52 protein-coding genes, 2 tRNA genes, 1 pseudogene and 1 riboswitch are annotated in these 53,947 nt (G+C 64.3%); of the genes and pseudogenes, 15 read left to right on the top strand and 40 right to left on the bottom strand.

Annotation, left to right across the window (positions count from 1 at the left end; all coding sequences use genetic code 11):
* From AB4068_RS14290 to fabF, 6 genes are all read left to right on the top strand, one after another.
* The coding region (locus AB4068_RS14290) for a hypothetical protein (RefSeq protein WP_441433712.1) at window positions 1–270 on the top strand (270 nt) is incomplete at its 5' end.
* A gap of 204 nt (window positions 271–474) precedes the next feature.
* Window positions 475–1,719, top strand: a complete 1,245-nt coding sequence (locus tag AB4068_RS14295) for a PucR family transcriptional regulator (RefSeq protein ID WP_059387754.1) — start codon at window positions 475–477, stop codon at window positions 1,717–1,719.
* An 88-nt stretch (window positions 1,720–1,807) separates the two neighbouring features.
* Window positions 1,808–2,737: an ACP S-malonyltransferase gene (locus tag AB4068_RS14300; protein WP_441433713.1), complete on the top strand. Its 930-nt coding sequence runs from the start codon at window positions 1,808–1,810 to the stop codon at window positions 2,735–2,737.
* Window positions 2,734–3,795, top strand: a complete 1,062-nt coding sequence (locus AB4068_RS14305; RefSeq protein WP_284988322.1) for a beta-ketoacyl-ACP synthase III — start codon at window positions 2,734–2,736, stop codon at window positions 3,793–3,795. Before AB4068_RS14300 ends, AB4068_RS14305 begins: the two co-directional genes overlap by 4 nt.
* Before the next feature lie 109 nt (window positions 3,796–3,904).
* On the top strand, window positions 3,905–4,150 hold the full coding sequence (locus tag AB4068_RS14310; protein ID WP_028267518.1) for an acyl carrier protein: 246 nt from the start codon (window positions 3,905–3,907) through the stop codon (window positions 4,148–4,150).
* Between the two features lie 140 nt (window positions 4,151–4,290).
* Window positions 4,291–5,526, top strand: coding sequence for a beta-ketoacyl-ACP synthase II (fabF, locus tag AB4068_RS14315; protein ID WP_241710849.1), 1,236 nt, complete (start codon window positions 4,291–4,293; stop codon window positions 5,524–5,526).
* A gap of 144 nt (window positions 5,527–5,670) precedes the next feature.
* Here the strand turns inward: fabF and AB4068_RS14320 are convergent, their stop codons facing one another.
* The 17 genes from AB4068_RS14320 to AB4068_RS14400 form a co-directional block, all read right to left on the bottom strand.
* Window positions 5,671–6,174 carry a DUF3145 domain-containing protein gene (locus tag AB4068_RS14320; RefSeq protein ID WP_284988323.1) on the bottom strand — a complete coding sequence of 168 codons (504 nt, stop codon included), beginning with the start codon at window positions 6,172–6,174 and terminating at the stop codon, window positions 5,671–5,673.
* Window positions 6,175–6,434: 260 nt separating this feature from the next.
* Window positions 6,435–7,400, bottom strand: a complete 966-nt coding sequence (locus tag AB4068_RS14325; RefSeq protein WP_370872218.1) for a tyrosine recombinase XerC — start codon at window positions 7,398–7,400, stop codon at window positions 6,435–6,437.
* A gap of 73 nt (window positions 7,401–7,473) precedes the next feature.
* Window positions 7,474–8,700: a DNA-processing protein DprA gene (gene dprA / locus AB4068_RS14330; RefSeq protein WP_441433714.1), complete on the bottom strand. Its 1,227-nt coding sequence runs from the start codon at window positions 8,698–8,700 to the stop codon at window positions 7,474–7,476.
* An 11-nt stretch (window positions 8,701–8,711) separates the two neighbouring features.
* Window positions 8,712–10,253 carry a YifB family Mg chelatase-like AAA ATPase gene (locus tag AB4068_RS14335; RefSeq protein WP_306960801.1) on the bottom strand — a complete coding sequence of 514 codons (1,542 nt, stop codon included), beginning with the start codon at window positions 10,251–10,253 and terminating at the stop codon, window positions 8,712–8,714.
* On the bottom strand, window positions 10,254–10,610 hold the full coding sequence (locus AB4068_RS14340) for a YraN family protein (RefSeq protein ID WP_059387679.1): 357 nt from the start codon (window positions 10,608–10,610) through the stop codon (window positions 10,254–10,256).
* A 114-nt stretch (window positions 10,611–10,724) separates the two neighbouring features.
* Window positions 10,725–11,069 carry a DUF2469 domain-containing protein gene (locus AB4068_RS14345; RefSeq protein ID WP_059387678.1) on the bottom strand — a complete coding sequence of 115 codons (345 nt, stop codon included), beginning with the start codon at window positions 11,067–11,069 and terminating at the stop codon, window positions 10,725–10,727.
* Between the two features lie 78 nt (window positions 11,070–11,147).
* Complete coding sequence (locus AB4068_RS14350) at window positions 11,148–11,885, bottom strand: ribonuclease HII (RefSeq protein ID WP_284988328.1); 738 nt, start codon at window positions 11,883–11,885, stop codon at window positions 11,148–11,150.
* A complete protein-coding gene (gene lepB / locus AB4068_RS14355) occupies window positions 11,885–12,832 on the bottom strand; it encodes a signal peptidase I (protein WP_284988329.1) in 948 nt (315 codons plus the stop codon). The genes AB4068_RS14350 and lepB (AB4068_RS14355) overlap by 1 nt, the downstream gene beginning before the upstream one ends.
* Window positions 12,833–13,510, bottom strand: coding sequence for a signal peptidase I (gene lepB / locus AB4068_RS14360; protein ID WP_307055691.1), 678 nt, complete (start codon window positions 13,508–13,510; stop codon window positions 12,833–12,835).
* A gap of 78 nt (window positions 13,511–13,588) precedes the next feature.
* A complete protein-coding gene (gene rplS / locus AB4068_RS14365; protein WP_059387674.1) occupies window positions 13,589–13,948 on the bottom strand; it encodes a 50S ribosomal protein L19 in 360 nt (119 codons plus the stop codon).
* Between the two features lie 288 nt (window positions 13,949–14,236).
* Window positions 14,237–15,082: a tRNA (guanosine(37)-N1)-methyltransferase TrmD gene (gene trmD / locus AB4068_RS14370; RefSeq protein WP_284988331.1), complete on the bottom strand. Its 846-nt coding sequence runs from the start codon at window positions 15,080–15,082 to the stop codon at window positions 14,237–14,239.
* Window positions 15,083–15,646: a ribosome maturation factor RimM gene (rimM, locus tag AB4068_RS14375; protein WP_441433715.1), complete on the bottom strand. Its 564-nt coding sequence runs from the start codon at window positions 15,644–15,646 to the stop codon at window positions 15,083–15,085. It lies immediately after the preceding gene.
* A gap of 129 nt (window positions 15,647–15,775) precedes the next feature.
* A complete protein-coding gene (locus tag AB4068_RS14380; protein ID WP_028267532.1) occupies window positions 15,776–16,018 on the bottom strand; it encodes an RNA-binding protein in 243 nt (80 codons plus the stop codon).
* A gap of 1 nt (window position 16,019) precedes the next feature.
* Window positions 16,020–16,442 carry a 30S ribosomal protein S16 gene (gene rpsP, locus AB4068_RS14385; RefSeq protein ID WP_059387673.1) on the bottom strand — a complete coding sequence of 141 codons (423 nt, stop codon included), beginning with the start codon at window positions 16,440–16,442 and terminating at the stop codon, window positions 16,020–16,022.
* Between the two features lie 195 nt (window positions 16,443–16,637).
* Window positions 16,638–17,081 (bottom strand): hypothetical protein, encoded by a 444-nt coding sequence (locus AB4068_RS14390; protein WP_284988333.1) that lies wholly within the window; start codon window positions 17,079–17,081, stop codon window positions 16,638–16,640.
* 70 nt (window positions 17,082–17,151) lie between these two features.
* Window positions 17,152–18,030 (bottom strand): VOC family protein, encoded by an 879-nt coding sequence (locus AB4068_RS14395; RefSeq protein ID WP_441433716.1) that lies wholly within the window; start codon window positions 18,028–18,030, stop codon window positions 17,152–17,154.
* Between the two features lie 78 nt (window positions 18,031–18,108).
* Window positions 18,109–19,203, bottom strand: coding sequence for an amidohydrolase family protein (locus AB4068_RS14400; RefSeq protein WP_441433717.1), 1,095 nt, complete (start codon window positions 19,201–19,203; stop codon window positions 18,109–18,111).
* Window positions 19,204–19,280: 77 nt separating this feature from the next.
* A riboswitch (TPP riboswitch) is annotated at window positions 19,281–19,388 on the top strand.
* Between AB4068_RS14400 and thiC the strand changes: the two genes are divergently transcribed.
* Entirely contained in the window at window positions 19,384–21,213 is a 1,830-nt protein-coding gene (gene thiC / locus AB4068_RS14405) for a phosphomethylpyrimidine synthase ThiC (RefSeq protein ID WP_284988336.1), read from the top strand. (Overlaps the previous riboswitch by 5 nt.)
* Here thiC and AB4068_RS14410 read toward each other — a convergent pair whose 3' ends face one another.
* Entirely contained in the window at window positions 21,214–21,963 is a 750-nt protein-coding gene (locus tag AB4068_RS14410; protein ID WP_306960812.1) for an alpha/beta hydrolase, read from the bottom strand. It abuts the gene before it with no gap.
* A 103-nt stretch (window positions 21,964–22,066) separates the two neighbouring features.
* On the bottom strand, window positions 22,067–23,632 hold the full coding sequence (ffh, locus tag AB4068_RS14415) for a signal recognition particle protein (RefSeq protein WP_284988338.1): 1,566 nt from the start codon (window positions 23,630–23,632) through the stop codon (window positions 22,067–22,069).
* 151 nt (window positions 23,633–23,783) lie between these two features.
* Here ffh and AB4068_RS14420 point away from each other — a divergent pair, with 151 nt between their 5' ends.
* Window positions 23,784–25,184: a glucose-6-phosphate dehydrogenase gene (locus AB4068_RS14420; protein ID WP_441433718.1), complete on the top strand. Its 1,401-nt coding sequence runs from the start codon at window positions 23,784–23,786 to the stop codon at window positions 25,182–25,184.
* Window positions 25,185–25,278: 94 nt separating this feature from the next.
* On the opposite strand, the gene AB4068_RS14425 is transcribed toward AB4068_RS14420, so the two are convergent.
* Together AB4068_RS14425 and AB4068_RS14430 are read right to left on the bottom strand one after the other, a co-directional pair.
* Complete coding sequence (locus tag AB4068_RS14425) at window positions 25,279–25,617, bottom strand: P-II family nitrogen regulator (RefSeq protein WP_028264639.1); 339 nt, start codon at window positions 25,615–25,617, stop codon at window positions 25,279–25,281.
* Window positions 25,614–26,948: an ammonium transporter gene (locus AB4068_RS14430; protein WP_441433719.1), complete on the bottom strand. Its 1,335-nt coding sequence runs from the start codon at window positions 26,946–26,948 to the stop codon at window positions 25,614–25,616. Before AB4068_RS14430 ends, AB4068_RS14425 begins: the two co-directional genes overlap by 4 nt.
* Window positions 26,949–27,173: 225 nt before the next feature.
* On the opposite strand from AB4068_RS14430, the gene AB4068_RS14435 reads away from it, so the two are divergent.
* The gene (locus AB4068_RS14435; protein ID WP_441433720.1) at window positions 27,174–28,418 is read left to right on the top strand and encodes an MFS transporter; all 1,245 of its coding nucleotides are present in this window, start codon (window positions 27,174–27,176) and stop codon (window positions 28,416–28,418) included.
* Window positions 28,419–28,485: 67 nt separating this feature from the next.
* On the opposite strand, the gene ftsY is transcribed toward AB4068_RS14435, so the two are convergent.
* From ftsY to coaD, 7 genes are all read right to left on the bottom strand, one after another.
* On the bottom strand, window positions 28,486–29,709 hold the full coding sequence (gene ftsY, locus AB4068_RS14440; protein ID WP_441433721.1) for a signal recognition particle-docking protein FtsY: 1,224 nt from the start codon (window positions 29,707–29,709) through the stop codon (window positions 28,486–28,488).
* 20 nt (window positions 29,710–29,729) lie between these two features.
* The gene (gene smc / locus AB4068_RS14445) at window positions 29,730–33,323 is read right to left on the bottom strand and encodes a chromosome segregation protein SMC (protein ID WP_441433722.1); all 3,594 of its coding nucleotides are present in this window, start codon (window positions 33,321–33,323) and stop codon (window positions 29,730–29,732) included.
* A 105-nt stretch (window positions 33,324–33,428) separates the two neighbouring features.
* Window positions 33,429–34,415 carry a bifunctional DNA-formamidopyrimidine glycosylase/DNA-(apurinic or apyrimidinic site) lyase gene (gene mutM, locus AB4068_RS14450; RefSeq protein ID WP_284988343.1) on the bottom strand — a complete coding sequence of 329 codons (987 nt, stop codon included), beginning with the start codon at window positions 34,413–34,415 and terminating at the stop codon, window positions 33,429–33,431.
* 8 nt (window positions 34,416–34,423) lie between these two features.
* Window positions 34,424–35,155, bottom strand: coding sequence for a ribonuclease III (gene rnc, locus AB4068_RS14455; RefSeq protein ID WP_284988344.1), 732 nt, complete (start codon window positions 35,153–35,155; stop codon window positions 34,424–34,426).
* 22 nt (window positions 35,156–35,177) lie between these two features.
* Window positions 35,178–35,381 carry a 50S ribosomal protein L32 gene (rpmF, locus tag AB4068_RS14460; protein ID WP_028264646.1) on the bottom strand — a complete coding sequence of 68 codons (204 nt, stop codon included), beginning with the start codon at window positions 35,379–35,381 and terminating at the stop codon, window positions 35,178–35,180.
* Window positions 35,382–35,413: 32 nt separating this feature from the next.
* Window positions 35,414–35,941, bottom strand: a complete 528-nt coding sequence (locus tag AB4068_RS14465; protein WP_059387665.1) for a YceD family protein — start codon at window positions 35,939–35,941, stop codon at window positions 35,414–35,416.
* Window positions 35,942–36,087: 146 nt separating this feature from the next.
* On the bottom strand, window positions 36,088–36,573 hold the full coding sequence (gene coaD, locus AB4068_RS14470) for a pantetheine-phosphate adenylyltransferase (protein ID WP_059387664.1): 486 nt from the start codon (window positions 36,571–36,573) through the stop codon (window positions 36,088–36,090).
* Between the two features lie 105 nt (window positions 36,574–36,678).
* Here coaD and AB4068_RS14475 point away from each other — a divergent pair, with 105 nt between their 5' ends.
* Together AB4068_RS14475 and AB4068_RS14480 are read left to right on the top strand one after the other, a co-directional pair.
* Window positions 36,679–37,908, top strand: coding sequence for an aminotransferase class I/II-fold pyridoxal phosphate-dependent enzyme (locus AB4068_RS14475; protein ID WP_441433723.1), 1,230 nt, complete (start codon window positions 36,679–36,681; stop codon window positions 37,906–37,908).
* Between the two features lie 2 nt (window positions 37,909–37,910).
* Window positions 37,911–38,699, top strand: a complete 789-nt coding sequence (locus AB4068_RS14480) for a spermidine synthase (RefSeq protein ID WP_441433724.1) — start codon at window positions 37,911–37,913, stop codon at window positions 38,697–38,699.
* Between the two features lie 2 nt (window positions 38,700–38,701).
* Here AB4068_RS14480 and rsmD read toward each other — a convergent pair whose 3' ends face one another.
* The 4 genes from rsmD to thiL are packed head-to-tail and all read right to left on the bottom strand — an operon-like array spanning window position 38,702 to window position 43,662.
* Window positions 38,702–39,268, bottom strand: coding sequence for a 16S rRNA (guanine(966)-N(2))-methyltransferase RsmD (gene rsmD, locus AB4068_RS14485; protein WP_284988346.1), 567 nt, complete (start codon window positions 39,266–39,268; stop codon window positions 38,702–38,704).
* Window positions 39,269–39,319: 51 nt separating this feature from the next.
* On the bottom strand, window positions 39,320–41,599 hold the full coding sequence (locus AB4068_RS14490; protein ID WP_441433725.1) for an ATP-dependent DNA helicase RecG: 2,280 nt from the start codon (window positions 41,597–41,599) through the stop codon (window positions 39,320–39,322).
* Window positions 41,589–42,626 carry a DAK2 domain-containing protein gene (locus AB4068_RS14495; RefSeq protein ID WP_284988481.1) on the bottom strand — a complete coding sequence of 346 codons (1,038 nt, stop codon included), beginning with the start codon at window positions 42,624–42,626 and terminating at the stop codon, window positions 41,589–41,591. Before AB4068_RS14495 ends, AB4068_RS14490 begins: the two co-directional genes overlap by 11 nt.
* 22 nt (window positions 42,627–42,648) lie before the next feature.
* A complete protein-coding gene (gene thiL / locus AB4068_RS14500) occupies window positions 42,649–43,662 on the bottom strand; it encodes a thiamine-phosphate kinase (RefSeq protein ID WP_441433726.1) in 1,014 nt (337 codons plus the stop codon).
* Window positions 43,663–43,758: 96 nt separating this feature from the next.
* Between thiL and AB4068_RS14505 the strand changes: the two genes are divergently transcribed.
* Window positions 43,759–44,274 carry a DUF3515 family protein gene (locus tag AB4068_RS14505; protein WP_441433727.1) on the top strand — a complete coding sequence of 172 codons (516 nt, stop codon included), beginning with the start codon at window positions 43,759–43,761 and terminating at the stop codon, window positions 44,272–44,274.
* Between the two features lie 39 nt (window positions 44,275–44,313).
* Here AB4068_RS14505 and AB4068_RS14510 read toward each other — a convergent pair whose 3' ends face one another.
* The 6 genes from AB4068_RS14510 to leuC form a co-directional block, all read right to left on the bottom strand.
* Window positions 44,314–45,513 carry a D-alanine--D-alanine ligase family protein gene (locus AB4068_RS14510; RefSeq protein ID WP_306960832.1) on the bottom strand — a complete coding sequence of 400 codons (1,200 nt, stop codon included), beginning with the start codon at window positions 45,511–45,513 and terminating at the stop codon, window positions 44,314–44,316.
* Window positions 45,514–45,515: 2 nt separating this feature from the next.
* A complete protein-coding gene (locus AB4068_RS14515) occupies window positions 45,516–46,568 on the bottom strand; it encodes an NAD(P)H-dependent glycerol-3-phosphate dehydrogenase (protein ID WP_441433728.1) in 1,053 nt (350 codons plus the stop codon).
* Window positions 46,565–47,341, bottom strand: coding sequence for a lysophospholipid acyltransferase family protein (locus tag AB4068_RS14520; protein ID WP_284988352.1), 777 nt, complete (start codon window positions 47,339–47,341; stop codon window positions 46,565–46,567). The genes AB4068_RS14515 and AB4068_RS14520 overlap by 4 nt, the downstream gene beginning before the upstream one ends.
* An 11-nt stretch (window positions 47,342–47,352) precedes the next feature.
* Window positions 47,353–48,678 carry a UDP-N-acetylglucosamine 1-carboxyvinyltransferase gene (gene murA / locus AB4068_RS14525; RefSeq protein WP_059387657.1) on the bottom strand — a complete coding sequence of 442 codons (1,326 nt, stop codon included), beginning with the start codon at window positions 48,676–48,678 and terminating at the stop codon, window positions 47,353–47,355.
* A gap of 356 nt (window positions 48,679–49,034) precedes the next feature.
* Window positions 49,035–49,637, bottom strand: coding sequence for a 3-isopropylmalate dehydratase small subunit (leuD, locus tag AB4068_RS14530; protein ID WP_059387656.1), 603 nt, complete (start codon window positions 49,635–49,637; stop codon window positions 49,035–49,037).
* A gap of 9 nt (window positions 49,638–49,646) precedes the next feature.
* Window positions 49,647–51,101, bottom strand: coding sequence for a 3-isopropylmalate dehydratase large subunit (gene leuC, locus AB4068_RS14535; RefSeq protein WP_284988353.1), 1,455 nt, complete (start codon window positions 51,099–51,101; stop codon window positions 49,647–49,649).
* 112 nt (window positions 51,102–51,213) lie between these two features.
* On the opposite strand from leuC, the gene AB4068_RS14540 reads away from it, so the two are divergent.
* Together AB4068_RS14540 and AB4068_RS14545 are read left to right on the top strand one after the other, a co-directional pair.
* Complete coding sequence (locus AB4068_RS14540; RefSeq protein ID WP_441428111.1) at window positions 51,214–51,933, top strand: IclR family transcriptional regulator; 720 nt, start codon at window positions 51,214–51,216, stop codon at window positions 51,931–51,933.
* Window positions 51,934–52,003: 70 nt separating this feature from the next.
* The gene (locus AB4068_RS14545) at window positions 52,004–52,567 is read left to right on the top strand and encodes a DUF1697 domain-containing protein (RefSeq protein ID WP_332601864.1); all 564 of its coding nucleotides are present in this window, start codon (window positions 52,004–52,006) and stop codon (window positions 52,565–52,567) included.
* Between the two features lie 104 nt (window positions 52,568–52,671).
* On the opposite strand, the gene AB4068_RS14550 is transcribed toward AB4068_RS14545, so the two are convergent.
* Window positions 52,672–52,744 (bottom strand) — tRNA-Glu (locus tag AB4068_RS14550).
* Between the two features lie 141 nt (window positions 52,745–52,885).
* Window positions 52,886–52,957 (bottom strand) — tRNA-Gln (locus AB4068_RS14555).
* A 343-nt stretch (window positions 52,958–53,300) separates the two neighbouring features.
* Here AB4068_RS14555 and AB4068_RS14560 point away from each other — a divergent pair.
* Window positions 53,301–53,947 (top strand): annotated as a pseudogene (locus AB4068_RS14560) (hypothetical protein); the annotation flags it as partial.

Here is a 53,947-nt window from a genome sequence, read left to right on the forward strand (position 1 = left end):
ATGAAAATGAAAGCCGTCCCGGACCAGATCCGCCAATTCATCCCCAACGAATTCGCCTCCCTCGGCGCCGACGGATTCGGATTCTCCGACACCCGCCAAGCCGCACGCCGCTTCTTCAAAAACGACACCCACTCCATCGTCGTGAAGACCCTGCAACTGCTCGCCCGCCGAGGCGAAGTTGACGCACAGGCGGCGGCCCAGGCAATCGAGAAGTACAGTCTCCTCGATGTCAACGCCGGCACCACCGGCGGGGCAGGCGGCGAAAGCTAAGCCTCCAGCGAAGCACAACGAACCCAAGCAACATCTCGACGGCGGTCCACACCGAAAGGTGCGGGCCGCCGTCGGGCTTTAACACCCGGCTTCAACAATCGCCACAAAGCAGCAAACGGCGCTGCCATCGCGTGACGCGCGCCAATCTCAGTTGTAGCCTTCGCACAAATGGAGCTTGTGGATGATGCGCCGTATGCTCAAGGAATGGCAGAGCCGATTCAAACCCCCGCGAAACGCAAAGCGGCCGCGCGCACGGTAACACCGGAAAAGGCGGAGACACTCAAGCGGCTCCGCGCCAATGTGGGGCAGCTGTCCACCACCACCATGCGCAAGCTTGAGAAATCGCTGCCCTGGTACAGCCGGCTGAGCTCCGACGAACGTTCAGCCTTGGGCCTGGTAGCCCAAAACGGAATCGCGGCCTTCGTGACGTGGTACGAGCGGCCGAGCTCGCCGTCGTGGATCCTGACGGACGTCTTCGGGAATGCTCCCACCGAGCTGACCCGCTCCATCAGCCTGCAAAAGGCCCTCCAGTTGATCCGGATCGTCGTCGAGGTGGTGGAGGACCAGGTCCCGGTGATCGCGCCGGAAGCCGACCAACCGTCTTTGCGCGAAGCAGTCCTGCGCTATTCGCGGGAAGTGGCATTCGCCGCCGCGGATGTCTATGCGCGCGCCGCCGAGTCCCGCGGTTCCTGGGACACCAGGCTCGAAGCCCTGATTGTGGACGCCATCCTCCGGGGCGAGAATACCGATGCCCTTCGTTCCCGTATCGCCGCCCTCGGCTGGAAGGCCCAGGAGCGATTCACGGTGATGGTGGGAAACTCGCCGTCGGAACCAAGCGCAAGCTATGTGAGCGAGTTGCGCCGGACCGCCGGACGCTACGCTGAGGACGCACTGGTAGGCATCCAAGGCGACCGCCTCATCCTGATTCTGGGTGGCGTGCAAGACCGCGACACCGCGTATCTGAAACTCAGCGAACTTTTCGCCCCGGGCGCGGTGGTCTACGGACCCGAGGCCGGCTCCCTGTTGGAGGCAAGCAGCTCCGCCCAGGCGGCCTTTGCAGGGCTCACCGCTGCCAAGGCTTGGCCTTCGGCTCCGCGACCTGTAGCGGCGGACGATCTCCTCCCGGAACGGGTCGTCTCAGGCGACGACGCCGCCCGCCGTTCCCTCATCAAGAACATTTACCGGCCGCTGCTGGCCGCTTCAAACGGCCTTGTAGAGACCCTCGGCACCTATCTGGAACTCGGCCATTCCCTCGAAGCGACTGCCCGCGAGCTGTTCGTCCACGCGAACACCGTGCGGTATCGTCTCAAGCGCGTCTGCGACGTCACAGGGTGGGACCCGCTCCTCCCGCGGGAGGCTTTCGTACTCCAAACCGCACTGGTTGTGGGCAGGCTTTCGGCCCAGCCAAAGGCGACGTCGGAGCGTCACGGTACCCGATCCGCGGGTTGAACCGTTGTAGACTTCCTACAAACTGACCCAGTGAGCTTGGTGTACGCAAACACCAGTAGTTCACGCGGCAATTTGGAAAGCTGGTTACGTGCTTGCAATCGTCTGCCCTGGACAGGGCTCCCAGACCCCTGGATTTTTGGCCCCTTGGCTGGAGCTCCCTTCCGTAGAAGGCCATTTGGCCTCCCTGAGCGAAATCGCAGGCATCGACCTCAAGGCCCACGGCACCACCTCCGATGAAGAAACCATCAAGGACACCGCCGTCGCGCAGCCCTTGATCGTCGCCGCAGGGCTCGTGGCAGCGAAATCGCTGTTCGACGTCGAACTCAGTACCCTTCCGATCGTCCTTGCCGGCCACTCGGTCGGAGAGATCACGGCCTCGGCGCTTGCGGGTGTCCTGAGCGAGGAAGAAGCCATGACGTTCGTCCGCGAGCGTGCCAACAACATGGCCGCTGCCGCCGCCGTCACCCCCACCGGGATGAGTGCCGTCGTCGGCGGCGATCCGGCCGAAGTGCTTTCCGCTATTGAGGCCGCCGGCGCAACGCCGGCAAATGTCAACGGCGCAGGCCAGACCGTTGCGGCAGGCACGTTCGAACAGCTCCAGGCACTGGCTGACAACCCGCCGGCCAAAGCCAGGGTCATCCCGCTGAAGGTCGCCGGAGCATTCCATACTTCCCACATGGCTCCGGCCGTGAGCGCACTTGAAGCACTGCGGCCGTCCCTTAAGCCGCAGGCTCCCACGGTTCCGCTGCTCTCGAACTTCGACGGCCAGGAAGTCACCGACGGCGGCGCCGCCGTCGAAAGCCTGATCGCCCAGGTCTCGCGCCCGGTGCGTTGGGACCTGTGCATGGAGAACCTGGTCCAGCGCGGAGTCACTGGACTCATCGAACTGGCACCGGCCGGCACGCTTGCAGGCCTCGCCAAGCGCGGCATGCCGGGCGTGAAAACCGTTGCCGTCAAGACGCYGGATGATCTGTCCGCCGCACTTGCACTCTTCGCGGAATTGGAGGGAGACGCATGAGCGCCCCCGTACTCAAGCAGGCACCAAGGAACGAATACTCACGCGTTGTCGGCATCGGGGCATACCGCCCGGACATCATCGTCACGAACGACGACGTCTGCCAGTGGATCGATTCCTCGGACGAATGGATCCGCCAGCGCACGGGCATCGTGACCCGCCACCGCGCCGCGGCCGATGTCAGCGTCATCGACATGGCCGAGGGAGCTGCCCGCGAGGCGCTCAAGCAGGCCGGCATTGAGGCTTCCCAGCTCGGTGCCGTCATCGTCTCCACGGTCACGCACCCGTATGCCACGCCTTCCGCGGCTGCCGCCCTCACCGACCGTTTGGGCGCCACCCCGGCACCGGCTTTCGACATCTCCGCGGCATGCGCAGGCTACTGCTACGGAATTGCCCAGGGCGATGCCTTGGTCCGATCCGGCGCGGCTGAATACGTCCTGGTGGTCGGCGCCGAGAAGCTCTCCGACGTCATCGACAACCATGAGCGAACCATCTCTTTCCTTCTGGGCGATGGCGCCGGTGCGGTTGTCATCGGCCCGTCCGATACGCCCGGTATTGCCCCGTCTGTCTGGGGATCCGATGGCAGTAAGTGGAACGCGATCGGCATGACGCATTCCCTCGACGAAGTGCGCCACCTTGGCGAGACAGCCCGCCATTCGGACGAATCCGACGATCAGGCCATTATTTCCGCAGCGCAGGATGTCTGGCCGACGCTCCGCCAGGACGGCCAGACGGTCTTCCGTTGGGCAGTCTGGGAAATGGCGAAAGTTGCCCAGCAAGCCCTCGATGCCGCAGGGATCGAAGCCTCGGACCTGGCGGCGTTTGTCCCCCACCAAGCCAACATGCGGATCATCGACGAGATGGTCAAGAAGCTCAAACTTCCCGAAACCGTGGTGGTCGCCCGGGACATCGCTGAGGCGGGAAACACTTCTGCCGCCTCCATTCCGCTGGCCACGCACCGACTCCTCAAGGAGAACCCGGAACTCAGCGGTGGCCTTGCCTTGCAGATCGGCTTCGGTGCCGGTCTTGTGTTTGGCGCCCAGGTAATCGTTCTTCCGTAATTTCGGACCGCGCCTACCTTCAATTGAATAGTGCTTTGAAACCCAAGCCGTAACCGCGGTTTGCCCCCATTTCCGGCAATAGCCGGCACAACAAGAAAAGGAGCCAACAATGGCTAGCAACGAAGAAATCCTGGCCGGCCTGGCTGAAATCGTGAACGAAGAGACCGGCCTCGCCACCGAAGCCGTGGAGCTGGACAAGTCCTTCACCGAGGACCTGGACATCGACTCCATCTCCATGATGACCATCGTCGTCAACGCTGAAGAGAAGTTCGGCGTGCGCATCCCGGACGAAGAGGTCAAGAACCTCAAGACCGTCGGCGACGCCGTCAACTTCATCTCGAACGCACAGGCCTAGCCTGGCCTCAACTGTGCCGGACTTCGGGTGCGCCCTGTTGCATCCGAAGCCCGGCACAGCTGCTATATCTCCCAGAGTTTTTTCCTGCCTCCCCAGTGAGAACAGCACGTGGGTTGGCTGATCCGACAGAGAGTGATCTCATGGCACGCAAAGTAGTCATAACCGGTCTGGGCGCCACAACGCCCATCGGCGGCGACGTCCCCACGATGTGGAAGAACGCGCTCAAAGGGGTCTCCGGTGCCCACACACTCGAGGACGAGTGGGTTGCCAAGTATGACCTTCCGGTCCACTTTGCCGCCCGGTGCTCGACGCCGGCCCTCGAAGTTCTGAGCCGCGTTGAAGCCAAGCGCATGGACCCGTCCACGCAGTTCGGTGTCATCGCCGCCCGCGAGGCCTGGGCAGATTCCGGTATCACCGAAATCGACCACGACCGCCTTGCAGTGGCTTTCGCCACGGGCATCGGCGGTGTCTGGACGCTCCTGGACGCTTGGGACACGCTGAGGGAAAAGGGCCCCCGCCGGGTCCTTCCCATGACGGTCCCGATGCTCATGCCGAACGGCGTCGCCGCCGCTGTCAGCCTTGACCTTGGTGCCCGCGCCGGTGCGCACACCCCCGTTTCTGCTTGCGCTTCCGGCACCGAGGCGATGCACCTCGGCCTGGACCTCATCCGCTCGGGCAAGGCCGACGTCGTCGTGTGCGGTGGCGCCGAAGCTGCCATCCACCCGATGCCGCTCGCCGCGTTTTCCTCGATGCAGGCCCTTTCCCGCCGCAATGACGATCCGGAGCACGCATCGCGGCCATATGACCGCGACCGCGACGGCTTCGTCATGGGTGAAGGCGCCGGCGCCCTGGTCCTCGAGGCCGAAGAGCACGCGATCGCCCGCGGAGCGCGCATCTACGCCGAGCTCGCCGGTACATCGGTCACAGCCGACGCCTACCACATCACGGCACCGGACCCGGAAGGCCTGGGCGCAACCCGGGCTTTGAAGGCCGCCATGTTCGATGGCCGCATCCAGGCCGAGGACGTGGTGCACGTCAATGCCCACGCCACCTCGACGCCTGTCGGTGACAAGCCCGAGTACACGGCCCTCCGTGCCGCGCTGGGCGCTCACGTCGACAATGTGGCAGTCTCTGCCACCAAGTCGCAGATGGGCCACTTGTTGGGCGCTTCAGGGGCCGTGGAAGCAGTGCTGACGGTCCTCGCCGTCTACGAACGCCAGGCTCCGTTGACCATCAACCTTGAGAACCAGGATCCGGAGATCCCGCTCGACGTCGTCACTTCGGCACGCACTCTGCCCGCCGGTGACATCGTCGCCTTGAGCAACTCCTTCGGTTTCGGCGGCCACAACGCCGTCATCGCCATCCGCAACGTCTGACAGTCGCTGCCGGTTCGAGGCACAAGCTACGCACAAGAGGAGGGCCCCACCACGGTGGGGCCCTCCTCTTGTGCTATGGAAAAACTGTCTTCGGGAACTTTGTTCCCTGGCCCGGCTAGTGTTCCCCGACCGGCACGGTGTTCCCTAACCGACCTGGTGGAGCCAACGCACGGGAGCGCCTTCGGCGGCATGCCGGAACGGCTCGAGCTCTTCGTCCCAGGCCTCACCGAGCGCCAAGGAAAGCTCGTGGTAGACGGCGGCGGGATCTCCAGCCGCCGACTCGTAGGCGTAGCGGATGCGGTCCTCTGTCACCATGATGTTGCCGTGGACATCGGTGACGGCATGGAAGATACCCAGCTCCGGTGTGTGCGACCAGCGCGCGCCGTCCACGCCTTGACTGGGCTCCTCGGTCACTTCGTAACGAAGGTGCGCCCACCCTCGCAGTGCCGAAGCCAGTTGGGCGCCCGTTCCGGGGACTCCTACCCAAGAGAGCTCGGCGCGGAACATTCCGGGCGCGGCAGGTTGAGGGGTCCACTCGAGATCGGTCCGCTTGTCAACGACCGATCCGATGGCCCACTCGACGTGAGGGCACAACGCAGTAGGGGCCGAATGCACAAACAGGACACCGCGGGTTATTGCAACAGACATTCCATCCTCCATAGCTGTAGGTACGTCTTCCCCAACGACCTCTGCCTGGATGAAATTTTGCTGCGCGGGTGCCGCGCCGTTCCGGTTTCCCTACCTATCTATGATTTTTTCCGCAGCGGAAGAACGTTCAAGTTTAGGTTGAAAGTTTCCCCACAGTGCTTTCATTTTGCCGTACGGACCGGAATTACGCCAGTGCGATTCACGGACGAGCGGATTTCCTTCCTCGGGACTCATCGAAGTGTTGCACGGTTTCCGGGTCTCTAAGCACGGGGATGGGCTTGCTGATAGCTCTTGCGAAGCCTGTCCACCGACACATGGGTGTAAATCTGGGTTGTTGCGAGGCTGCTGTGTCCCAGAATTTCCTGCACGGCACGCAGGTCCGCCCCGCCATCGAGCAGATGGGTGGCGGCAGTGTGGCGCAGCGCGTGGGGTCCGGTCGCGGCGGTATCCCCCAAGGCGGCCAGCAGGTCGTTGACGACGCTGCGGGCCTGGCGCTGATCGATGCGGTTGCCCCGTGAACTGAGAAAAAGTGCCGGTCCGCTACGCTCATTTGCGAGCCGTGGCCGGCCGCGGCGGAGCCAGTCGTCGACGGCGAGCGCAGCCGGTACCCCGTAGGGCACCGTCCGCTCCTTGTTGCCCTTGCCGAGCACGCGAAGAGTCCGGCGGTCCGGATCGAGATCATCGATGTCCAGGCCGGCAAGCTCGCCGACGCGGATTCCGGTGGCATAGAGCAATTCGACGACGGCGCGGTTTCTCAACGGCATCGGAGAGCCATCCGCGGCTGCCTCTGACAGGTTCTCGAAGATCCTCGAGACCTGCTGCTGGTGAAGGACCCCAGGGAGCGTGTGGTCCCGTTTGGGGGCCTGAAGGCGAAGAGCAGGGTCTGAGGCGATGAGTTCTTCCCGAAGGGCCCAGGAAGTGAACGCTCGGGCCGTCGCGGCGTGCCGGGCGAGTGTTGCCCTGGACCGGCCGGATTCGCTTTGTGCCCCCAGCCAACGCCGGAGCGTGCCGAGCTCCAAATCTGCGAGCTTCTCCACGCCCTCCGCGGCAGCGAAGCGCAGCAGGTTCTCGACGTCAGCGATGTAGGCCCTCACCGTGTGGGCGGACCGGGCCCGCTCGCTGTCGAGGTAACGCCGGAAGTCCTCGACGGACCGGGCGAGCGCTACGGGGAGCGGATTCTCTTGCACCCTTCCACTGTGCCAGCCGAGGGGCCCGACGGCCGGCATCGCCACGTTCCGTGCGGGAGCCGGCCAAGGTCCGGGCTCGTGTGATCCCACCAGGCCCGCACCGCACTCCCCCTCAAAATCTCTTCCCGGACCTCTTCCACGCGCCGCTCACTGATACCGCCAACCCCAACAGGCCTAGGCGTCCAAGACCCGCCCTGACGGACTCGGGGCTGAGTCCTGCCACAACCGCGAGCTTCTCCACGGAGCTCGTCGAACGGACCGGCAGGGCATCGAGCAAGATCAGGTCCTCAAGCGTGAGTCCGTCGTGGTCCGAGGCAGCGGTTTCCTTGTCCTCGACAAGCCCCTCACCGCTCGACCCCGCCACTTCCGCGATTTCGCCGACATCCGTGACGCAGACAGCCCCGCCATCCCTGAGGAGCCGATGGCAGCCTGCGGAGTTGGCGCTGTGGATGGACCCCGGGACCGCGGCGACGGCCCTGCCGATGGATTCAGCATGATGGGCCGTATTCAGCGCACCCGAACGCCATCGCGCTTCCACCACGACGGTCACGGCCGCCAAAGCGGCGATGATCCTGTTTCGCTGAAGGAACCTGTAACGCGTGGGCGCCGAGCCCGGGGGAACCTCACCAATGACCGCCCCTTGGTTCGCCACGGCACGCAGCAGATCCTCGTTTCCGGATGGATAGTATCGGTCCACGCCCCCGGCCATCACAGCGATAGTCGGCATGTTGTTCGTGCCCCCGGCCAAGGCCCCGCGGTGTGCGTGGGCGTCGATCCCGTACGCGCCTCCGGAGACGACGGTGCAGCCGCGCTGACCCAGCCCGTAGGCGAAGTCGCCCGTTACGGAGGCCCCGTAGCTGGTGCTATCCCGTGAGCCGACAAGGGCCACGACCCGCTTTACGGGTGGGAACTCCACTTCGTGTCCCCGCCACCACAAGCACAGCGGTTCATGGAGGCCCAGATCTGCCAACTGCAAGGGCCATAGCGGGTCGCCAGGGATGACCATACGGCCGCCGAGGCGTTGCATGGTGGCAAGATCACGTTCCGGGGCAAGGTCCGGGATCCTTGGCGCCCACCGCCGTAGTGCAGCAGCCAATCCGGCCCCCGGGTTGGAAACCCCGCTGTCAACCAACAAGGAAGCCACTTCCTGCTCAAGCCCGGGCCCGGGAGCGAGCTCGCCGGTCGCGATTTTGAGACCGTCAACGGCCCCGGCAGCCTTGACCAGGGCGAGCCCGGCCGCATCTTGCGGTTCCATCAGCCGCGACAGTGCTGCTCGGGCCAGGCGTTCCCTTTTTCGCTGCGGAGCGTCCGTGGTGAGCTGCTGGCCGTGTTCAGTCATGGAGTGTCCTTTCATGCGGCCGCGACCGCCTGCCGCAAGCCAAGGGCCTGCCCGATGTCGTCGCTGTGGGGTTGGTCCCTGTGGCCTAGGTCCGCGAGGGTCCAGGCGAGACGCAGAACGCGGTCGTAGCCTCTCGCCGTGAGGATTCCGCGCTCCAAGGAGGTATCCAGAATCTTCGTGGTCGCGGAAGGCAGGCGCAGTTCTCCGCGCAGTACACGGCCGGGAACCTGCGAATTGGTTTCCATCCCGAGACTCCCCAGGCGTTGACGCTGCCGTGAACGTGCGGCTTGGACCCTCGATGCGACGGTGGCGGTGTCTTCTTCCGCGCCGGCTTGGCCGAAGTCCGCGAGGGAAACACGTTCCACCTGGAGCTGGATGTCCACCCTGTCCAGCAGCGGCCCGGACATGCGCCCGAAGTAGCGGCGCCGCATCACCGGAGTGCAGGTGCAGTCGACTCCCTTGCCGGTCGCTTTCCCGCAAGGGCAGGGATTCGCCGCGAGGACCAGTTGGAAGCGTGCCGGATATGCGGCGGTTCCGGCCGAGCGATGAATGACCAGCTCTCCGCTTTCCAGAGGTTGCCGCAAGGCGTCGAGGACCCGGCGTTCATACTCGGGCGCCTCGTCCAGGAACAAGACGCCACGGTGCGCCCGTGATGCCGCCCCCGGCCGCGGCAGGCCGGAACCGCCGCCGATGATCGCTGCCGCGGTGGCGCTGTGATGGGGATTCTCAAAGGGCGGCCGGCGCAACAGCCGTACCGAATCAACATGGACAGCCGAAAGCGAATGGATCGCCGTGACCTCCATGGCTTCCTGGTCCCCCAAATCAGGCAAGAGTCCCGGGAGCCGCTCGGCAAGCATCGTCTTGCCGGCACCCGGCGGACCGCAAAGCAGCACATGATGTGCCCCGGCTGCCGCAACCTCCAAGGCGCGGCGGGCATCGCCCTGCCCCGAGACATCACAAAGATCCGGAACAACAGCGGCAGCGGCGTCCTGATCCCCTGCGACCTCGCCGTCGGCCGGGTCGTAATCGAGGGCCAGGTCCTGCGGGTTGGCCCCGAAATCAAACGCAAGACGAGCCAGGGTCTTGTAGCCACGGACCACCGCCCCGGGTACCAACTCGGCCTCGGCGACGTTGGCGTGGGCCACAACAATCTTGGGGTGGCCTGCTTGAACAGCCGCCATGACCGCCGGCAAGATGCCGCGAACGGGCCTCAACCTGCCATCCAGTCCCAACTCGGAGATGAAGACTGTGTCTTCTGTGGAACGGATATCGCCCGCGGCGCGCAATACTGCCATGGTGATCGCGAGGTCGAAACCCGAGCCACGCTTCGGCAGGGAGGCCGGAATCAGGTTTGCGGTGATCTTTCGACGACTCAGCGGGATGCCTGAGTTCTGTGCCGCGGAGCGGATGCGTTCCTTGGCTTCGTTCAGGGAGGCATCCGGCAGCCCCAGGATCACGAAATTGGGGAGGGTTTGGCCGATATCTGCCTCGACCTCCACGATGTAGCCGTTCAGGCCCAACAGCGCCACGGAGTAGCTTCGGCCGACTCCCATCTAGCCCACGCCCCTGAGGTGTTCGAGCTGGGGCTCGCCCACCCCGTCGTCGATGATTCCCACGACGTCCACCCGGCGGAGCACGGCGCGCACCTCGTGGTCACGGCACCATGACCCGGCCAGGCGGTGGAGCCGGGCGAGTTTGGCGGCGCCGACCGCTTCGAAAGGATGCCCATAGGCCAGGTTCTTCCGGGTTTTGACCTCTGCGATCACCAAGGTGTCGCCGTCGAGCGCCACGATGTCGATCTCGCCGTCGGAGCATCTCCAATTGCGGTCCACAATCCGCATTCCCTGGGTTTCAAGGAAAGCTACGGCCAGCGTTTCACCGCGCTGTCCCAACACGTCTTTGGCTTTCATGACCACCTCCGCTTCCAGCCTGGAGGCGCGGAGAATTCAAAGACAGGGGGCAGTTCGGCTATGTGGGAAAACTCCGTCAGTCAGACGGTGTGGAGGAGCAGTTGCCGGGCTTGGCTAATTGCCCAGGTTGCCGAGATCCCCCAGATCGCCGTCCTTCGGCAGGGAGAGTTCCTCGCTGCGCGGAAGTTCTTCGACGTTGACGTCCTTGAACGTAATGACCCGGACATTCTTCACGAATCGGGCCGAACGGTAGACGTCCCACACCCAGGCGTCCTGGAGCGTCAGGTCGAAATAGACCTCGCCATCGGCGCTGCGGGCCTGCAGGTCGACGTGGTTCGCCAGATAGAACCGCCGTTCGGTCTCGACAACGTAGCTGAACAAACCAACGACGTCGCGGTATTCGCGGTAGAGCTGCAGCTCCATGTCGGTTTCGTAGTTCTCAAGATCCTCGGCACTCATAGATCCATCTTGCACCATAGAGCGGGCAGGCGGCGCCACGGCCGGGCCGGCGGCGTCCAGGGCAAGGAAAAGCGAAGGCTAGACCAGGTTCCAGCTGGTCCGGTGGTACGGCGTGGGACCCAACGATCTGATGGCGTCGCGGTGGAAGGACGTGGCGTAGCCCTTGTTCTCATTCCAGCCGAAGGCCGGATATTCCTCGTGCAGCCCGACCATGATGCGGTCCCTGGCCACTTTGGCCAGCACACTGGCCGCCGCCACGCTGAGGCAGCTCAAGTCCGCCTTCACACGGGTGTGCACCGGGGCCTCACAAGCAGGACCGGCCACCTCGGCGTCGAACAAGGAACCTTGGGTCTGGGGCGAGAGCCAGTTGTGGCTCCCATCCAGCAGGACGAGGTCCGGATGCACGCCCGAGGCGAGAATCTCGAACCAGGCGCGTGTTCCGGCAAGGCGCAGGGCGCCCACAATGCCCAGCGCATCGATCTCCACTGAACTTGCGTGGCCCACTGCGGCGCCAACCGCCCATTCGCGTACCAGCGGTTCCAACCGCTCGCGGTCCTCGGGCTTGAGAAGCTTGCTGTCGCGGACATCGGCGAGCAGGCCGTGGTCCCTGAGGTCGACGACGGCGATCCCCACCGACACCGGTCCGGCGAGGGCTCCGCGGCCTACTTCGTCGACTCCGGCCAGAAGCGTGACCCCTGGAGCCAGGAATCCCCGTTCGACGTCCAGGGTGGGAAAATCAGGAGCGTGTTTGGTCCGCGCGGCGGGTTTCCGCTGAGTTCGAACCGGCGTTGCCGCTCGCGCGCCCGCGGGAACCATCACTTGCTCGCTGGAGCCGTGGGTGAAGCCGTGTTCTGGGGCGACGGCGAAGGAACGTTGCGGAAGACCTCGGAGTGGTTGTCAAGGATCTGCCACCGGTTGATGGGCCACGCAATAACCGTTGCTTTGCCTTCGACGTCGGCGATGTCGATGAAACCACCATTGACCGATTGGTGTTCGCGGGAGTCGGCCGAGTTGTTGCGGTTGTCGCCCATAACCCAAATTTTGCCCGCAGGGACCACTACATCGAAAGACTTGGCCATGGGAACCTGGGCAGGATTGATGTAGCTCTCGTTGAGGACCGTGCCATTGACGCTGACCCGCGCTGAACTGTCGCAGCAGGAGACCCTGTCCCCCGGCAGGCCGATCACGCGCTTGACGAGGTGCTGATTGGTCTCGTCCGGAAGCAGTCCGACGAAGACGAGACCGTCCTGGAACCATTTGAAGGGTCCGGGAGTCGTCTTCTGCGTGGGCGGCAGCCAACCTTGTGCGTCCTTGAAGACCACGATGTCGCCCCGCTCCAGCGCGAAAGGTTGCGGGACCAGCAGATTAACGAAGATCCGGTCGTCAACGTCAAGGGTGTTGACCATTGACTCCGAAGGAATGAAGAAGGCACGGAACAGGAAAGTCTTGATGAGGAAGGACAACACGATGGCGATGACCACCACCGTGCCGATTTCCCTGAGCCAGCCGAGGAACGGACTGCCGTGGGTTTTAGCGGGAGTTTCGGAGCGATCGCTTTCGCCCGATTCCGGCCGTGAGCTCCGCCGTGCGGCGCGGCGCGGCGACTCGTGCTCCTCAGGCCGGACCGCCGTCGAGCCGGTCGCGCCCACGGGGGACGGATCGCCGTCGCCCGCTGCAAGATCCATGGCGGGAGCGGACGGTCCGTCCATGGGCCGGGCGTCGCCGTCGTGCCGTTCCGGCTTCCCGGGAGTTGTCTCGGGCATCTATTGTCCGTTCTTCGAGGTTGTACCGGCCTGCGCAGGGCGAGGCAGTTCTGCAAATCTATCAAGCGGCCAGATAATCCGGACTGGACGCCCGATGACACGCTCCAGCGGCACCATCCCTCCGCCGGGTGCGCCCAGAAGGCCGCGCGAATCGGCCGACCGCGAACGGTGGTCCCCCATGAGCCACAATCTGTCACTCGGAACGATGACGTCGAACCTCTGTTCGCTCGGCGTGTCGCCGGGATAAAGATAGGGTTCCTCAAGCTGCTGACCGTTGACTGTGAGTTTTCCGTTGCTGCCACAACAAGCCACGTGGTCTCCGGGAAGGCCGATGACACGTTTGACGTATGTCGTGTCGCTTCCCGTCAGGCCCAGCCAATGGCCAGCGGCGGCGACGGCATCGGCAAACGGTCCTTTGCCGCTGTTCAGCGGAGCGAACGTTCCCCTTCCGTCGAAGACCACGATGTCTCCACGGCGAATAGGGTCCCCGGCGAAATCGGTCCGGGACACCAGGATGCGGTCTCCGGTGCCCAGGATCGGCTCCATGGACTCGGACGGGATGAAGTAGACATCGAGCCACATGGACCGGACAAGCCCGCTGATGGCCACGGCCAGGAAAAGTGCGAGCAAAACAAAACGCCAGCCCTGTTTCCGGGGCTGGCGTTTTGCGTGGTCCATGATTCGTTTCCTGTTGCGTTGCGGATTTCTCCGGCGCAGGCCGGACACGAATCCAGGACCCGCTGTTGGTCGAAAGACCTACTTGCCGGTGGCGAAGTCGCGCTTTTCCTTGATCTTCGCAGCCTTACCGCGCAGTGCGCGCATGTAGTAGAGCTTGGCGCGGCGGACGTCACCCTTGGTGACGACCTCGATCTTCTCGATGATCGGGGAGTGAACCGGGAAGGTACGCTCTACGCCGACACCGAAGGAGACCTTGCGGACCGTGAAGGTTTCGCGAACGCCGTCACCCTGGCGACCCAGGACGAAGCCCTGGAAGACCTGCACGCGGGAGTTCTTGCCTTCAATGATGTTCACGTGAACCTTGATGGTGTCACCCGCGCGGAACTCGGGAACATCGTTACGCAGCGAAGCTGCATCTACGCTATCGAGGATATGCATTAATCCACTCCTGGTGAACGCCACAGGTCATCCACTTTGGGTCACGGCGGGCAAGCCCGGGGCGCAAGGCCGGCCGGAAATTACCGCCGAAGATTTTCAAGTCCGGTACCGCCACTGATTGGCGGTTCCGGGTTGTCAGGCTGTTGGTGACGCTCCCCCTGTGGCAGGCGCGAACCCAGTAGACACAAGGGTTAATTCTGCCACACCCCGCGGGTTCCGGCGAATCCCGCGAATGCGGCCCGGTTCCTGCGGTCGGGCGGAGCATGAAGTTGCCCGACGGCGGCAGGCTCAGTCCGGGAGGTCGCTGTCCGGGCGGCGCCGCAACCGGCCATCAACGACGTCGTACCCGAGTTCACCGAAAGCCGTGCGGTCCGCACGTGCCAGGTGGCCGGCGTCGAACTCTGTGAGGAGGTCAGGGCGGCGTTCCGCCGTGCGGCGGAACTGTTCGTGGCGGCGCCACTGGGCGATCTTCCCGTGGTTGCCGCTCAAGAGGACCGCGGGCACGTCACGATCGCGCCATGACGAGGGCTTCGTGTAGACCGGATATTCCAGCAAGCCGTCCGAATGGGATTCCTCCACCAAGGATTCGGGATTGCCGACGACGCCCGGAAGCAGGCGTCCGATGGCCTCGACCATGGCCAGGACTGCGACTTCGCCGCCGTTGAGGACATAGTCGCCCAAGCTGACCGGACGCACGGTGAAGTGCCCTGCCGCCCACTCCATGACGCGTTCGTCAATGCCTTCATAGCGGCCGCAGGCGAAAACGAGCTGCTCTTCCTCGGCGAGCTCATAGGCGAGTGCCTGGTTGAAGCGCTCCCCCGCGGGCGACGGCACAATCAGGACCGGCTTTTTCGCCGGCGCGTCCGACGAGCGCTCAGGCGCGGCAGTTCCAACTTCGGCATTTTGTGCAAAGGCAATGGATTCCAAGGCCTGGGCCCAGGGCTCGGCCTTCATGACCATGCCCGCACCGCCACCATACGGAGTGTCGTCCACGGTGCGGTGTTTGTCGGTGGTGAAGGCCCTCAAGTCATGGACATTGACCTCCAAGAGCCCATCCTGGCGGGCCTTGCCAATGAGGGAAAGCTCAAGCGGCGCCAGGTACTCGGGAAAGATGCTGACGACATCAATGCGCATTTAGGCGCCATCCTTGGTTTCAGCGTCGTCCTCTTCCGTATCGGTGCCGGAAGCATCAGTGTTCAGTTCGAAGAGCCCCGGCGGAGGCGTGAGCAACACGTAGCCGTCTTCGACGTTGACCTCGGGCACGATCTCTTCGACGAAGGGCACCAGGATTTCCTTGCCGTCAATGTCTTCAATGACCAGCAGGTCCTGGACCGGCATGGTGTTGAGCGCGGTCACCTTACCTACGGTCTGCGAGCCGACGCGGACCTCAAGGCCGACGAGCTCATGCTCGTACCAGCCTTCGTCGTCGTCCTCTTCCAGCTCTTCGGTCTCGATGAACAGCTTCGCGCCGCGGATTTCCTCCGCCTGGTTGCGCGTGGAGATCTCTTCGAAACCGAGCAATAGGATGTCCTTGTTCCACCGGGCGCTGCTGATGGTCAAGGGGCCGGCCTTCGCGGGCTCCACCACAAATTCGGTGCCCGGGACGAAACGATCGCCGGGGGCATCGGTGAGCACCTGGACGGTGACTTCGCCGCGGATTCCGTGGGGCTTGCCGATTCGGGCAACCTGGAGCTGCATGGGGTTCCTCTGATTTCTTCGCTGGGCCCGGATGAGGGACCCACGGCTGGGTTTGCTCGTAAAACAATCCGGCCCCTCCACCATAATCTGGTGAAGGGGCCGGATTTGAGACAAGTATTGCTGAGCGCGTTACCGGCGACGGTCGGTGTCGACGACGTCGACCCGCACCTGCTCGCCGCCCGCCAATGCCGCAATCACAGTGCGCAAAGCGCGTGCGGTGCGACCCTGGCGACCGATCACCCGTCCGAGGTCGTCCTGGTGAACGCGCACCTCGAGGGATTCCCCGCGGCGGTTGTTCTTGGCACTGACCTTGACGTCCTCAGGGCTGTCAACGATCCCGCGGACCAAGTGCTCGAGCGCTTCTGCCAGCAACTTACTCAGCCTCGGTGGTCTCTGCTTCAGCGTCAGCGGGAGCTTCAGTTGCTTCCGACTGCTTGGCCTTCTTGGTGATGGCTTCCGGAATGATGACGGAACCCTTCTCCGGTGCAACGAAAGCAGGCTTGGCGACCTTGGTCTTCAGCGTGCCTTCCTGGCCCGGGAGGCCCTTGAACTTCTGCCAGTCACCGGTGATCTTGAGGATCGCGGCAACCTGCTCGGTCGGCTGGGCGCCGACGGACAGCCAGTACTGTGCACGCTCGGAGACAACCTCGATGTACGAGGGCTCTTCGGTGGGGTGGTACTTGCCGATTTCTTCAATCGCACGGCCATCGCGCTTGGCGCGGGAGTCCATGACGACGATGCGGTAGTACGGTGCGCGCATCTTACCGAAGCGCTTAAGGCGAATCTTTACGGCCACTTTTGTGGTCACTCCTGTTTCTGAAACGGGGTTGAGCCCGTCGTTCTGCACCCGTGGGGCGGGCCATACTTGAGGGTTCCAAGGACAAGATGCACACACGGAGAGAGGGGCCGCGCGGATCGAGTACCTGTCCATTGTGCCAGATGGCGGACAGTATTTCGAACGTGCGGTCCGTGCGGCGGGTTTTCTGCGGGGTTACTGCTCAGCGGACCAGACGTAGAGACCGCCCCGTTCGGCCTTTTCGACGTCGCTCGCGAGGGCCGCCAACTGCTGGACGTACAGGCGGGCCTGTTGGGCATCAAAGGGCATGTCCTCTTGGGCCGCCCAGCGTTCGGCGACGTCGTCGAGGACGTTTCCTTCGCCTTCGGTCTCGTAGCTGAGGAGCTCAGACAGGGCACGCACCATCGCTTCGGGGACGCCCAGCAAGGCGTCGCTGGTGACGTCCACCAAAGCAAGCTCATAGTCGGCCCCGCCTGCGTGCACGGCCGTGCCCGCGAGGTCTCCGAGCTGTTCTACTTCGAAATCGCTGATTCCCGGGATCCGCACCGCGGCGCCGGATACGTCACTGCCCTTCTCCAGGGCGGCGGCCCTCTTGAGTGCTTCATCGTGGGTGGCAACAAAGATTTCAGCAAAGCCCATGGAAAGTACTCTCATTCAGTCGTGCCAACGGAGCTGCGGCGCAGCGGCCGAGATGCGCCACGCCGTCGGATCAAGCGTAGCGGACCGCGACCCGCAGCCGGTTGCGCCACGGGTCCTCGAAGCGGAGCTCCTGGCCCGTGTGGTGCGAGGCGATGCCCGCTACCTTGAGGCGATCGGCGAGCGCGCCGACGTCGTTTCCTGACGGCACTTCGATGACCACCTCGCCGAGGCCGAGGGTGTCCTTGCGCGGGCCTGCACCGCGGCTGTTCCACACGTTCATGGCCATGTGGTGGTGGTAGCCGCCCGCGGAGACAAACAGGGCCTGCCCGTGCCAGCCGGCGGTCTGCTCGAAGCCGAGGGTGTCGACGTAGAAATCATGGGCGGTCTTCACGTCGCCCACCTGGAGGTGGACGTGCCCGACGCCGGCGCCCGCCCCATGCTGGCCCGTCACGGCCGCTTCACTCAGGTGCTGCTGGAGGTAGCGCTGCGGCGGGAGCGGCAAGCTGTCCATCACGACCGAGCTGCCGTTCCACTCCCAGCCTTCACGGGGCTTGTCGTAGTAGAGTTCGATGCCGTTGCCCTCCGGGTCGGTGAAGTAGAAGGCTTCGCTGACCAAGTGGTCGGCACTGCCGACGAAGGCGTGGGGTTCGTACTGCGCGGCGGAGGCAACAGTTGCGGCGAGCGAGGGCTGGTCCTCGAAAAGCAGCGCCGTGTGGAAGAGTCCGGCCTCTCCGCGGTCCGGGATCTGGAGACCAGCGGCCGGCGCGAGGTGCACCAACGGCTTGCCTAGCCGGCCGAAGTAGAGCCCGCCGTCCTGTTCGGCGACAACGTCCAGCCCCAGCGCCCGCTGGTAGTAGTCGCCCATGAGCTTCATGTCCCCCACTTTGAGCATGACAGTGCCCATGGTGAGTTCGGCAGGAAGGAGATCCTGGCTGGATGTGATGGTCATGTGAAACTCCCGGCTTTTTGTGGCGCCGCCCTTCGGCAACCTCTATGTATCTAAATTACTTGAAGCTTCAATTTATTCCTAATGCCCGGCGCTTCCTGAAATGTGTCCCCTCAGAACGGTGCATCCGGGCTGCAGCACGATCTCTAGGGACGCTCGGGGATCCTTTGCGTAGAGCACGACGTCTGCGCTGGCGCCTTCGCTGATGCCGTCGGCACCCAACCACTCACGGGCGGACCAGCAGGCAGCATCGAGGGCGGCGGCCGCCGGAAGACCCGCCCGCTGGAGTTCCAGGATCTCCTCGCCGATCCGGCCGTGTTTGATGACGCTTCCGGCGTCGGTTCCGGCGTACACCCGCACTCCGGCGTCGAACGCCTCAAGGACCCGCTCATGCCTGCCCTCCCACAACGCGATCATGTGGGCGGCGTAGCGCGGAAATTTGGTTTCAGCCTGCTTCGCGATGTCCGGAAACGTCGCAATGTTGATGAGCGTGGGGACAATCGGCACATCCTGGTCCAGCAGCCGGGGAATGTGGTGGGGCAACAATCCGGTGGCGTGCTCGATGCAGTCGATCCCGGCGTCGAGCATGTCATCGATTGTCCCTTCGGCGAAGCAATGGGCGGTCACCCGCGCCCCCTCGTCGTGTGCGGCCGCGACGGCGTCCTTGACGACGGCGGCCGGAAAGGACGGGCCGAGATCCCCGGCGGAGCGGTCGATCCAGTCCCCCACGATCTTGACCCAGCCGTCTCCGGACCGCGCTTGCTTGCGGACTGCCTCCATCAGATCCTCCGGCTCCACCTCTTCGGCCAGCCCGGGGATGTACCGCCGTTGCCTCGCGATGTGCCTGCCCGCGCGGATGATCCTCGGCATGTCCGCCCGGCGTTGCAGCCAGCGCGTGTCGCTTGGGGATCCGGCATCGCGGATCAAGAGGGTCCCGGCATTCCGGTCCGCAGTCGCCTGCAGGCGGGCAGTCTCCTCGTCGACAGCTCCGCCCTTGCCCAAGCCAACGTGGCAATGCGCGTCGACCAGGCCGGGAAGCACCCAACCGTCCAGGACGACGTCGGGCTTCGCAAGGGGCCGGACGAAGGTCAGCCGTCCGTCGACCGACCAGAGGCCGCGCCGTTCCTCCTCCGGCCCGGTGAGGACGGCGCCGCTGAATTCGATGATTTCCGCCATGATTCCACCCTAGTTCCCGGGGGCTTCGCCGGCGCGGTCACATCTGTCACAAGCGCTGGCAGCTGTGGTAGCTTCGTCTACGACCACACGGGGGCCCTTGCAAGGGCTGAGATCGGGCTGATGCAGCCTGCGACCGTTGAACCTGTCCGGGTAATGCCGGCGAAGGAAGTGAGTAATCCTTTGAGCACCAAAGAAACACAGCTGAGCCCTACCCAAAAGGGATCGGACCACGATGTGACCCAATCCCTCAAGTCGCATTCCCTCGCGTTCCTGGAGGATGCCGACACGGGAATCCGGGTTCCAGTGACGGAAATCGCCCTCGAACCGTCCCCCAACGGCGAGGCCAACGCCCCGTTCCAGGTGTACCGGACCGCCGGACCCGGGAGTGATCCCGTGGTGGGCCTCGAACCGTTCCGCAGCGAGTGGATCGAAGTCCGCGGCGACACTGAGGCCTACAGCGGCCGCGAACGGAACCTGCTCGACGACGGCAAGTCGGCCGTGCGCCGCGGCGCCGCCTCCGCGGAGTGGAAGGGGGCACAGCCGGTGCCCCGCCGCGCCGTCGACGGCAAGACCGTGACACAGATGCATTACGCGAAACAGGGCATCGTCACGCCCGAAATGCAGTTCGTGGCACTTCGCGAAAACTGCGATGTGGAACTCGTCCGCAGCGAGGTCGCTGCCGGCCGGGCCATCATCCCCAACAACATCAACCACCCCGAATCCGAACCGATGATCATCGGCAAGGCGTTCCTGGTGAAGATCAACGCCAATATCGGCAACTCGGCCGTCACCAGCTCCATCGCCGAAGAAGTGGACAAGTTGCAGTGGGCAACGCAATGGGGCGCCGACACCGTCATGGACCTGTCCACGGGCGATGACATCCACACCACCCGCGAATGGATCATCCGTAACTCCCCCGTACCGATCGGCACCGTGCCCATCTACCAGGCCCTCGAGAAGGTCAACGGCGAAGCCAACAAGCTCACGTGGGAAATCTTCCGCGACACCGTCATTGAGCAGTGCGAGCAGGGCGTGGACTACATGACCATCCACGCCGGCGTGTTGCTGCGGTACGTGCCGCTCACCGCGAACCGCGTGACGGGCATCGTTTCCCGTGGCGGCTCCATCATGGCGGGCTGGTGCCTGGCCCACCACGAGGAAAACTTCCTCTACACCCACTTCGACGAGCTCTGCGAAATCTTCGCCAAGTACGATGTCGCGTTCTCGCTGGGTGATGGACTGCGCCCGGGCGCAACGGCGGACGCGAACGACGCCGCGCAGTTCGCCGAGCTGGACACCTTGGCCGAGCTCACGAAGCGCGCGTGGCAGTACGACGTGCAGGTCATGGTCGAAGGCCCCGGACACATCCCGTTCCACTTGGTGCGGGAGAACGTGGAGCGCCAGCAGGAGCTGTGTGACGGCGCGCCGTTCTACACGCTGGGCCCCCTTGTCACCGACGTCGCCCCGGGCTACGACCACATCACCTCCGCCATCGGCGCGACGGAGATCGCACGCTACGGAACCGCGATGCTTTGCTACGTCACCCCGAAGGAACATCTGGGCCTGCCCAACAAGGACGACGTCAAGACCGGCGTGATCACGTACAAAATCGCCGCCCACGCCGCTGACCTGGCCAAGGGGCACCCCGGCGCCCACGAACGCGACGATGCGCTGTCCAAGGCCCGCTTCGAGTTCCGCTGGCGTGACCAGTTCGCGCTGTCGTTGGATCCGGTCACGGCAGAATCGTTCCACGACGAGACACTCCCGGCAGAACCGGCCAAGACGGCGCACTTCTGCTCCATGTGCGGACCAAAATTCTGCTCCATGCGCATTAGCCAGGACATCCGCGACGAATACGGCTCGGCCGATTCCCAAGCGGCCATCGCGGAAATGTATAGCGGCATGCGCGAAAAGAGCGAGGAGTTCCTGGCATCAGGGGGCAAGGTCTACTTGCCCGAGCTTGAGGTTCCCGCAGGAAAACGTGAGGCGGCGTCAGGAAACCTGAACTGATCAGGAAGCCTGGACTGATCCGGCGCGGCTGACATCCGCGATGAAGGAGCGGATGATCCGGTCTCCTTCAACTGAGTCATGAGGCCGGTGTCCTCCAGCCGCAACGCGGTGGAGGGCGCCGGTTTCCTGCAAGTAGCCGGCGATCTCTTCGTAGAGGGGTTCCCAACCACCGGTCAGCACAAGCGTGGGAACTCCCGGCACAATGTGCAGGGGCGCTTCCCACGGCGGAGCCTGGAGCCGCAGGCGTCGCGCGGTTCGCCGGGCCTCCGGGGTGCTGAGGACAGCCGCCTCGGAAGAAAACGCCCTGCGGACGAATTCGCGTTGGTAATCGTCATCGCTGAGTTCGTGCCGGATCCGGAACAACGGCTCCATGAGTGCCCGGTACGCCGCGGTGGCGGGTAATTCAGCTGTCAAGGAAAGACAAGCCGGTTCCACCAGCACGAGGGAGCGGACCAGGTCCGGCCGCTCCACCGCGGCCAACATGGCGGAAATCGCGCCTTGCGAGTGCGCGACCACATGGCCCCCACGCGCGGGGCCGGGGGCCGATGCGGCCTCCCGAGCTCCGAGGCACTCGAGGATAATCTCCACATCGGCTGCAACATCGGATTCCAAAGGCTCGGTCTGCGCATCAAAGCCGTGGCGTTTCAGGAACAGTGCATCGTACGCCAGCGCCATGCCATGCTGTTTCGGCCACGCCGCAGCGCCGAATGTGCCTGCTCCATGGACGAACACGACGCGCTGCTTTTGCATCCCCCCAGCCTATGGCACGGGGCTGACAACCCAACTCACTAGCAGTTGTTGTCGTTCTGAGGGGTCAAAACGACACCTACTGCTAGCCAGTTGGGTGGGACGGCTACTTACCGAGGAACTTGTCGAAGCCCTTGGGCAGGTTCAGCTGCGAGGGGTCGAAGTCGCCGGATGGTTGGCCGAATGCCGCGCCGGTGCGGACGGCGTTCGCCCGCTTGTTCTCGGCGTCGCGCAGTTCCTGGGCAGCCTTGGCGGGGTTTCCGGAACGGGCCTTCTTCTTGGGCGCGTTCTTGCTTGCCTTGCGGGAACCGCCACCGAGGCCGGGCATGCCAGGCATCCCGGGCATGCCGCCGCCCTGGGCCAGCTTCTTCATCATCTTCTGGGCCTGCGCGAAACGCTCCAGGAGGCCGTTGACCTCGGAGACGTGCACACCGGAACCACGGGCGATGCGGGCCCGACGGGAGCCGTTGATGATCTTCGGAGCCAGACGCTCGTGCGGGGTCATGGAGCGGACAATCGCCTCCACGCGATCGATTTCGCGCTCGTCGAACTGCTCCAGCTGCTGGCGGATGTTCTGCGCACCCGGCATCATCATGAGCATTTTCTTCATGGAGCCCATGTTGCGGATCTGCTGCATCTGGGCGAGGAAGTCGTCCAGGGTGAAGTCTTCCTGGTCGGCGAACTTCTTCGCCATCCGGGCCGCTTCATCCTTGTCCCAGTTCTTCTCGGCCTGTTCGATCAGGGTGAGAACGTCACCCATGTCGAGGATGCGGGAAGCCATGCGGTCCGGGTGGAACAGTTCGAAGTCGTCCAGGCCTTCGCCGGTGGATGCGAACATGACCGGCTTGCCGGTGACGGACGCGACCGAGAGCGCGGCACCACCGCGGGCGTCGCCGTCGAGCTTCGACAGCACGACGCCGGTGAAGTTGACGCCTTCGTCGAAGGCGACCGCCGTGTTGACGGCGTCCTGGCCGATCATGGAGTCGATGACGAACAGCACTTCGTTCGGGATGATCGCCTGGCGGATACGGCGCGCCTGGTCCATCATTTCGGCGTCGACGCCGAGGCGTCCCGCGGTGTCCACGATCACGACGTCGTGCAGCTTCTGCCGGGCTTCGTCGACGCCGGCGCGTGCGACGGCGACGGGGTCGCCGGTGGGAACATCCAGATCCGAGGTGGTGCCGGGGTGCGGAGCAAACACAGGTACGCCGGCGCGTTCGCCGACAATCTGGAGCTGCGTAACGGCGTTTGGACGCTGGAGGTCGGCGGCAACGAGCACAGGGCTGTGGCCTTGCGCCTTGAGCCATTTGGCAAGCTTGCCCGCGAGGGTGGTCTTACCCGCACCCTGCAAGCCGGCGAGCATGATGATGGTGGGGCCGGTCTTCGCCAAGCGGATACGGCGGGTCTCGCCGCCGAGGATCTCCTGGAGTTCCTCATTGACGATCTTGACGATCTGCTGGCTCGGGTTCAGTGCCGCGGAAACCTCGGCGCCCAAGGCGCGTTCACGGATGCGGCCAGTGAACTCGCGGACCACGGGCACGGCAACGTCGGCGTCCAAAAGGGCACGCCTGATCTCGCGGACGGTGGCGTCGACGTCGGCCTCAGTGAGGCGGCCCTTGCCACGGAGATTCTTGAAGGTTGCTGTCAACCGGTCAGAGAGTGAATTGAACACGCGCCGTGCACTTCTTTCAATGGTCTACGAATGGCGGCCGTTCCGACGCACCAATATCTTGACGATTCCTGCCCCAAACAAATCTGACTCAACTGAGGGACTCGACTATCTAGGGTACCAAGACGCGCCTGCAAGATGGCATGCTGGCACAGTGACCAGCAAAACAACAGTAAATACGTTGCTCATCCTAGGCGCCTCCGGAGATCTGACGGGCCGATTGCTGTTGCCGGGCCTCGCCAGGCTCGTGGCAAGCGGCCTCGCGGACGGCCTGAAGCTTGTCGGAGCGGGCTCCGACCCATGGACGCCCGAACAATGGACCAAACGCGTGGGCGACGCCTTCGAGGAGGCAGCCAAGGGTGCAAGTGCCGCAGGCAAGAAAGCAATCGCGGCACTGGAGAAAAGTACCGAATACCATCAAGTGGATGTCACGGCGGACGGCCAGCTCGCGACGCTCCTGGCCGGGCTTGAAGCACCAATCGCCGTCTATTTCGCTTTGCCTCCACGCATCAGCCAGAAGGCCTGCGAGGTCCTCACCGCCCAGCAGCTCCCTCCCGAAACTAGCCTGGTGATGGAGAAACCCTTCGGATCCAGCTCCGAATCCGCCCGTGAACTCAACAAGACCCTCGCCGCTTTGGTCCCGGAAGACCACATCCACCGCGTGGACCACTTCCTTGGCAAGGCCACCGTCTTCAACATCCTGGGCCTGCGCTTCGCCAACAGGTTCCTGGAGCCGGTGTGGAACCGGGACCACATCGAAAAAGTGGAGATCATCTTCGACGAAGACCTCGCACTCGAAGGGCGTGCCCGCTACTACGACGGAGCCGGCGCCCTCAAGGACATGATCCAGAGCCATTTGCTCCACATCATGGCATTGCTTGCCATCGATGCCCCTTCCACCATCGGCGAGCGCGATCTCCGCGACGCCATTTCAACGGTGCTGCGTGCGAGCAGCATCACCGCGCCCTACAAGAAGTCCACCCGACGGGCGCGCTACACCGCCGGCCGGATCGGCGACCGGGACGTGCCGGACTATGTCGCCGAAGCGGGCGTGGACCCTGGCCGGGAAACGGAGACGCTCGCAGAAGTCGAAGTGGGAATCGATAACTGGCGCTGGAAAGGCGTCCCCTTCATCCTGCGCTCGGGAAAGGCTTTGGGTGCCGCGCGGAAAGAGGCGATCGTCACCTTCCGGCCCGTCCCGCACCTGCCGTCCGGATTCGAGGGTGTGGACTCCCCCAACCAGCTGCGCATCGGCTTCGGTCCTGACACCTTGCAGATCGACGTCGACGTCAACGGTCCCGGAAATATCTTTACTCTCGATCGAGTGACGCTCAACGCAGAACTGAATGCCTCCGATCTGCTGCCCTACGGAGAAGTGTTGGAAGGCGTCATTACCGGCGATCCGCTGCTCTCGGTCCGCGGCGACACCGCCGTCGACTGCTGGCGGATCATCGAGCCCGTGCTCAAGGCCTGGGCCAAGGATTCCGTGCCGCTCGAAAAGTACGACGCCGGCGGGCCCGGTCCCGTGGACTGGCCCACCGCCGTCGGGGACTAACCAGGCGGCCACGCTCCTGCGCTCCTGCGCAAGGGCACACGCAAGAGGGGCCGGGTACCTTTCCAGGTATCCGGCCCCTTCTTTGCGTTGGGCCTTAGATGGCTGCTGCGCCTCGCTCGCCCGTGCGGACACGGACTGCTTCGTAGACGTCCACGGTCCAGACCTTGCCGTCACCGGCACGGCCGGTATTGGAGGAAGCAATCAGGACATCGAGGATGTCGTCTGCCTGCTCATCCGTGGCCAGGACCTCCACGCGGATCTTGGGAAGCAGATCCACGTTGTACTCGGCCCCGCGGTACACCTCGGTGTAACCACGCTGCCGGCCGTAGCCGCTGGCCGCGCTGACCGTCAGTCCCTGTACCCCGTATGCTTCGAGCCCCTCGCGGATGGCGTCGAGCTTCTCCGGGCGGACGATCGCCGTAATGAGTTTCATGCCTGGACACTCTCCTTGCCTGATACGGATGCTTCGTCAGCTGCTTCGGACGATACCTTGCCGGTGATGAGGTCGTGAAGGGGCTGGAAGCTTCCGCCGCGGCCGCCGACACCGAACTCGTACGCCGTCTCGGCGTGCAGGCTGAGGTCTGCACCGGCGATCTCCTGGCGTTCGGAGATGCGGAAGCCCATGAGCTTGTGGATCGGGTAGGCGATGATGAACGTCATCACGCCGGTGAAGACGATCGAGCAAAGCGCTGCGAGCGACTGTGCAACCAGCTGGGTGGTCCCCCCGCCGTAGAACAGGCCTGCGGGACCCTGGGTCGGGGTGGCGAGGAAGCCGATGGCCACGGTGCCGATGATGCCGGACACCAGGTGGACGCCGACGACGTCCAGGGAGTCGTCGTAGCCGAGCTTGAACTTCAGGCCGACAGCAAGGGCCGAGGCGACGCCGGCTGCAATACCGAGTGCGATGGCGCCGAGCGGGGAAACGTTGGCGCAAGCCGGGGTGATGGCAACCAGGCCGGCGACGACGCCCGATGCCGCACCAAGCGACGTGGGGTGGCCGTCACGGATGCGCTCCACGACAAGCCAGCCGAGCATGGCCGCTGCCGGTGCGACGAGCGTGTTGATCCAGATCAGGCCAGCCTGCTGCACGTTTGCGGCGGCACCGGCGTTGAAGCCGAACCAGCCGAACCAGAGGATGGCTGCACCGAGCATGACCAGGGGCACGTTGTGCGGGCGGTGGTTCGGGTCCTTGCCGAAGCCCTTGCGGTTGCCGATGATCAGGACGAGGATGAGGCCGGCCACACCGGCGTTGATGTGCACCACGGTGCCACCGGCGAAGTCGATGACGGGAGCGAAAGTCTGGCCGAACCAGCCGGTTGCCGAGAAGAGGCCGCCGCCCCAGACCATGTAGGCCAGGGGTGCGTAGACGAGGGTGGCCCAGATCGGGGTAAACAGCGTCCAGGCCGAGAACTTGGCGCGGTCCGCGATGGCACCGGAGATGAGGGCGACGGTGATGATCGCGAAGGTTGCGGCGTATCCAACGTGGAGGAGGTCTGCCGGATCGGTGAAGTTGTGCAGACCGAAGTGGCTGAACGGGTTCGCGAAGATCTGGAAGAAGTTGTCCGTGTTGCTTGTGGACATCGAGGCGCCCCACAGGACCCATACGAGGGTCACTGTGCCGATGGCGATGAAGCTCATCATCATCATGTTCAGGGCGGCCTTGGCACGGGTCATGCCGCCATAGAAGAATGCCAGGCCCGGGGTCATGAACAGCACGAAGGCTGATGCGACCAGGAGCCAAACGAGACCGGCGGTGAAGTCCATGTCTACGTCCTCTCTGCTTTTAGTTGCGGGCTGAGCCGCCTGTCCCAACGCATTTGCGTTCTACATAAGAGTTTTGCGGGGCAGTGTTTCACCTGCGAAGGTTTTAGATTGCGGGGCTGTTACAAGAACTTCTCGAACGTAAATGGTGCATATCACCCTTGTTACGGATATGTTTCGTCAGTTCCACTTTCCCCGCGTTCGTACTACCCAGAGGACCCCGACACCATGACTGCAAGCCCCGAATCCCCCGCCAATCAAGGAGCGAGGGCCGCGAAGGCTGCAATGCCACGGGACATCAAGGTGATGTTGGCGGCTGCGTTCCTGATTGCCTTGGGTTTCGGCCTCGTGGCGCCCGTGCTCCCCCAGTTCGCCACGACGTTCGACGTCGGAGCAACGGCAGCCGCGGTGATCGTGAGCATTTTCGCGTTCATGCGCTTGGTGTTTGCTCCGGCCGGGGGTGCCCTGATGGGTCGGTTCGGCGAGCGTCCCGTGTACATCGCAGGGTTGCTGATTGTGGCTGCGTCGACGGCAGCCTGCGCCTTCGCCCAGAACTATTGGCAGCTGCTGGTCTTCCGGGGCCTTGGCGGAGCCGGTTCCGTGATGTTCACGGTTGCGGCGATGGGCCTCTTGATCAGGCTCGCCCCTCCGGAAAGCCGCGGACGGGTCTCCGGCGCGTACGCCTCCGCATTCCTGATCGGCAGCGTCCTGGGGCCCGTGGTTGGCGGGCTGCTCGCCGGGTTCGGCCTGCGCGTCCCCTTCCTCGCCTACGCGGCAGCCTTGGTCCTGGCGGCCTTGGTTGTTCGCACGCAGCTGACGGGACGTTCAGGGGGAGCGACGCAAGGCGGCGCGGCGGGGCCGGCAATGCGCATGAAGGAGGCTTTGGGCGATTCTGCCTACCGGGCCGCCCTGTTCTCCAGTTTCAGCAATGGCTGGGCGACCTTCGGTGTGCGAATGGCCACTGTCCCCTTGTTCGCAGTGGTTGTGCTGGCCGGAGGCTCCGCCTCGGCGGGTTGGGCGCTGGCCGTGTTCGCGGGAGGAAACGCGCTGGCGCTGACCTTCTCCGGCCGCATGGCTGATAGTTTCGGCCGGAAGCCCATGATGCTGCTGGGCTTGATAGTCACCGGCCTGGCCACCGCGACCATCGGGTTGACCGGCAATCTTCCCGCGTTTTTCGCTGCGTCGGCTGCGGCCGGCTTCGGCTCCGGCTTGCTGAACCCGGCCCAGCAGGCCTCCGTCGGGGACATCATCGGCCGTGGCCGTTCCGGCGGCAAGGTGCTGGCGGTCTTCCAGATGGCCTCCGACGCCGGAGCTATTGTTGGCCCTGTCCTCGTCGGCCTCGTGGCTGATGGACTTGGCTACGGCTGGGCCTTCGGCGCAACCGGCGGCATCCTCCTGCTCGCCGCCGTCGGCTGGTCCGCGGCACGCGAGCCGATGGAGCGCGGCCAGGAAAGCGTCGACTCACCCAACTAGCTAGCAGTAGATGTCGTTAAGAGCCTTGAAAACGACAACAACTGCTAGCTAGTTGGGCTGGATGCGCCTAGTTGAGCAGGGCGTCGACGAAGGCTTCGGCCTCGAACGGCGCGAGGTCGTCCGGGCCTTCGCCCAGTCCAACAAGCTTCACCGGCACGCCGAGGGCCTTTTGGATCGCGACGACGATCCCGCCCTTCGCGGTACCGTCCAGCTTCGTAAGCACGATTCCCGTGATGTTGACTACCTCGGAGAAGACCTTGGCCTGATTCAGGCCGTTCTGTCCGGTGGTCGCATCCAGTACGAGCAGGACTTCGTCCACTTCGGCCAGCTTCTCGATGACGCGCTTGACCTTGCTGAGCTCGTCCATGAGGCCAACCTTGTTTTGCAAGCGGCCGGCGGTGTCGATCATGACGACATCCACTTCCTGCTCAATGCCGGACTTGACGGCTTCATAGGCGACAGAGGCTGGGTCTGCGCCGACGACGTGCGACCTGACGGTTGCGACGCCGACACGCTGACCCCACGTAGCGAGCTGCTCGGCAGCCGCCGCACGGAAGGTGTCGGCGGCGCCCAGCAGGACGTCCTTGTCTTCGGCGACGAGAACGCGCGCCAGCTTGCCGACGGTGGTGGTCTTGCCCACCCCGTTGACGCCGACGACGATCATGATGGCCGGGTGGGCGCCCTTGCGTTCCACGTTCAGGCTGCGGTCCATCGTGGGATCCACGAGCTTGATGAGTTCCTCGCGCAGGAGGGCCTTGACATCCTCGGGGCTACGGGTGCCTTGGACCTTGACCCGCGCACGCAAGGCATCGACCAGCTGCATGGTGGGCTCGGTGCCGAGGTCGGCGAGCAGCAGTGTCTCTTCGACTTCGTCCCAGACGTTTTCGTCGATCTTGTCGCTCGAAAGCAGGGCCAGGAGACCCTTCCCGAGAATGCTGTTCGATTTGACCAACCGCGCGCGAAGCCGGTTGAGGCGGCCCTCGACAGGCGCAGGGGTCTCCACCTGGATAAGTTCCAGTCCCGCGGCGTCGTCCGGAACGTCGGTCTCCGGTACGGCGAGGTCGGCGGGTTCGACGACTGGCCCGGGCGCCGTGCGATCCGGCGCGATCCCGGGGGCGTCGTCGATGATCGTTCCGCCGCCTGCCGGCGCCTTGTCGGCGGGGTCGTTGGCGTCGCGCTTTCCAGCGTAAGTCGAGGAGGACTTCCGCACCTTGAGCAGGACAGGAATCAGCCCTCCGACCACCACGATGGCAGCGACAATGGACAAAATAATGGGGAGGAGATCGTTCACTCCCCTAGCTTCTCACAAAGCTAGACCTCGGCACCGAGCCTTTGGCTGATGACGGTGGACACGCCGTCGCCCCGCATAGTCACTCCGTAGAGGGCGTCCGCGACTTCCATGGTCCGCTTCTGGTGCGTAATGACAATCAGCTGGCTGGACTCGCGCAGCTCTTCGAAAATCGTGATCAGCCTGCCCAGGTTCGTATCGTCCAACGCGGCTTCCACTTCGTCCATGACGTAGAACGGCGAAGGCCGCGCCTTGAAAATCGCCACGAGCAGCGCGACAGCCGTCAACGACCGTTCGCCACCGGAAAGCAAGGACAACCGCTTGATCTTCTTCCCGGCAGGCCGTGCCTCCACCTCGATGCCGGTGGTCAGCATGTCGTTGGGGTCCGTCAGCACCAACTTGCCTTCACCGCCGGGGAAGAGCCGCGCAAAGACGTGGTCGAACTGTTTGGAGGTATCGGCGAAGGCCTCGGCAAAGACCTGCTGGACGCGGTTGTCCACCTCCTTGATGATGTCCAAAAGGTCCTTGCGACTGGACTTGAGGTCTTCCAGCTGCGTGCTCAGGAATTGGTGGCGCTCCTCGAGTGCGGCGAATTCCTCAAGCGCCAGGGGGTTCACTTTGCCAAGGGCTGCGAGGTCCCTTTCGGCCTTGCGGAGCCGTTTCTCCTGCTCGGCGCGGACGAAGGGAACACCCTCGACGATGGCGTTCCCGTCCTCGTCCACCGGCGCGCGGAGTTCGGCCCACTTGTCCACGGCAGCCGCGGGCACGGGAACGGGCTGCTCCGGACCGAAGTCGGCCACGAGTTGTTCCGCCGACAGGCCAAGCTCCTCGATGGCGCGGGTTTCCAGCGCTTCGATCCTGAGCCGTTGCTGGGCTCGCGCGAGTTCGTCGCGGTGGACGGAGTCCGTCAGTCCCGCGAGCTCCTGGGCCAACTTCTCATTGCTGCTCCGGACATCAGCGAGTTCCTTTTCGCGCTGCTCCCGGACGGCCTCGGCGACGTCCCGGGCGCGGGCGGCCAGGTCCACTGACACGTCAACGAAACGCACGGTCTGTTCGACGGCGGCAGCAACGGCGGAAGCCCGCTCGGCTTGCGCTTTGCGACGCAAGGCCCGGCGGGCAGCTTCCTCCCGTGCCCGCCGTTCGCTCGCGGCGGCCCGCTCCAAGGAGGCGGCCCGGTTGCTGGTCGCGGCGAGCTGTTCTTCAGCGCTCCGCAGGCCCAGCCTGACCTCCATCTCACGGGACCGTGCTTCGCTGGCAGCCCTGGCCAAGGCATCGCGTTGCTCCGTGGACGGCTCTTCCTCCTGGGGGGCCTCTTCTGCTGCGGCCAACCGTTCCGCCGCAAGCTCAAGGGACTCCTCTGCCACGGCGATGTTCAGTTCGGCCTTGGCCAGGGACTCCGCCATTCGATCGCGCTCCGCGACGGCGCTGCGCAACTGGGAATTCAAGTGGCCAAGCCGTTCGGCGACGGCAGCCAGGCGGGCATCCGAATCGTGGAGTTTGTCGAGCGCCGCGTTCGCCCGTTCCTGGGCATCGGCCCGGCGTGCTTCGGCTCCAGCCAGGGCGAACTTTCCCCGCTCAAGACGGGTGGCGAGCTCCAGGAGCCGGGCATCGGCGTCGTCCACTGCGGCCTGGACTTCAAGGAGCGACGGCGCCGTGGCCGATCCACCGTCCACCGTCAGTGCCCTGAAGACATCTCCTTCCCGGGTCACTGCGGTAAGCCCCGGGTTGCCGGCAATGAGGCTGGCCGCCGTTTCCAAGTCGTCGACGACGGCGGTGGACGCCAGGAGGGTCATGACGCCTCTCGCTTCGGGAGCGTCAGCCGCCACCAACTCGGCGGCCCAGCGAGCGCCGTCGGGCAGCATCGGCGACTCCGGCAGGCCAGCCTCGGGACCCGCAGAGGGCACAGCGCCTGCCACCAAAAGCGAGGCGCGTCCGGCGTCGGCGTCCTTCAAGAGCCGCATCGCGGCGACGGCCCCCGCGCCGTCCGCCACCACGACGGCGTCGGAAGCACTGCCAAGTGCTGCGGCCACGGCAGTCTCATACCCGGGCTCCACCCTCAGGAGGGAAGCGAGCGGGCCCAACACACCGGGGTGGTCCGAGGACAGAAGCCGCGAGGAGCCATCCTTGCGGTTGAGTCCAAGCTGCAAGGCATCACGGCGGGCGGTGAGCGCATCGCGTTCGCGGACTTCATCGCGTTCGGCAGCCTTCAACGCCTCAATCTCGGCGTTGATCTCGTCAAGAAGGGCGCTGGCGTCTTCGTATTCGGCGTCGAGGCTTTCTTCGCCGTCTTCGACGCCGGCCACTTGCGACTCGAGGGCCGTAAATTCGCTTTGCGCGTGGCGACGACGTTCCTCACCGGCTGCCAGCGATTCCCTGAGCCTGCCCCGCTCAGCCTCGGCCGCCTCGGCCCGGGAGCGTGCGGCGGCCAATTGACCGACGAGCTTCGCGAGGCCTTCACGGCGATCGGCGGCTGCCCGCAACACGGCCGTCAGGCGTTTGTCTTCGGCGGCGGCCAGGTTCTCGGCGTCCTGTTTGGCTGCGGTTGCCTCAAGCAGGCCCGCTTGCTTCGCCAGGATGTCGTGCTCAAGCTCCAATTGTTCCTGCCGGACCCGGGCGGCCTGCCGGTCCAGATGGTCCGGATCGCGGCCTGAATCCGGGGCAGCGTCGGAGGCGCCGAGGAGGCGGCGACGCTCGGTCGCGAGCGATCCCAAGGCGCGGAGCCGGTCCCTGGTTGCGGACAGCTGGTACCAATCGTCCCTGGCCGCATTGAGCCGGGGTGTCGCCTCGGCCGCGAGCTGCTCGAGGCGGATCTGGCGTTGGCGGCCTGCGGCGAGCTCCGCTTCCACTACCTCGCGGCGCTCTTTCAACGCGGCCTCGTCGGCGACATCCTTCTCCAACGCCCGGGTGTGCCGGACTAGATCATCGGCCAGCAGCCGGGACTTGGCGTCGCGGACGTCGAACTGCACGGTCTGGGCGCGGCGGGCGACTTCGGCCTGCTTGCCCAGCGGCGTGAGTTGACGACGGATTTCCGCCGTGAGGTCACCAAGGCGTTGCAGGTTCGCCTGCATGGCTTCCAGCTTGCGGACGGTCTTTTCCTTGCGACGCCGATGCTTGAGGATACCTGCGGCTTCTTCAATGAATCCCCTGCGGTCCTCGGGGGTGGCGTGCAGGACGCGGTCCAACTGCCCCTGCCCCACGATCACATGCATCTCCCGGCCAAGGCCTGAATCCGAGAGCAATTCCTGGATGTCCAGTAGGCGGCAGGGCGATCCGTTGATGGCGTACTCGGATCCGCCGGTCCGGAAGAGCGTGCGGGAAATGGTGACTTCGCTGTACTCGATCGGCAGGGCGCCGTCTGCGTTGTCGATCGTCAGGGCAACGTGCGCGCGGCCCAGCGGAGGCCGCCCCGATGTGCCGGCGAAGATGACGTCTTCCATTTTGCCGCCGCGCAGGGTCTTGGCGCCCTGTTCGCCCATGACCCAGGCCAGCGCGTCAACCACATTGGACTTGCCCGAACCGTTGGGGCCAACAACGGCGGTGACGCCCGGCTCGAAGTCGAACGTCGTGGCCGACGCGAACGACTTGAATCCCCGGACAGTCAAACTTTTCAGATGCAAGGTGTTTCGGATCTCTTTCAATGTCGCCGGTGGCTACTTTACGGCTAAATCTACTGCCCGACGGCGGAAATCCCCGGATTTGCGGGGCAAACCGGCGAATCCGCGCTACCAGCGGCCGTTGCGCGGCTTCGGCTGGCAGATCGGGCACGTGTACGAGGAGCGGTTCATGAATTGCTCGCGTTTGATCACACCCGGAAGTCCAACGGCGGAACACCGCCTGCACGGCTCGCCCGCCCGTCCATAGGCATCCAAGGACCGGGCGAAGTATCCCGAAACTCCGTTGACATTGACGTAAAGCGAATCGAAGCTCGTCCCGCCGGCTGCGAGGGCGTCGCTCATGACTTCCTTCGCGGCATCGACGAGCCTCACGGCATCGGCCCGCTTGAGGGTGTCTGTCGGTTTGGCATAGTGCAGCTTGGCCCGCCAGAGCGATTCGTCGGCGTAGATGTTGCCTATCCCGGAGATGACTCCCTGATCCAACAGGGCCCGCTTGAGCCCGGTCTTGCGGGCTTTGACCTTGCGGTAGAAGTCGTCAAAGGAAAAGTGCGGGTCCAGCGGATCGCGGGCGATGTGCGAGGCTTCTTCGGCAATTTCCGGGAGGGGTGTCTCGCCCTGGCCGCCGGGACCGCCGTCGGAGGTCGGTACAAGCGAGGTGACAAACAGTCCGCCGAAGATCCGTTGGTCCACGAACCGCAACTGCTCCGGCATGCCATCCGACGTGCTGAGGCGGAAGCGGACTTTGAGGTGCTTCTCGTCCGGAACCCCCGGATCCTGCATGAGGAGCTGCCCGCTCATACCGAGGTGCGCCATCAGCGCGACGCCGGGGACCGCTTCGCCGGGGATCATTTTGCCGGACACAGCCCCGCCGGTGCCGCCGGGTTCCTCGGTCCGCAGGGGCATCCACAGGAACTTGCCGCGCCGGACGACATCCAAAACCGTGGAGTTCTCAAGGTTCCCGATGAAGTCTTCCGTGCCCAACGCGTGACGGCGGATGGAACGGGGATCGAGCACCTCCACGTCAGTGATGGTCCGGCCGCGCACCCAGCGTGCCAGGCCGCGGCGGACCACTTCGACTTCGGGCAGTTCCGGCATGTGAAGAATCAGGCGCTGTGCGCGGGATCAGCCGGAGAGTCGGCTTTGCCATTCAGCGCGACCTTGCTGTTAAGGGTGCGCCACGCATCTGCTGCGGCTTCCTGCTCGGCTTCCTTTTTGGAGTGGCCCGTGCCTTTGCCGTAGGCGGTGCCGCCGATCTGGAGCACTGCCTCAAAGCTGCGCGCGTGGTCCGGGCCGGAGCCTTCGACTGCATAGTAGATGGACCCGAGCTGACGGCTTGCGGCAAGCTCCTGCATGCTGGTCTTCCAGTCGGTGCCGGCGCCGAGTGCTGCGGCATCCTTGAGCAAGGGTCCAACGAGCCGCATCACGAGCTGCCGGGCGGTCTCAATGTCGTTGGAAAGATAGGTGGCCCCGATGAGCGCTTCCATGGTGTCCGCAAGAATTGAAGACTTGTTCTTACCGTCGGTGAGCCTTTCGCCCTGCCCGAGGTAGATGAATTCGCCGATTCCGAGGTCCCTGCCGATACCCGCCAGTGCGCGGGTGCTGACGACGGCGGAGCGTCGCTTCGCGAGTTCGCCCTCCGGAAGCGCCGGGTTGTCGCGGTAGAGCGAATCGGTCACGGAAAAGCCCAGGATGGAGTCGCCCAGGAATTCGAGGCGCTCATTGGTGGGAATCCCACCATTTTCATACGCGTATGAACGATGTGTCAGAGCAAGACGAAGCGTCTCGGCGTCAATGGAGACACCGAGACGCTTCAGAAGCTCTTCAGTTGAAGACATCCTTGTCAGCCTTGTGGCGGATTTAGACGTCTGCGACCTTGCGGCCCTTGTATTCAAGGAACAGCGCGGTCCCGGCAGAGTCGGTGACGACCTTTGCCTGGTGCGGCAGGCTGTAAACAACCTGGCCGTTTTCGATGGTCTTGACCAAGTTGGGGGCAGTTGCCTTCCACTGGGCACGGCGGGCGCGTGTATTTGCGCGAGACATTTTCCGCTTGGGAACAGCCACGGCTATCTCATTTCTCTTTTAGTCAACACTTACTAATCAGTTTGCCGGTCGGTCTTAGCCAGTTCAGCTAGGGCAGCCCAGCGAGGATCCAGGTCCTCGTGGTGGTGCCCCGGCTCGTCTTCCAGACGCACTCCGCAGATTGAGCAAAGGCCCTGGCAGTCTTCCCGGCACACCGGCTGGAACGGCAGCATGGTTACAACCGCGTCCCGCAACACCGGTTCAAGATCGATTAGATCGTGCTCGACTCGACGTTGCTCTTCATCGTCTTCTTCGTCCGAAAGCTCGACGCCTTCATAGAAGAAAAGTTCTTGCACATTGACCTCAAGGTCATACGCAAGGGGATCCAGGCATCGTCCGCATTCGCCCTTGACTTCAGCGAACACAGTTCCAGATACCAGAATTCCTTCGTGTACGGCCTCAAGCCTCAAGTCGAGCTCGATATCCGAGCCTTCCTGAACGCCAATGAGTGCCACGCCAAGGTCACTTGGCGCGGGTACATGTTCCGTGAGCGTCCGCATGCTTCCTGGACTACGTCCGAGGTCCTTGACGTCCAGCGTCAAGGGCGAACTTGCATCTCGCTTAATGAGAACTCCTGTAGAACATATGACCGACGTACCATCTTAGCCTGAACGCGCGAGCGGACTCAAACCGGGTCAATTACAACGCGTTCTGCCCGAGGTACCGATCCAGCTTACCCGTTGCCGGGCTACTCCGCTGCCGACCCGCCAGCAAGGAGCCTCCTGAGCACCGATTTAGGCACGAAATCGGAGACATCCCCGCCCAGGAGGGAGATTTCCTTGATGAGCGTGGACGACAAATGCAGGTAATGGGCCTCAGCCGGAAGAAAGACGGTCTCGACGCCGGACAACTGGCGGTTCATGGTGGCCATGGGAAGTTCGTAGTCAAAATCCGAGGACGAACGCAAGCCCTTCACGATCGCCGAAATTCCCCGGTGCCTGCAGTATTCGGCGAGCAGTCCCTCACCCATGGGCTCCACGATGATCCCCCGCAAGGAAGCCAGGGTTTCCCGGGCCATGTCCATGCGCTCTTCCAAGCTGAAGCGGTACTTCTTCGCGTAGTTGGTGGACACCGCGACGACGACTTCATCGAACAAGCCGGCGGCCCTTGCGATGACTTCCAGATGTCCGTTGTGGATAGGGTCGAAGGAGCCAGGGCACACAGCGCGTCTCATGGTTCGAACCTACCCCATCCGGGGCCGCAGGCACTATGGCGATACCATGGCTGAAACGGCGGGCCGGACGAGCCGGAAGCCAGCACCCAGGAAGGCAACCCCACAGTGACGAGCCCGGCCTCTCTCAGCCAGAACACGTCCGCCGCGCCATGGCAGCGAGCCGCCAGCGGAGCCAACCTGCTTTCGGCCGACGGCAGCCTAGGAGTGACCATCTTCGAAGAAATGACCACCCTGGCGATGTCCACCGGCGCCATCAACCTGGGCCAGGGATTCCCGGACGAGGACGGGCCGGCGGAAATCAAGGCAGCAGCCCAGGCGGCCATTACGGCGGGAGCCAACCAGTACGCTCCCGGCAAGGGCATCCCTGAACTTCGCGAGGCCATCGCCGCACACCAGGAACGCTTCTACGGACTGACCCCGGACCCGCAGACGGAGGTCGTTGTGACCACCGGAGCCACCGAGGCCATCGCCGCCGCATTGCTCGCATTCATCGAGCCCGGCGACGAGGTCCTGACTTTCGAGCCCTTCTATGACTCTTATGGCGCCATCATCGGACTTGCCGGGGCCAAGCATCTGACCGCTCCCTTGCTGGCACCGGACTTCCTTCCGGACGTGGATGCCATGGAATCGGCATTCAGCGAGCGCACCAAGGTTGTGCTGCTCAACAACCCGCACAATCCCACGGGGGCGGTCTTCCCGCGCGAGGTGCTGGTACGCGTCGTCGAACTCGCCCGGAAATACGATGCCGTGATCCTCAGCGATGAAGTCTACGAGCACCTCACCTTCGGTGTGCAGCACCTTCCGGTCGCCGGTATCCCCGGAGCGGCCGAACGAAGCGTCACGATTTCCTCGGCCGGCAAGACGTTCTCGTTCACCGGCTGGAAGATCGGCTGGCTCAGCGGACCCGCCCACCTTGTGGCGGCGATCCGCACCGTCAAACAATTCCTCAGCTACAGTTCCGGCACCCCCTTCCAAAGTGCGATCGCAGTAGGCCTTGCCCTTCCCGATGAGTTCTATAGCGGTATCGCGTCCACCCTCCAGCACAAGCGGGACATCCTGGCCGAGGGACTGCGGGCCGCCGGCTTCGGCGTCTACACGCCGCAGGGAACATACTTCATCAATGTGGACACCGCGCCCCTCGGCATCAGGGACTCCGTGGACTTGGCACGAAAGCTTCCGGAGCTCGTAGGAGTGGCCGCCATCCCTGTACCCGTGTTTTGCCACCCGGAAGGCGCGGAGAGGACGCGCAGCCTGCTCCGGTTCGCGTTCTGCAAGAAGACCGAAGTATTGGAAGAAGCGGCCGCCCGGCTGGCCACCCTGCGGAACAAGCTCTGACCGTGTCAACGGGGCAAAATCACGAGGGGCGTCGATTCCTGCGGGCCACCGGCCAGCATGCCGCAATCGAAGCCGACACGCTGATCGACGGCGCCTACATCCTGCGCATCGGCGACGCCGAGCAATCCCATGTCAACCTCGCGGAACCCGCGGAAATCTTCTACGAATACCTGCGCAGGATCGGCCATGTGGTGGATCTGGCCGCGCCGGCCGGACAAGCAATCACTGCACTTCATCTCGGCGCTGGGGCCTTGACCCTGGCCCGCTATATCCAGGCGACGAGGCCAGGTTCGGAACAACACGCCGTTGAACTCGAACGTGAATTGCTCGACTTCGTGCTGCAGAAGTTGCCCATGCCTGACGGCACCCTTTTGGAGACCCATATCGGCGACGCGCGCGAAACACTCGCCGAACTGCCCTCGGAACTCGAGTTCGACGTCGTGATCCTGGACATCTTCTCCGGTCCCGAGGCTCCGGCGCATATCGCCTGCCAGGAATTCTATGAAGAGGCCGCGGCGCGGCTCCGGCCCGATGGGGTGCTCATCGTCAACGTCGGCGACGAAGCAGCCCTGACCCTGGTACGCAGCCAGGTCGCCGCGATGCGCCGGGCGGTGCCGGACGTTGCCGCGTTCGCTGAGGCTGGCATGTTCGCCGGCCGCTATCCCGGCAACATCATCCTGGTGGGAACGCGCCGGCCGTGGCCGGCTGGCTGGACAGCGGAACTCCTGGGCCGGGGGCCGCACCCGGCGGCCGTACTGAGCGGAGTGGAACTGGACCGGTTGACGGGCTAGCGCTAGACGGGCTCGGCGAACCAGAGCTTGGTTTCGCCGTACTTTTTGTCGGCAAACCGTTCCAGGGTGTCCGGCCAGTCCGGTTCCGGGGACCGTGAGGAACGCTCGACGACCACCACCGCGCCTTCATCGAGGTGGAAGGCAAGCTTGGTGAGGACAGCCTTGAGGGAAGGCTCATCCAAAGGGTACGGCGGATCCAGGAACACCAGGTCCCAGAGGACGTCATCCGCCGCGCGCTCCAGGAAGGACTCCACTTTGGAACGTAGGACCGAGACAGTCCTTCGCCCCAGCACTTGGTTGGCCATGTCTGCATTTCGCTGGCAGACCTCGGAGGCGCGTGCATCAAATTCCACGAGTTCGGCAGAGCGCGCGCCCCGGCTTGCACTTTCGATGCCGAGAGACCCCGAACCCGCGTAAAGATCCAGAACCCGGGCGTCGTCGATGGCGTCGAGCGCCTCGAGCCGGGAGAACAACGCTTCCTTGACGCGGTCCGTCGTGGGCCGGGTGGCGTTTCCGGGGACGCTGACCAGCGGGTTTCCGCCGACCACGCCGGCAATGATCCGGCTCACCGGCCACCTCCCGGTCCGGCGCACCCAGATGTGCCTTCAGGCGTAGATTCCTTAGCCGCGTTCAAGGAACGCCTCCTTTTCGGGGTTCAGATACTCGTCAATTGCGGCGGCCAAGGCCTGTTGGCCCTCCAGTCCGGGATCGTTGGCAACGAGCCACTGGGCATCGGTGCGGGCGCGGGCGATCACGTCCTCATGCTCCAGGACCCGCAACAACTTCAGGGTGGAGCGCCCGCCGGATTGCGAAGCGCCCAGGATATCGCCTTCCCGGCGCAGCTTGAGGTCTTCCTGGGAAAGCTCGAAGCCGTCGGTAGTGGAAGCAACGGCATCCAGGCGCCTGCGGCTTGGGTGGCCGGGTTCGAGCGTCGTGACCAGCAGGCAAGTCCCCGGAAGACCACCGCGGCCTACCCTCCCACGCAACTGGTGGAGTTGCGAAATGCCGAAGCGGTCGGCGTCGAGGATCACCATCAGGGTGGCGTTATGGACGTCCACGCCCACCTCAATGACCGTGGTGGACACCAGTAGCTGGGTCTGGTTGGCGGTGAACGAGGCCATGGTTTCGGACTTGAGTGCCGGATCCTGCCGTCCGTGGAGGGGCTCCACCCGGACGCCGCGCAGGGCGGGCTCCTGGCTGAGCGTTTCAACGACGGCGGTCACCGAGGCGAGCTCGCGCGCGGGGCCTTCCTCCGAAAGTTCGGCGTCGCTGGGTTCCGCTTCACCCGGGCTGAAGTCGCCGTCGTCGTCGTCTCCGATCTTGGGACACACGACGTACACCTGGTGGCCGGCGTCGATCTCTTCCCGCGAGCGTTTCCAGATCCTGGCCGCCCAGCCCGGGTTTTCGGCGAGCCCGACGACATGGGTGGAGATGGGCGCCCGGCCCGCAGGAAGTTCGTCCAGCACGGAGGTTTCGAGGTCGCCGAAGACGGTCATGGCAACAGTGCGCGGAATCGGGGTAGCCGTCATCACCAGCAGGTGGGGTGGCCGGTTGGCCTTGGCCCGCAGGGCGTCGCGCTGCTCCACGCCAAAGCGGTGCTGCTCGTCCACCACGATCAGGCCGAGATCCTGGAACGAGGTTTTGTCACTCAGGAGCGCATGGGTGCCGATCACAATGCCGGCGTTGCCCGAGGCCGCGTCCAGCATGGCTTGCTTGCGGGCAGCAGTCGGCATCGAGCCCGTCAGCAAGGCGACCTGGACCGTACCGGGTCCACTCCCGGGCTCGCTGTCCAACAATCCGGCCCCGCCCAGCATCCCGGCACCTCCGAACAAACCGTCGCGGGACAGCGTGCCCAGGGTCTTCCGGATGGAATCAAAGTGCTGTGCCGCGAGGACCTCCGTCGGGGCAAGCAGCGCCGCCTGCCCGCCGGCATCCACCACTTGCAGCATGGCCCGCAAGGCGACGATCGTCTTTCCGGAACCAACTTCGCCCTGCAACAAGCGGTTCATGGGCGAGTCCTGTGCCAGCTCGTGGGAAAGCGTCTTTCCGACGGCGGCCTGGCCGGCAGTCAACGTGAACGGAAGCTGCCCGTCGAAGGCAGCGAGGAGCCCTTCGGGCACCGGCCGACGAGCGGTGGCCTCCTCTGCGGCCAACTGGGCCCGCCGCCGTGCCAGCGCAGTCTGCAGAACCAGTGCCTCCTGGTAGCGGAACCGGTCACGGGCGCGCTGCCAGTCAGCCGCCGTTTCCGGAGAATGGATCAGCCGGTACGCGTCCCCCACCCCCAGGAATTTCTCCCGGAACGCGATTTCGGCAGGCAGCGGATCCTCGATGCTGTCCACATCGATGGTGTCCAGCAGCGTGGTGATGACCTTGTGGATGGACCAACTGGTGAGCTTCGCCGTGGCCGGATACACGGGAATGGGCATGGCTGCAAGCTTTTCCGGATCGACGGAACCGGCCAGCTCCGGATCCTCGTCGAGCAGCATGAAGTCCGGATTGGTCATGCCCAGCGATCCGCCGTAGCGGCTGACCTTGCCGGAGAACATCACCCTGCGGCCCGGTTGAAGCTCATTGCGGGCGCGGAAGCCGTTGAAGAAACTGATCTTCAAGGTTCCGGGAATCTGCTCACCGCTGGCCTCGTCCGTCACCACGACGTCCGTCAACGATCCGCGCCTTGCCCGCATTTGGCGGGTTGAATTGGACAGCACCCTGGCAATGAGGGTGGCCTCTTCATCCAACGGCAGTTTAATGATGGGCGTCAGCTCCCCGCGGCTCAGGTAACGACGGGGAAAGTAGTTCAGGAGCTCCCCTACAGTGTCCAAGCCAAGGTGCTTCTCGATGACGGACGCGGAGCGTTTGCCGATCCTCCGCTCGAGCGGAAGGTGAAGCTCAGTATTCATGCCCGTGCAGGCCTGCCGGAAGGCCTGGGTCGCGCGGCATGGAGAGCTGGCTGACGGAGATATCGGTGGGCTCGCCGAGCGAGCGGATGACTGCCACGGCGGATTCAGCTTCCGGAACGTGGACGTGGACGCGCCACCGGTAGCTGGCTTCTGCGGCGTCCTCGTCGTCATCGTCGTCGTCCCCGCCATCATTCGGTCCCGATGGGCCGCTCGCGCTGCCCACTTGGCTCATGATGACGGAGTCGCCAAGTTCGTCCAGCCGCTGACGGAGCGTGGCAGCGTCCAACGGTGAAAGGCTGATGGTGCACATGACCTCGACGCCGTCGTCGTCGGGCATTCCCGCATGGATGTGCGGATCCTGCAGGTCATAGCCGTGCAGCCCGTCCAGGAGCTCATCCTGGAGTTCTTCCCCAAGCACAGCCGAACGCAGGCAGTCCAGGATCAAGAGCATGCCCACCCCACCCGCATCCACTACGTGCGCGGCGTGCAGCGGCGCGAGTTGGTCCTCGGTTTGCACCACAGCATCCAGCGCGGCATTGACGGCGGCGTCCAGGGCAAGGCCCAGCGCCTGGTTGCTGTCGTCGCCGTTGTGGGCACTATCGCATTCGCCTGCCGCCCTGGCGGCAGCCTCGAGAACGGAGAGCATGGTGCCCGGAACCGGCTCGCTCAAGGCCGACCATGCCCTGATCTGGGCCCGGTTCAGGGCTGCGGCAAGCAGGGGCGCACTGAGGCGGGTGTGCCCGACCAGCGGCTCGGCCATTGCGCACAAAAAGACAGCAAAGAGTGTTCCGGAGTTCCCCCGGGCCTGCTCCATCGCCACCCGTCCGGCCGCGGCCAGAACGGCGCCGACGTCGTTCACCGGTTCGTCGGCGATGGAACGATCTGCGAATGATGCCGCGGCGGAGCGGACAGTGAGGTAGAGGTTCGTGCCGGTGTCGCCGTCGGCCACCGGGAAGATATTGATGGCGTTGAGGCGGTCGCTGTGGTTCCCGAGCGTCGTCTCCGCTTTGCCCAGCCACCGCTTCATGGCGTGCGTATTGGCGGCAATCTTAGTCTGCAAAGTGATCCCATCCCACGGTGTCAGCGGGCATTCTCGCTATCCGGACGCCGCTGTGCTGTCCTTCGGCAACGGCCTGGATCGAGCCTATCGCAGTGAAGCCGGAAGGTAGCTGAACATCTGCTGGAAATGTCACCAGCAGGCCGTGGTCCTCTCCCCCGCCCAGGATCCAGTCCATGGGATCGCGGCCAAGGGGAGCCGAGGCAGCTTCCAAGGGTGCGGCGAGTGCCTTGAGCGCGATGGGATCGAGGTCGAGCGCGACGCCGCTGGCTTCGGCGAGGCGGGAGCCGTCGCGCAAGAGCCCGTCGGAGACGTCCATCATGGCCGTCGCTCCTGCCTTGGCAGCCTGCGGGCCTGCGGCGAGGGGCGGCTGCGGCCGGCACTGGCTGTCCATGAGTGCGCGCTGGGCGGCGTCCAGCTTGCCTACGGGTATGGTGCTTTCGAGCAGGGCCAGACCGGCTGCGGCACGTCCAACAGTTCCGGCAAGGGCCAGAATGTCTCCCGGCCGGGCCCCGGACCGCAAGACAGCAGGGAGTCCGTGCATTGTCCCGACGACGGCGACGGTCACCGCGATTTCGCGGCCGCGGCCCAGGTCTCCCCCGGCAACCGAACAATCGGCAGCCCCCAAGCCGACGATGCCGGCCGTGAGGCCATCCGCGAAGTCCACGACCCACTGCACCGGGGTGCCGGGCGGCATGGTCAAGCTGACGACGAGGGAGACGGCGGTACCACCCATTGCGTTGATGTCGCTGAGATTCTGGGCTGCCGATTTCCAGCCGACGTCATAGCCTGTAGTCCGGTATCCGTTGTTCCATTCCAGGCGGAAGTCCTGGTCCTGGGTCTGGGTGTCGATGGAAATGAGGGTCCGGCCATCCGGGGCGGCGACGACTGCGGCGTCATCCCCCGGCCCGAGCAGCACGCTGTTGCTGTGGTTCAGGCGCGGAAAGATGTGCGCGAGGAGCTCGCCTTCGGAGAGCTCACCGACAGTCTGTTGTTCTTTGGACACAGCTCTACGCTATCGCGAACCGCCGACAACAAAGAGCTGTCCGTGGCGCCCGCTTCCCCGATCCTCGGCTCGCCGCAGCCGCGATAGGCTTGATCAATGCATCAAACGAAAGCCGCTGTGTACGTCCGCGCCCTCTGTTCCTTGACAGCCGCGGCGGCTTCGGTGCTTGCCCTTGCAGCCTGCTCCCCCGTGGTCGACGTGAAGCCCGCGGCCGATGCCGCGAAGGCTGCCTGCGCGCCCATGATGGTGTCGCTCCCGGACACCATCGGCGACGCCGCCCTGCGGAAGACCAATAGCCAGGCCACGGCGGCATGGGGCGACCCGTCGGTGTTGATTCTGCGTTGCGGCGTCAACGTCCCCGGCCCCACCACCGACCGCTGCGTCACCGTCAACGACGTCGACTGGGTCATCAAGGAAGGCGACCCGGTATGGACCCTGACCACGTACGGGCGCGAGCCCGCCACGGAAATCCTCATGGACCCGAACAAGATCAGCTCCGCCACGGTCCTTGCCGATCTGGCGCCTGCGGCGGCGAAAATCAAGGCCGTGCGCAAATGCGTCGGCCAGCCTGAGCTGCTGCAGAACCTGCCCACGAGCACCCCCGGCAAGTAGCAGGCTCAGCCCAGGCCGGTCGTCGGCGCCGGCCGGCTATCAGCGCAGGCCGGTTTTGCGGTTGAGCGCCAGGTAGATGAGTTCGTCGATCAACTCGGCATAGCCCAACCCGGAAGCCGCCCACATTTGCGGATACATGCTCTTCGGGGTGAATCCGGGCATCGTGTTGATCTCGTTGATGATGAGTTCGCCGTCCGGAGTGTAGAAAAAGTCCACGCGGCTGAGGCCTTCGGCACCGACCGCATCGAACGCGGCCGCCGCGAGCTCGCGGACGCGCGCAATAGCCTCGTCGGGAATGTCGGCCGGGCAGCTAAGGGCTGCTGCGCCGTCCTCCACATATTTGGCGTTGAAGTCGTAGAACTCGTGTTCTCCTGGAGCGACGGCGATTTCCCCCGGCATGGAGGTTCGCGGGGCCGCAGTGCCACGTCCTTCAAGGACTGCGCACTCGATTTCGCGGCCGACAATCCCGGCCTCGATCACCAGCTTGAGGTCGTGCCGCCGTGCTTCTTCGATGGCGGCATCCAAATCGTCCATCGAATCAACCTTGGAAATTCCCATCGAGGAACCGGCGCGGGCGGGCTTCACGAAGACGGGAAAGCCGAGACGGTCCACGCGCTTGCGCACGGCTTCGGCGTCGTTGATCCATTCGCGGTCAGTGACGGCGACATACGGTCCCACGGTAAGCCCGGCGGCCTCGAAAACGACCTTCATATAGTGCTTGTCCATGCCGACGGCGGATGCGAGGACTCCCGCTCCAACGTAGCGGGTGTCCGAGAGCTCCAAGAGGCCCTGGATGGTGCCGTCTTCGCCCCACGGGCCGTGCAGGAGCGGAAAGACGACGTCCACGGAGCCCAGTTCCTCGGGCACCGCATTTGGCGCCGTGACGATCAATTGGTGGGCTCCGCCCACCTCGGCGAGGGTTACGGTCTTGCCGGAAGGCAGCACTTCAGGCAAGGCCGAGGCGCTCAGCGACCACTGGCTGATGTCGGCCGAGGGAATCACCCACTGGCCTGACTTGGCTATCCCGATGGGGACGACGTCGTACTTGCTCTTGTCGATGGCGCCCATGACGCCGGCCGCCGTCACGCAGCTGACCGCGTGCTCGCTGGATCGGCCACCAAAGAGCACGGCGACGCGGGGCCGCCGATGTTTGGCCGGCTTCGCGGACCCGGCAGTTCCGGCAGAAGCGGTTGTTCCTGCGGACTCAGCGGTTCCGGCAGACAGGGATTCTTCGGTCACGGTCAGTAATCGCCTTCGGACTTCAGGGAGCGGGCCAGGAGTCTGGGCCCAAGTTCATCAACGGACAGTTTGCCTTCGAGGACCGCCACAACGGCCGCGGTGATCGGCATGTCGACACCGAGTTTCCCGGCTAGTTCGTAGACAGCGTACCCGGATTTGATGCCTTCCGCCGTCTGAGTCATGTGCTCGGTGACCTGTTCAAGGGTCAAACCTTCGCCGAGCAACCGCCCGGCCGTGTGGTTTCGGGACAAGGGCGAAGAACAGGTAGCCACGAGGTCTCCCAGTCCGGCAAGTCCGGCCATCGTGCGTGCTTCGCCGCCCAGGGCAAGAGCCAGCCTCGATGTCTCCGCGAGGCCGCGAGTGATCACGGACGCCTTGGTATTGTCGCCCATTTGCTTGCCTTCGCAGATACCGACGGCAAGGGCAATGACGTTTTTCACGATTCCCCCGATTTCGACGCCGACCACGTCGTTGCTCGTGTAGGGGCGGAAGTACGGCGCGGTGCAGTAGAGCGCGAACGATGCAGCCGTGGCTTCGTCGCTGCAGGCCACCACAGAGGCTGTCGGTTCCTGGCGGGCGATCTCCATTGCCAGGTTGGGTCCCGAAACAACGGCCACGCGTTCCTGCGGAATGTCGAGTTCCTCGGAAATGACTTCGCTCATGCGGGAATCCGTACCGAGTTCAAGGCCCTTCATAAGGGAAACGACTACGGCGCCGGATGCCACGAGCGGTTTCCATTTGCGCAGTTGAAGCCGAAGCGACTGCGCCGGCACGGCGAGGATCACGATTCCGGCGCCCGCAAGGACCCCGGCCACATCCGTTGAAGCCGTGATGGAATCTGGCAGTGCAATGTCCTTCAGGTACTGCGTGTTGCGGTGCTCCGCGTTGATCTGGTCGACCACTTCGTCCCGCCGGCCCCAAATGCGGATACTGCGTTCCGCACCGCTCGCAAGTGCAGCATCAGCCAGGACCTTCGCGAACGTCGTACCCCAGGATCCCGCGCCAAGCACGGCCACAACGCCTTTGTCGGCGATGAGTTCTTCCCCGGAAGTCACTTCAGTCCGTCCGTGCCATCGGTGCCCGCGGTTCCCTCAGTCGCCTGGAAGCGGCCGTGCTTCGACTGATTGTGGGCAGCGGGGTCCCAGCGTTCCTTGGGCGGTTCTTCCCCGCGCAAGGTAGCAAGAAGCTCCGTGATGGCAACCATGATGATGTCCGTAGCCTCAACCAGGGTGGCCCGGTCCAGCGGCCGACCCTGGAAAGCGCTGAGGTCCACGGGATCGCCTACCAGGATGCGGGATGTCTTCCGCGGGAACACGTGCAGGCGTTTGGCGTAACGGGGAAACACCTCATGGGCACCCCAATGGGCAATGGGAACCACAGGGGCACCCGTCTGGATTGCCAGGCGGGCAGCTCCCGTGTGGCCCTTCATCGGCCACAAATCCGGATCGCGCGTCAGGGTGCCCTCCGGATAGATGATGATGGCGCCGCCGGCATCCACCACTTCCTGGGCGGCTTGCAACGAGCGGTTCGCCCCCGTCGTCGAGCGCTCCACGGGAATCTGGTTCGTGGCGCGCAACAGGCTGCCGAGGACCGGCGCCTTGAAGAGGCCCGCCTTCGCGAGGAAATGCGGCGGACGCTTCATGTTGTAGAGCATGTGCCCCACGACGATGGGGTCGATCTCGGTGCAGTGGTTCGGTGCGGCGATGAAGCCACCCGCGGGAAGCTTGTCGGTCCCCTCCCACTTCTTTGCCATGAGGACGTTCATGAGCGGTCGTGCAAGTCCCGCAAGAACAGCGAACATGGCACGGCTCTGGGCCGATTCCTTCAAGGTGTCCCCCGTTACTTGGATTCGGTGAGGTCGAAATCGGCGCCCAGGCCGGCGAGCTTTTCGGTGAAGCGCTCGTAGCCGCGGTTGATGATGTCGATCCCGGTCACCCTGGACGTGCCGGTCGCGGCGAGCGCCGCAATGAGGTGGCTGAATCCGCCACGGAGGTCGGGGATGTCGATGTCGGTTCCCCTGAGCGGAGTGGGTCCTGAGACGACGGCGGAGTGCAGGAAGTTGCGCTGGCCGAAGCGGCAGGGCACGCTTCCGAGGCATTCACGGTGGACCTGGATGGTTGCGCCCATGCGGGTCAGGGCGTCGGTGAAGCCGAAGCGGTTTTCGTACACGGTTTCGTGGACGATCGACACGCCTTCAGCCTGGGTCAGGGCGACCACCAGGGGCTGTTGCCAGTCGGTCATGAAGCCCGGGTGCACATCCGTCTCAAGGACGAGCGGGCTCAGCTTTCCGCCAGGGTGGTAGAAACGGATGCCGTCCTCGCGGATGTCCATTCCGCCGCCCACCTTGCGGTAGGTGTTGAGGAACGTCATCATGTCCCGCTGGGAAGCGCCCTCCACGAAGATGTCTCCCCGGGTCACCAAGGCAGCCGAAGCCCACGACGCCGATTCGTTGCGGTCTGCCAGGGCGCGGTGGTCGTAGCCACCCAGGTCCCGAACGCCCTCGATCCGGATGGTGCGATCGGTCTGGACGCTGATGATGGCACCCATCTTCTGCAGCACAGCGATGAGGTCGATGATTTCGGGTTCGGTGGCGGCACCGCTGAGTTCGGTGATGCCCTCGGCGCGGGTGGCACTCAGCAGGACCTGTTCCGTGGCTCCCACCGACGGGTACGGGAGTGAGATCTTGGCGCCGTGAAGTCCCTTGGGAGCGGAGATGTGGATGCCGCCCGGGCGCTTTTCGACGACGGCGCCAAACTGGCGGAGCACGTTCAGGTGGTAGTCGATGGGCCGGTCGCCGATCTTGCAGCCACCGAGATCGGGAATGAAGGCTTCTCCGATCGCATGGATCAAGGGACCGCAGAGCAGGATCGGGATACGGGAGTCCCCGGCGTGCGCGTCGATCGCGGTGCTGGACGCCGTCTTCGCATTCTTGGGATCCAGAGTGAGATCGCCGGTGACGGGATCCTTCTGCACAGTCACGCCGTGGAGCTGCAAGAGGCTGGTGACCACCTCGACGTCCTTGATTTCCGGGACGTTCCGCAGCACCGACGGTTCGTTGCCGAGGAGGGAAGCCACCATGGCCTTGGGAACAAGGTTCTTGGCACCTCTGACGGTGACGCGGCCAGTCAAAGGGACGCCGCCGCGGATTGTCAGAACACTACTCATCTATACCGGTTTCCTCACGAGTTGATGCCCCCACACTTACGAAGGCTCCAGCTAAGCATAAAAGCTGACGTTACCGATTCGAAATGCCGGGGCGCGGCGAAGGCCGGCTTTTAGCGACGCGGGGTCACTTACGGCCCATGTTGCCGCCCGGCCTGGGCCKTAWGTGACCCCGCGTTCGTGCCCGATCCATGGATAACCCCTCATTCCAACCCCAACGACAACCATGACGCTGCACAACGCCGGGATCAGGCCATGGCCACATCCCGCGAAACGCGTCACGCACACGGAAAGGACCGGCGCACCCGTTCTTTCGGGTGCACCGGTCCTTTCAAGGTACGGAAGCTGCTCGGTTCGCGCTACTGGGTGCGCGCCGGCAGGGTTTTCGGTTTGAAGGAAGGCCTTGTGGCCTCGTAGGCCGTGATGTCTTCCTCGTGCTGGAGCGTCAGTCCGATGTCATCCAGGCCCTCGAGGAGGCGCCAGCGGGTGTAGTCATCGATCTCGAAAGGTGCGACGACGTTTCCGCACTCAACGGTCTTGGACACGAGGTCCACCTTGACTTCGGTGCCGGGCGCGTTTTCAAGGACTTTCCAGATGAGCTCGATGTCGTCCTGGGCAAGCTCGGCCGCCAGGAGGCCTTGCTTTCCCGAGTTGCCGCGGAAAATATCCGCGAACCGGGACGAGAGCACGGCTTTGAAGCCGTAGTCCTTCAGCGCCCAGACTGCGTGCTCGCGGGATGAACCGGTACCGAAATCGGGTCCCGCCACCAGTACGGAGCCGGCGTTGAAGGGTTCCTGGTTGAGGATGAAGGACGGGTCCTTCCGCCACGCCGAGAACAGGGCGTCCTCGAAACCGGTACGCGTAATCCGCTTCAAGTAGACCGCGGGAATGATCTGGTCCGTGTCCACATTGCTCTGGCGCAGCGGGACACCGATGCCGGTGTGGGTGGTGAACTTTTCCATGGGGCCCTCCTAGGCGGCGTCGGTGGTGGTGGATGCGGAAACAGAGGCGGGCTCCAGGTCCGAAGGCGAGCTCAGCGTTCCGCGGACTGCCGTGGCTGCGGCGACTACCGGCGAAACCAGGTGGGTACGTCCGCCCTTGCCCTGGCGTCCTTCGAAGTTGCGGTTCGAGGTGGAGGCACAGCGCTCCCCCGGTTCCAGCTGGTCCGGATTCATGCCCAGGCACATGGAGCAACCGGCGAAGCGCCATTCAGCGCCGAATTCCTTGAACACCTTGTCCAGGCCCTCGGCTTCGGCTTCAAGGCGGACGCGTGCCGAGCCGGGGACCACGAGCATGCGGACCTTGGGGTCCTTTTCGCGCCCGCGTATGACATCGGCGGCGGCCCGGAGGTCCTCGATGCGGGAGTTCGTGCAGGATCCGAGGAAGACCGTGTCCACCCGGATGTCCTTCATGGGCGTCCCGGCTTCGAGGCCCATGTACTGCAGCGCGCGCTCGGCAGCCAGCTTGGCGTTCTCGTCACCGAAGTCCGCGGGGAACGGCACTGCCTCGTTGAGCGAAATGCCCTGGCCCGGGTTGGTCCCCCAGGTCACGAACGGCTCCAAGGTATCGGCGTCGAGGTCCACCTCGACGTCGAAAGTTGCGTCGTCGTCGGTGTGCAGCGTGTTCCAGTATTCGACGGCGGCATCCCACTCGTCGCCTTGGGGGGCGTGCGGGCGGCCGTACATGTAGTCGTACGTCGTCTGGTCCGGGGCCACCAGGCCAGCGCGGGCGCCGGCCTCGATGGACATGTTGCAGATGGTCATGCGGGCATCCATGGAGAGCGCCCGGATGGCCGAGCCGCGGTACTCCAGGACGTAGCCCTGCCCGCCGCCGGTGCCGATCTTGGCAATGACTGCAAGGATGATGTCCTTCGCCGAAACGCCCGGACGCAGAGTGCCTTCTACGTTGATGGCCATGGTCTTGAACGGCTTGAGGGACAACGTCTGGGTGGCCATGACGTGTTCCACCTCGGAAGTGCCGATACCCATGGCGAGTGCTCCGAAGGCGCCGTGGGTCGAGGTGTGTGAATCGCCGCAGACAACCGTCATGCCGGGCTGGGTGAGGCCCAGCTGGGGTCCGACAACGTGCACAATGCCCTGCTCGGCGTCGCCGAGCGAGTGCAGGCGGACTCCGAACTCCTTGCAGTTGTTCCGCAAGGTCTGGATCTGGGTGCGGCTGGTCAGATCGGCAATCGGCTTGTCGATGTCCAGGGTCGGAGTGTTGTGGTCCTCCGTGGCGATCGTGAGGTCCGGGCGGCGCAGGGGTCGTCCAGCAAGGCGCAAGCCCTCAAAGGCCTGCGGGGAGGTCACCTCATGCACGAGGTGCAGGTCGATGAACAGAAGATCGGGCTGGGCGTTGGCTCCTTCGCCTTCGCCCTTGCGCACCACGTGCGCATCCCAAACTTTCTCGGCCAGTGTCTTTCCCACGGCCTGCTCCCTTCACTGCGGTTGGCTTGACTACTTCCACTGAACATCAGTGATCCGAACTGCGCCAGTGAAACAACTTGCATCTCAGATATTGAGACGGCAATATCATTACATGGACAATTCTAGTGGAGTCGGCGTCATCGATAAAGCGGCCCAGGTGCTCGACGCACTTGAGGCGGGGCCAACCACCTTGGCTCAACTTGTGGCGGCAACAGGGCTGGCCCGCCCCACGGTGCACCGCCTTGCGCTGGCGCTCGTCCACCACCGCCTCGTGAGCCGCGACATCCAAGGGCGTTTTGTCCTCGGCAGCCGCCTTGTCGAGCTTGCTTCGGCCGCCGGCGAAGACCGGCTCATCGCTTCCGCAGGCCCCGTCTTGATCCAGTTGCGCGACGCCACCGGAGAGAGCGCCCAGATCTTCCGACGCCAGGGCGACTGGCGCGTCTGCGTTGCCTCGGCCGAACGTCCGATCGGCCTGCGCGACACCATTCCCGTAGGCACACAGCTCTCCATGAAGGCCGGCTCCGCCGCCCAGATCCTGCTGGCATGGGAAGACCACGACCGCCTCTTGGACGGGCTTCAGAACGCCCGGTTCACGCCGACAGTGCTGGCAGGAGTACGACGCCGGGGCTGGGCCCAGAGCCTCGGCGAACGCGAGCCTGGAGTCGCCTCGGTCTCCGCACCCGTGCGCGGCCCTTCCGGCCGGGTCATTGCTGCGGTGTCCATCTCCGGCCCCATCGAGCGCCTGACCCGCCAGCCCGGACGCCTGCATGCCGAAGTCGTCTCCAACGCCGCCCGGGTACTGACCGAAGCCCTGCGCAAGAACAACGACTAAGCGCTTCCCGTTTCCCGCCAGCCTCCCCGTCTGCGCCCCTCCTGCAGACGGGCGCAGGTAGGGTAGGCGCATGAACAGCTTTGCCGTGTTCCTGCGCGGGATCAACGTGGGCGGGATCAACATCAAGATGGCCGACCTCAAAGCAGCCCTGAAGGCGTACCCCTTCACCGACGTCAAGACCTTGCTGGCCAGCGGCAACGTGGTGCTCCGGAGCGAGCTCGACGCAGCGGGAGTCAAGGACGAATTCGAAAAGTGCTTGAGGTCGGCATTTGGCTACGACGCCTGGGTGGTGGTCCTGAGCTCCGAAAGGGTTGCCGAACTAGTGGAAGCCTGCCCCTATCCGGCAGACGATAAAACCACGCACAGCTACATCACGCTCGCCTCGGACGCGGCCATGCTGGACGAACTATTCAACGCCGGCGCGGCCCTCGGCGCACCAGGGCAGGGCGGCGTCGAGCAAGTCCGGCTGGGTCCCGAGGCGACGGCGTGGCTAGCCCCGGCGGGAGGAACCTTGGACAGCCCCTTCAGCAAGCTCTCCGCAAAGACCCGCTACAAGGCGAGCACCACCACGCGGAACCTCCGCACGCTCATCAAGGTCAGGGATGCTGCAGAGGCCCTTCAGAAGACCACCTGAGCTGCCAGCCGTACTGCTCCCCCTTTATTGAGGGGAGAAATCCACACGAACTTTGGGCAAAGAAAAATCCCCCGGAACCTGACGGTTCCGGGGGATTCATTTTGTGACCCCAGCGGGATTCGAACCCGCGTTACCGCCGTGAGAGGGCGGCGTACTAGGCCGCTATACGATGGGGCCTTGCACTTTGTTTTACTGCCATATTGAACACCGCTTCCGGCATTCAAGCTGAATGAGTATTTCATACATCCAGCATTGTTTCAAATCGGCGAACCGTTTTGAAACTCCAAATTCCCGCGCAAATTCGCGGATTATTCAGAGCTGGGATACCAGGACTCGAACCTAGAATGACGGTACCAGAAACCGTAGTGTTGCCAATTACACCATATCCCATTGGCGCTTTTAGGCCGGATTCGATGGCGTAAACCTTCGCTCCGTGCCCCTCAGCACGAGTAATTACTTTACCCGAGACTTTCGATGCACACAAATCGACCGCGCACGCCCGCGCCCGCCCGATGCGCACCTCGACAATCCCCCGGCAAGGATGACGACATCGAAAAAACCCTTGCAATCGGCAGGGTCTTAGCTTTACTCTCGGTAAGTTACCAATCGGTAACCAACGCCACGCACTTGTTTCGTGGCACAGCTACAGGCCGGGTCGCCTGTTAGCTGCGTCACATGGGGGGATCCCTGGCAGCAGCGCCGCTGTCGGGAAAGTCATCGAGAGGAATTGCCCATGACACCGAACCCTGCAACTGCCACCAGAACGCGGAGCCGTGCCCAGATAATCGCCATTGCCGTGCTCGCACTCCTGTTGATCGCGCTCCTCGGCTTCTACACCCTGGTCATTGGGAAGATCGCGGCGGGGTCGGCGCAGCTGAATGACGGCGCAGGCCAGGCATCCGCCGGCGCAGGCCAGCTCAAGGACGGCGCGGCAAGGCTTGCGGGTGGAGCTGCGGAAGCCGGGACAGGTGCGGCCAAGCTGGCTGATGGCGCGTCAAAAGTCCAAAACGGAATCCAAGGCAAACTAGCCCCGGGAGCCCAGCAGTTGAAGGACGGAGCCGACAAACTCGCAACTGGGGCCGTGAAAATCCAGAATGACGTCAACGCCAAGCTTGCGCCGGGAGTCTACAAAGGGGACGACGGCGCACAGAAGCTCGCGGCGGGTGCCCTGCAGCTTTCCGCGGCACTGACTCCGACGCCGGGCGGCAATGCTGAAAACAATCTCGGAGACGGCGCCACCCAACTGATATGTAGAAGCTGTTGTCAAGAGGCAGTGGTGAGCGGCTCCCGGTTTTGGTGTCGGGGGCCGCTTTCCGTTGGGGTGCTGTCCGGGTGTGGTGGGTGTGCTGGCGGGTCTTGTGTTCGACTGCAGTGTCAGAC

Source organism: Arthrobacter sp. 2RAF22 (genome assembly GCF_052115325.1).
GTDB lineage: Bacteria > Actinomycetota > Actinomycetes > Actinomycetales > Micrococcaceae > Arthrobacter.

Coding starts and splice junctions, on each gene's coding strand:
- AB4068_RS14295 (WP_059387754.1), top strand. CDS start 475: ATGGCAGAGCCGATTCAAACCCCCGCGAAACGCAAAGCGGCCGCGCGC.
- AB4068_RS14305 (WP_284988322.1), top strand. CDS start 2,734: ATGAGCGCCCCCGTACTCAAGCAGGCACCAAGGAACGAATACTCACGC.
- AB4068_RS14310 (WP_028267518.1), top strand. CDS start 3,905: ATGGCTAGCAACGAAGAAATCCTGGCCGGCCTGGCTGAAATCGTGAAC.
- fabF (WP_241710849.1), top strand. CDS start 4,291: ATGGCACGCAAAGTAGTCATAACCGGTCTGGGCGCCACAACGCCCATC.
- AB4068_RS14320 (WP_284988323.1), bottom strand. CDS start 6,174: ATGTCTGTTGCAATAACCCGCGGTGTCCTGTTTGTGCATTCGGCCCCT.
- AB4068_RS14325 (WP_370872218.1), bottom strand. CDS start 7,400: ATGCCGGCCGTCGGGCCCCTCGGCTGGCACAGTGGAAGGGTGCAAGAG.
- dprA (WP_441433714.1), bottom strand. CDS start 8,700: ATGACTGAACACGGCCAGCAGCTCACCACGGACGCTCCGCAGCGAAAA.
- AB4068_RS14335 (WP_306960801.1), bottom strand. CDS start 10,253: ATGGGAGTCGGCCGAAGCTACTCCGTGGCGCTGTTGGGCCTGAACGGC.
- AB4068_RS14340 (WP_059387679.1), bottom strand. CDS start 10,610: ATGAAAGCCAAAGACGTGTTGGGACAGCGCGGTGAAACGCTGGCCGTA.
- AB4068_RS14345 (WP_059387678.1), bottom strand. CDS start 11,069: ATGAGTGCCGAGGATCTTGAGAACTACGAAACCGACATGGAGCTGCAG.
- AB4068_RS14350 (WP_284988328.1), bottom strand. CDS start 11,885: ATGGTTCCCGCGGGCGCGCGAGCGGCAACGCCGGTTCGAACTCAGCGG.
- lepB (WP_284988329.1), bottom strand. CDS start 12,832: ATGCCCGAGACAACTCCCGGGAAGCCGGAACGGCACGACGGCGACGCC.
- lepB (WP_307055691.1), bottom strand. CDS start 13,510: ATGGACCACGCAAAACGCCAGCCCCGGAAACAGGGCTGGCGTTTTGTT.
- rplS (WP_059387674.1), bottom strand. CDS start 13,948: ATGCATATCCTCGATAGCGTAGATGCAGCTTCGCTGCGTAACGATGTT.
- trmD (WP_284988331.1), bottom strand. CDS start 15,082: ATGCGCATTGATGTCGTCAGCATCTTTCCCGAGTACCTGGCGCCGCTT.
- rimM (WP_441433715.1), bottom strand. CDS start 15,646: ATGCAGCTCCAGGTTGCCCGAATCGGCAAGCCCCACGGAATCCGCGGC.
- AB4068_RS14390 (WP_284988333.1), bottom strand. CDS start 17,081: ATGGGCTTTGCTGAAATCTTTGTTGCCACCCACGATGAAGCACTCAAG.
- AB4068_RS14395 (WP_441433716.1), bottom strand. CDS start 18,030: ATGACCATCACATCCAGCCAGGATCTCCTTCCTGCCGAACTCACCATG.
- AB4068_RS14400 (WP_441433717.1), bottom strand. CDS start 19,203: ATGGCGGAAATCATCGAATTCAGCGGCGCCGTCCTCACCGGGCCGGAG.
- AB4068_RS14410 (WP_306960812.1), bottom strand. CDS start 21,963: ATGCAAAAGCAGCGCGTCGTGTTCGTCCATGGAGCAGGCACATTCGGC.
- AB4068_RS14425 (WP_028264639.1), bottom strand. CDS start 25,617: ATGAAACTCATTACGGCGATCGTCCGCCCGGAGAAGCTCGACGCCATC.
- AB4068_RS14430 (WP_441433719.1), bottom strand. CDS start 26,948: ATGGACTTCACCGCCGGTCTCGTTTGGCTCCTGGTCGCATCAGCCTTC.
- AB4068_RS14435 (WP_441433720.1), top strand. CDS start 27,174: ATGACTGCAAGCCCCGAATCCCCCGCCAATCAAGGAGCGAGGGCCGCG.
- mutM (WP_284988343.1), bottom strand. CDS start 34,415: ATGCCGGAACTGCCCGAAGTCGAAGTGGTCCGCCGCGGCCTGGCACGC.
- rnc (WP_284988344.1), bottom strand. CDS start 35,155: ATGTCTTCAACTGAAGAGCTTCTGAAGCGTCTCGGTGTCTCCATTGAC.
- coaD (WP_059387664.1), bottom strand. CDS start 36,573: ATGAGACGCGCTGTGTGCCCTGGCTCCTTCGACCCTATCCACAACGGA.
- AB4068_RS14490 (WP_441433725.1), bottom strand. CDS start 41,599: ATGAATACTGAGCTTCACCTTCCGCTCGAGCGGAGGATCGGCAAACGC.
- AB4068_RS14495 (WP_284988481.1), bottom strand. CDS start 42,626: ATGAAGCGGTGGCTGGGCAAAGCGGAGACGACGCTCGGGAACCACAGC.
- AB4068_RS14505 (WP_441433727.1), top strand. CDS start 43,759: ATGCATCAAACGAAAGCCGCTGTGTACGTCCGCGCCCTCTGTTCCTTG.
- murA (WP_059387657.1), bottom strand. CDS start 48,678: ATGAGTAGTGTTCTGACAATCCGCGGCGGCGTCCCTTTGACTGGCCGC.
- leuD (WP_059387656.1), bottom strand. CDS start 49,637: ATGGAAAAGTTCACCACCCACACCGGCATCGGTGTCCCGCTGCGCCAG.
- AB4068_RS14540 (WP_441428111.1), top strand. CDS start 51,214: ATGGACAATTCTAGTGGAGTCGGCGTCATCGATAAAGCGGCCCAGGTG.
- AB4068_RS14545 (WP_332601864.1), top strand. CDS start 52,004: ATGAACAGCTTTGCCGTGTTCCTGCGCGGGATCAACGTGGGCGGGATC.